This window comes from Ligilactobacillus saerimneri (genome assembly GCF_036689625.1).
GTDB lineage: Bacteria > Bacillota > Bacilli > Lactobacillales > Lactobacillaceae > Ligilactobacillus > Ligilactobacillus saerimneri.
This window is the reverse complement of sequence record NZ_CP144759.1, coordinates 100,001-157,671: the sequence shown is the minus strand read 5'-3', so window position 1 is coordinate 157,671 and position 57,671 is coordinate 100,001. Positions and strand designations below refer to the sequence as shown.

Here is a 57,671-nt window from a genome sequence, read left to right as displayed (position 1 = left end):
CATCATGATATCCAAAATCATTAGGGCAATGTCAGGATTAGTGTGTAACTTAGTCAAGGCCTCTTTACCGTTATAGGCTTTTTCTACCTCATAGCCTTCGTTTTTAACATAAATGCTGAGGAGTTCAACAATATCTTTATCGTCATCAACAACAAGTATTTTCATTTGTAAAAACCTCCTGGGCTGATTCGTTCATCATAATAGTAACTATTCCTATTGTACCAGACTTTATCAGCCCTGCTCCTAAAGAAACATTAAAGGATTCTGCTATACTAGCAAAAAAGAGACTGACAAAAATCAGCCTCTTTTAGGGAAATATTTTTTAAATTAGTTTGCAGAATAGTTTGGTGCTTCCTTGGTGATTTGCACATCGTGTGGGTGGGATTCCCGCAAACCAGCACCAGTGATTTCAACGAATTGGGCATTTTCACGTAAGTCGTTGAGGTTAGCAGCGCCGACGTAACCCATACCGGCACGCAAGCCACCATCCATTTGATAAATCACATCGCCAACTTCACCCTTATAAGCCACACGGCCTTCGATACCTTCAGGAACTAACTTGTTGGCTTCGTTAACTGCGCCTTGGAAGTAACGGTCAGAGGAACCGTGAGTAGAATCCATAGCAGCCAATGAACCCATCCCCCGGTAAGTCTTGTAGCGCCGACCTTGGTAGATTTCAGTTTCACCAGGAGCTTCTTCAGTTCCGGCTAACATTGAACCCAGCATTACAGCGTTCCCACCGGCTGCTAAGGCCTTAACGATATCACCAGAGTACTTGATACCCCCGTCAGCAATAATTGTCTTGCCATATTCACGGGCCACAGTAGCTGCATCATAGATCGCAGTCAATTGTGGTACCCCAACCCCAGCAACGATCCGGGTTGTACAGATAGAACCAGGTCCGATTCCGACTTTAACTACGTCAACCCCAACATCATAGAGAGCTTTAGTAGCTTCGGCAGTCGCAACGTTCCCTGCGATCAGAGTTGCATCTGGATAGTGTTCCCGAATTTCTTTGATCTTCCGGATAACACCAGCTGAATGTCCGTGAGCAGAGTCGATAACCAATGCATCAACCCCAGCTTGCAACAAAGCTTCAGCCCGTTCAAAAGTATCACTTGTTACCCCAACAGCAGCTGCAACCAACAAACGACCATGTTCATCCTTGGCAGCATTAGGGAATTCAACTACCTTTTCAATGTCCTTGATAGTGATTAAACCAGTCAATTCACCCGCAGCATTAACGATCGGCAACTTTTCAATCTTGTATTGTTGCAAGATTTCTTCGGCCTTTTCAAGTGAAGTTCCTTCTGGTGCTGTTACCAGGTTTTCTTTAGTCATCACGTTGCCGATCTTAGTGCTGTAATCAGTAACAAAGCGCAAATCACGGTTAGTAATGATACCACAGAACTTTTTGTTTTCCATTGTTTCTACAATTGGAACACCACTGATCCGATATTTCTTCATCAATGCTTCGGCGTTAGCCACACTGTCATCAGGTGTCAAAAAGAATGGATCAATGATGACGCCACTTTCAGACCGCTTAACCTTCCGTACTTCATCAGCTTGGCGGACAATCGTCATGTTCTTGTGGATTACCCCTAACCCACCTTGGCGGGCCATTGCAATTGCCATTTCTGATTCAGTAACGGTATCCATCCCGGCTGAAATAATTGGGATATTAAGCTTAATCTTATCAGTAAGTTGGACGCCTAAGTCGACCTCATTTGGCAAGACGTGACTTTCGGCGGGAATTAGTAAGACATCATCGAATGTGTAACCTTTTTTAGCAAATTTAGTATCCCAATTGGACATGGTAGATACAACTCTCCTTTTTTATTTATTTTTAAGTTGTTAATAGTCTATGAAAAAATAAGCCACTTTGCAAGTAGTTAACCTACTTTGTTTTGTTGGAAGTTTCGATTTGGTTTTGTACCGCCAATAAATCAACCGTAGTTAGGTGCTGGACTATGGGTAAAGACGGTCCTAAAACCTGCATTGTTAGCAACTGTTGGGGAGTAACAAAGCGTAGATCATAGGCCGCCACTTGTCGCAAGTGGTGGGTGGTAAGACAGGCATAGTATGGGAAGAGGTGCACTTGTGCTAGTGCGTGCTCTCCTAGTATCGGGGGCATTACTGGAGCTCCTAGCATTAGCTGATCACCTAATTCTTCAGCTACTTCCCGCCGAACTGCCATAATTGGTGTTTCCCCCGGCTCAATCTTGCCACCCGGGAATTCCCACCAACCACCATAGATCCGGTCCAAATTACGTCGCCCTACTAATACCCGCCCCTCAGCTAAAATGACCGCCAAGGCAATATCAATCTTCTTTTTCATGTGCAATCACCCGATGAAGACTTGCATTAACCGCGTTATAGTAGGTAGTGCCAAATTTATTGAGGTGAATCATCAGGAGGTACAAACGGTAGAATTCTAACCGGTCTTCAGCTCCTGGCTCTAAAGGAAAGACTTCATTGTAACCCGCATAAAATTCAGGTTCAAAGCCCCCAAAAACCTGGGTAATCCCAATGTCGAATTCACGATCACCATATAAAGGGCTAGGATCAATCAAAGCCGGCTGGCCAGCTTGATCAAACATAACGTTCCCGATCCATAAATCACCATGGCACAGGGCCGGCTGACTCAAATGTGCCTGTAAAGACTGTCGAATAACCGCCACAGCCCGCATAAAAAGCTGGTAATCAGCTGGCTTCCAAAAACCAGATCGTTGCAGTTTGGCTCCTAGTGACAGTAAACGCTGGTCTACAAAGAGTTCTTCCCAGCTAGTCGTCCAGGTATTAGTAAAGCTGATTGTTGTTCCGCGGTACGGGTAGTCAAAGCCAAACTTCCCCGTTGGATTGTTGTGCTGATGCAGGTGCGCGACTAAGCGTCCCAAATCACGTTGCGATCCTACCCCAGTATCAATGTACGACAAAAGCAGGTAGGCATCACCGTGGTATTCGCCATTGGCTAAGACCTGGGGAGCATTAATCGCATACTTTTGAAAGAGCCTTAAACCAGCGATCTCAGCCTGGTAAAAGTCAGCCCCATAGCCTGGCTGCACCAGCAAGAAGTAATGCTGGTGATTTCCATCCACCAATTCATACGCCTCATTAACATCGCCACCAGTAACAAAGGTCGCTGTTACTGCACCCGGCAGCCCCAAGTGCTCGATTAATCGTTCATGCATAAGTTTTTCCTTTCCCAATACCTATTCTAAATAGATGTCTTGCAACCGTGTCAGTTGTTCATGATCCAGATCCAAATAACGTGCAAAATACTGTTCCATCGATCCTGCCACTGTTTCACAAACCTGGCGGAAGGTTTTGAAGCCCCGCTCACTAACGGCTAGGTAACTATTAAGCTCGTTGGCTAAGGCATCTGCATCACTAGTTGTCAGCAGTCCATTGATTTCTTCGGGGGTCTTGTTTTGGAAAACTAGGTTAGTTAAGAGATAATCCTGCAAAATAGCCTCTTCCTTAACTCCCAAAGCCGATAAGATCAAAAAGGCTGCTGCGCCCGTCCGATCTTTGCCCGCTGCACAGTGGAAAAGCACGCTCTGGTCGGGCTGATCGTTTTCAAGTAAATAATCGAACATCTGCCGAAACTGCGCCCGCGGATGAGGATCCGTCATCATTTGAGCATAGGTTTGATCAACAATATCCAGCTCACCATAACGCAACTGGTGCCCAGCAACGACCCCTAAATTTTCAAATAAAGTTCGTTCGAATGGATAAAGCGATAAGTTAATATACTTGGTCTGCACGGGGTACCGGTCTTGATAAAACCAAGTTTCCGACTCGGAACGCAGGTCAATATCATATCGCAATCCATACTCCGCTAGAAAGTCCAGGTCCTTGGGAGTTAATTGACCCATATTTCCTGAACGGATTAACTTTTGCCACCGGGTTGTCCGGCCGTCAACCGTTGGATATCCTCCCATTTCACGGATATTAACCCCCCGAGCTAAGGGTAGCATTCTTTGATGTTGCATAAAAACTCACCTCATTACGTATTCTTCACTTTTTTCTTTTATGATAACACTTACATCCTTATGCAAGCTGCTTTTAGTTACTATGACTATCGTTATCAGCAACGTTCGGACCATTAGGCCGGCCAAAACCGTGATCGAGATCGAGGATATATTGCTGGATATACTGCACAATTTGCTTATTCTGTGGTAGGTCTGAGTGCTGGGATCCCTCTCCCGTTACTGTGATCTCCGTAAAGTGAGCCACCTGCTTTTGGAAGATGTATTTTCCCGCACGGACACTGCCTTCAGGCACCAGTCCATCTGATTCATAGCTTTCTGTTCCGGCTAGGGAATAAACAGTCATATCTGCTGGAAGTTTCTGGCGGTGGTCGATCAAATATGCCAGCATTTGGGTTTTGTGAGCGATACTTTTTTCGGAGAAATTAAACGGACTCGCAATCGTCATTAATTTTTTACAGACAATATCATCATCGGTAAAATATTTTTCCAAAAATGTAGTATAGATTAATCCCCCATTCGAATGTCCGATTCCCTTAAAGTTATTGAACTTATACCGTTCGCTCAGCTGATCAAAAGCTAAGTGAAAGTAATATGCCTGTTTTTGGATGTTTTCCCACCCATCTTTGTTATTTTCAAATCCAACCACGATGATTGGCTCATTATCGCCCGGGCGAATCTTGCCCTCATAGGTGATCCGGTGGTCATTATAGACTTTCACCTTTAGCAAACTATGCTTTTTATTTCCGTGGCTATTCAAAATTTTAACCAAATCATCAAACCGATTCTGGGTCGCACTACTTCCTGGGATCATGATTACCGGTGAGAGTTTCGAATTATAGCGTTGTCGCAGCCCCGTTGTTTGCTGGTGGACCCAATGGTTGGCCGGAAAAAGCAAGCCCCCAAGAAGCACAACAACTAGCAACAGCATCATGACAGCACTTCGCTTGCTACGGTAGAAGCTATTCGTTGGTTTTTGGTGCATCTCTTCTCCCTCCTTCAGCCGTGACTTTGGCAATAAGTAATTGTTCCTGGACATCATCAGCAATCCGTACAAACGGCAAATAAATCAACACATCGAGTACCAATAGCAAGATCCCCACTATTAAGCATAACCAGTGTCCGTTAGTTCCCAGATAAGCAATCAATGGTCCCGGTGTCCCCAGCGGAACAGGATACACCGCCGGAATGATCGCCCCCATTTGGATCAAGAGGGCAGCTAAAAGCACGTTGATCGCTGGTGCTACAACGAAAGGAATAACATATAAGGGGTTCAAAAAGAGGGGGATACCAATCATGAGGGGCAACCCTACCTCAAAGAGGGTGGGAACTGTTGCCCAGGCTGCTAGCATATTAGTTGATCGGTGGCGACTAACTAACACAATTGCAATAATTAATGCCAATGCAGCTCCTGGGCCGCCAAAGCGACCAAAGCTTTGGTACAAGGTGTAATCCGTAAAACGGTTCGGGACATGCTGCAAATTGCTGTGGTGTAGTGCATATGCCAAATTTTCGTAAAACGCACTACTATTCAGGGCGTTACTCATCGTTAGGGGCCCAGTTAAACCAACAATTTGACATAAAGACGTTAAAATCGTCAACACTATTACCCCTAACCAGGCCCAATGCCCGGTTACCAAGCTCTGTTCCCAGCCCAAAACTAGGCTAACAAGTTGCGCTTTTCCAGCCCCACCCCACAACCACATTCCGGTCATGATAAGGGCACACAAGACAAAACAAGTCCCAATTGCTGGTAAAGCACTGAAGGAACGCGCAATAATTGCTTCATCCGTAAGCACAGGTAAACGTCGCCCCCACCAACGAAAAATCTGTCCTACCACATAGCCAACGCCTAAGCCATAGAGCAGTGACTGCATATGAAAGGCACCGCTAGTTATACTCAATTGCCCAGTGGCTGAAACCTGGGTCAAAAACAAAAGGGCATACGTTAATAACCCCGTCGTTCCAGCTATCTGCTTGTCTTGCTTATATAATGCAGCCGTCTCGCTCGCCGCATGATAAGCTGCCAGAACTGCGATAATGCCCAAAGTCAAGCTCTCAAAACTTCCTACTAACGTGTGCAGCCCCTGGTAGTGAGGCAACCATTTTGTCACCTGCAAAATAGTCCCCCCAAAGCCTTGCGGATCTAAAAGAGCCATTCGTAATACGCGGGCAAAACTCCCCACCAAGGCAAACGGGAACAGTACAATCATTGTTTGACGCAAAACAACATAAAAACTTCGTTTCTGCAAATCTAACATCCGTTGTGTTAGCCAAGTCATCACCTGTGACATCCTCACCAACTCCCTTCGCGAGTAGCTTTCTTACAGCCATCATACCATTATTCACATACGAAAAAACACTGCTTCAACCTGAACATTTCTGATCATGTTGAGCAGTGTTAACTTACTTATTATTCATTGGTTGTCGGTGCTTCTGCTGGGGCTTGAGCTGTTGTCCAAGCTGCTTGCACAAGTACACACATCTGTTCAAACATTGCGTCCCCGATTTGATCTACTGGTCCCAAAGTGTCAATGTGAAAAGCAGACGCGTTTAAATTGGGAGCCTCAACAATCAAATTAACTACTACCGGCACTGCCTGGTTGAGGTCCGCATAAAAGTTATCTACCCGGTTATTGTTAGCAAACGGCAAGTTAATAATCCCCGTTTCTAACTCCACCTTAAAGTCATTTATTGTCAGCTCACTATGCACGAGTGCTCCAGTAGCGACCTGAGCCGAGAATGTATCAAACATCGTTCTCAGGTTAGCTGCCATCTCCTGGGCAGCAAAGTCAGCCGCATCCGCGGTGAAGTTTTGAACCTGGTATTGCCCAGTATCAACTGCATCGAGGTATGTTTGTACTTTAATTTCCACTACTTTCACGTCCTCCTCATAAGTCGACTACAGATTCTTATCCATATTAAAGGTCAATTTGGATAATTTCAAGCCTTCAGTAACGAAATGGCCGATCATCTTCATGGTCCGATTGCGCATTTCTGCTACCATCGCGTAGTTTTGCTTGGTCAAGAATTCAGTCAGATCATTACCACTCAACTTCGCTGCTTCAGCATCAGCTTGGGCAATCATGCGGTGTTTAGTTTCCCGCGCTGCCGTTAAGTAATCTAGGTCATCTTGAATGAAATGTGCATGGTGGGATTCAACTAACATTGAAAGTTCCCGGTACATCCAGTAAGCACTGCTTACGTCAAACTCTAGTGGTGTATTGCTCCACGAAGGATCCGTGTCATTAGCATTGGTGTAAAACGGGACATATGGCGTAAAGGCCGGTACCCCGAAGCAAACCCACATTAAAGCTGCTTGGTCATGTGGCACGTCGTTCCGTAGCTGTAAAATATGGGAATTTTGTGTCCGGTTAAGGCAGATTGGCCGGTAACGGACCTTATCCGCATCAGATCCATGACCTAACGGATCAAACTGTGTTTCGTTATAATGTGAACTCAGCACATATTCCAAGTCTTCGAGGGCCAGCAACCGGTTGGCCTTCCGGATAAATGGTAATTCGCTTGATTCTGGATCCTGGTCAATTTCTGGATTGAAGCACTTTTGTCCATACCATACCCGCGGTGTATTGTAATGCCGATCTTTTTCTGTATCCGTTCCAAAGATCTTCCGGAAATTAAATCCTTCCCGGTCAGGGTTCAAATGATGGGCATCTACGAATTCACGCAACCCTTCTGACCACATAAAATTATCGGGATCATCAAAATCAATCTGTTGTTGGGCTACTTGGTTGGCCGCGATTGCATAGGAATCATCCGGGATCCGAGTGGCAGCCCAGTGGTGGCCGGTAACAATTTCCATGTACCACACCTCATCATTGTCGGCAAACAAGACCCCGTTTCCTTCAGGCGAACCGTATTTCTTGATTAACTGTCCCAAGTATTCCACCCCTTCACGAGCAGAATGAATATAAGGCGCAACCATGTGTTGCATACTTTCTTCTAGCAATCCGTCTGGAACCAGGGGGTCATGAGCTAACGCACGTTGATTGCCATAGACACTTTCCGTACAGGACATCGCTACATTAGCTTCATTGATGGAGCTTTCCCCATAGTAACCTTCTTTGTCCAAATCAACGTTAGGGGTAAATGGTGTCCGCAAACCCCGCTGCGGTAATTCCGCGGTGAAATTATTCTTCTTAGACTTAAAGATCCGCCCCTTTTCGTTATATGCTGCCTGCATATGGAAACGCTGGGGCGTGATTGGTAAGAAGGTGTCGTCGTTGCGGGCGATCATTGTTGAACCATCAATCGTGGCCTTCTTGCCCACGAGAATTGTTGTACATGCCGTTTCTGTTGTCATCTATGACCCTCCAAACTAAATACTTACTATACAGTGTACGCCTTTTTAGTCCTGACGACTAGCCTTGCTTACACAGAGTCTAGTCTTTAGCTCCTCTTTTGCCCCTTATTGAGACAAGCGCATCCGTTCGACGTCAAATATTTTATCGACCCAGCCATTATAAAAAGAGGCTTCGTGGGTTACCAAGAGGACATTTCCTGGAAATTGTTGCAATGCTGTCCGCAACGCCACCTTAGTTTCATCATCTAAGTGGTTAGTTGGTTCGTCTAAGATCAAGAAATTACTTGGTTTAAGTTCTAATAGACAAAGCTTTACTTTAGTCTGCTCTCCCCCACTCAAAAGGTGCATCGGTTTTTGCGCATTTTCGGCATTAATTCCCGCCCGCGCCAAGCGCTGCCGAATTGTTTTAGGCTCTAACAAAGGATACGCATCTTGAATTACCTGCAGAGGTGTTTGGTTCGGATCATCCCACTCTAATTCCTGACTAAAGTAATTGACGATTACCGCATCACCAAACTTAGCTGTCCCCGCAAAAACAGGAATTTTTCCTAGCAAAGACTTGATCAACGTTGATTTTCCAATCCCATTAAAGCCCTTTAAGACAACCTTTTCTCCATAACTCAGGGTAAATGTTACTGGCGCCAGTAAAGGCTTATGGTAGCCCACTGACAAGTGGTTCACCCGTAGTGTTTCAGCGGACAGGATCTCCTGGTAAGGAAATTTAAAATGGGCCTGCAGATTAGTGCTTGGCGGATCGATCCGCACCAACTTGTCCAGACGCTTCTGCCGTGACTTTGCCATGGCCGACCGACTCCCGGCCTTATTTTTACGGATATAGGCCTCATCTTTAGCGATTTGTAATTGCTGTTTCTCAAATGCTCGTTGTTGGCTTTCCTGCCGCGCGGCTTTTTGTCGCATCGCCTGTTTGAAACTCCCAGTATACTTAGTGATCTTTTTGAAGGCAACATCAATAATGGTATTGGTAATTTGTTCCAAAAAATCGTAATCATGCGAAATAACCATAAAGCAAGCCGCGGTTTCATTGAGGTAGTCTTGCAACCATTCAATGTGTTCTGTATCAAGATAATTTGTCGGTTCGTCCAATAAGAGGACGTCTGGTTGCTCTAATAATAATTTAGCCAAAATGATTTTGGACCGCTGTCCGCCAGAACAGTCACTTACCTGCCGGTCCTTGCCTAAGGCGGTTAGTCCCAACCCCATCATCACTTGGTCGATCCTGGTATCGATATTATAAAAATCGGCCGCATCTAATTTCTCCTGATAGTAGCCCGCTTGATCTAGCAAATGTTCATCCAGCGACTGGGCGTACTTTTCATAACAGGTTGCTTGCTTGGCTGCGATCTCGTCGAGATCTGCAAATGCCGACCGCAAAAAAGTTTGAATAGTTAAATCATGGGCTGATTCTGCATACTGGTCCAAATACCCGATCTTAACTCCCTTTTGCCATTTGATCTGACCTTTATCTGGTAGTTCCTGGCCCGTCAAGAGTTTGATCAAGGTGCTTTTACCAGCACCATTTTGCCCAATTACCCCCATGTGATCCTCTTTATTAAGACGGAAGGATGCATCTTCGTAGAGGGTTTTATCAGCAAATGAATGGGATAAATGCGTTACTTCTAAAATGCTCATCGTTCTCTTCTCTCTGTTAATTGTCAGTTTCTGAATAATAAAAAATCCACACAAAACACAGCAGTCTTATGTGGAGCCTTTAAATATTCGAATATTTGCAAACGATCGTAATTACGATTGCTCTACTTCTTACTTGCTAGCCTTGTCAAGTGCTTCGCGTTCCTTTAAGAAAGCAAGAACTGCTTGGTGTTGAGCACGACGCTTCTTGATGTTTTTAGCGTTAACCGGACGACGGTCGTTACCTACGCCAACATGGACGTTTGTTGAATCATGACGCATAACAGGAAAACCTCCCTTCATTTATTCATGCATTTTATCATTTTATACTTAAAACCGCAGTTTTTCAAGGTCTAGACTAAAAAAGAGACCACCTGAGCTGTTACCTGCAATGGTGGTCTTACTTTTTTAACGGTTAAATATCTTTAAATTATCGCTGGTGGCTGGAGAAGTTTGGGTTAGTTCGCCCCGCACAACGATCCGGTTAGTCTCCCCAGGTTCTCCTGAAGCACAGGTGAATAATGTTACTAACTTTTGCTGCCCCACATTATCCACCCAGTAGACTTCTGTTTCATTGATTTTTTGGCGCACAGTAACCGTATAAGTGTAGACTTTTTGCCCATCAGTCAGATAGATCTTATCCCCTTTTTGTACCCGCGCCAAAGGTCCAAACAAGATCTTATCGTTCTTCATGTGGTGCCCAGCCAAAGCATAGTTATTTGCTGCCCCCAGCTGCTGGTCAGCCTTCATCGTCCCCGCTCCACGAATCAAATTACTATTTTCTAAACCATAAAAGATCGGCAATTTCAGCCCTACTGCAGGAATAGCCACCTTCCCAATCGCTTTTTGTTTGGCCATTGATGCCTTGACCACTTCGCGGTTATCCACGGCCTTAACTGTCGCAAAGTCAAAATTTCCCTTTTGTGTCTTGGGGCTATAAATCTTGGTTGTTAAAGCGGACTTTTCCATGTGCCCGATCGCCATGGTTTTGATCTGTTCATTGAAGACCAAGGCCAACCCAATAACCACCAAAATCAGCGCCAAGACCCGATAGAGCCAACTTTTGTGACTTTTCTTAGCTGCCACTTCGCTACCTCCTTAAAAATATTAATTTCATTCTAGCATGTTTTGCCCCCTCGCTACACCTCTACTGTTTCGCCTGTCTGCGTCAAATAGAGGTACTTGTGGGTTACTGGTGCAGCTACCATTTGTTGTAAAGCCAGTTGATAAAGGTTAAGTTGCCCCTGGTATTCTCGCTTCATTCGCTCGCTAAAGGCCTGGGCATCTTCGCCAGCAACCGCTCCTGCGTGGCTAGTGGCTGCCATATGTCCAAATGGATGGTTCGTCTTGTAGTCAAAAATCACCACTTCGTCCCCAGTGTCGACATACCCGTCAATGATCCCGTGAACCAGGATCGGCTTGCTAGCCGTTGCCGTGATGGCAAAGAGTTTTTCGGGTTGGATTACTAGCGAGAACGGAACCTCACGGAAAACTTGGTCTGGATGGGCTAGAACCAACTGGCCCACCGGGGTTTGATAGAAGTTAACGATCCCATCAAGATTAATCTGCGCAGCAACTTCTTGACTAAGCAGATTATCCTGGACTAACTGCTCACACATTGCTTGGACCCGGTCCTTGGTTACCTCCTGGTGCAGATCCATTTTTTGGAACAACAAGTGAGTTGCAGTCCCGATTTGGGCTGCCGATACCGGTTTGGTCATTGTTGGCATAAATGATGGCAATGAAAATTCATTGTCCAAATACCGATTAACTTGCCCATTTTTAGCTCCATCAAGGTTTTGCAGTCGTCCCATCCGTTCAGTATCTGGATCTTCAAATAGGCGCCGAATATCTGATACCGACTGAAAGGCAGTGGTCCGTGTCAAATCGAGTTGATCGTAGTGGTGGTTCAAAACTACCGCCATCTCTTTTAACATCTCGGGGCTGACATGCTCGTGTGCCGCCTCAATTTTGGTTGTCAACCACTGATCAACATCCGTCGGTTGCTCATGTTCAATCTGAGGCAATTGATCTGGCCCAACGAACCGGACACTGAAATCCGCCCCACTAGCTTGAACAAATGCTGGTTCAGGCAGGTTCGTATCAAGTGGGTAACCAAACTTGTGACTCCGAATTAGGCACATTCCTAGCCAATCCATCAAAGATGTTTGGGCTGCCCGTGCGCCGGCTGGCAAGACCAGTGCGTCGGTCATCGCTGCCCCCTGCCATTTTGTGAGCACTTTATCTTGTTTGTCATACGCTCCGATGATAAGCAACTTCTGCTCAGCCCGCGTCAACGCTACGTAAAGGAGCCGCATCGCCTCAGCCCGGTTTTTCCGTGCAATCCTATTCTGCGCTAATAGTTTAACCAGGGAGTCACTCTTGATGGTGGCCGTGTTGGCAACGCCTGGAATCTCAGGATCAGTTAATGGTTGTACATAAGTTAAACCAGCACCTTCGGTTGGGGTAAAGATCACACTTTGGCGCTCATCCGTGAGGTTGAATTGATGGGTAGCATCGAAAAGGACTACAATCGGAAACTCTAGCCCTTTACTCCCGTGAATAGTCATCACTGTTACCGTATTGCCAACGCTCTGTGTGGTTGCCGCGTTAAGATCATCATTATTTTCTTCCATCCGTTCAACAAAGCGAATAAATTGGAAAAGTCCTTTGAATGATGTCTTTTCATAGGCTGCTGCGCGATCATACAGCGCATGCAGGTTGGCTTGGCGTTGTGGTCCCCCAGGCATCCCAGCTACATAATCAATAAAGCCTGTCTGATCATAGATATCCCAGATTAGATCAGCAATCGCCTGCTGGCGGGCGAGGTCACGCCAGGTAGTCAGCTGCCGCATAAATTGGTCGACGCGCTCCCACAACTCGTGGTGCAGCTCATCGTGAGTTTGCCAATACTTGGTCAATGTCGTGTAATAATCACTATCCCTTTGGGTCAATCTGATCCGGGCAAGGTCATTTTCCTTAAGTCCCACAATTGGCGAACGCAAAACTGCTACTAATGGGATATCCTGCCGGGGGTTATCAATGATTTTTAGCAACGAAACCATGATTCTGATTTCAGTTGTTTGGAAATAATTAGCCGCATCATTGACATATAAAGGAATGCCCGCCCGACTGAAGTAATCCATAAGTGTATTGTTGTTGCCACGCGTCCGCGTCAAAATAGCGATATCACTATAAGTAACTGGTCGCATCTCACCTGTCTGGCGGTCAAAAATCCGGTGGCTACCATTACACAATTCTTGAATCTTGGCAATCAATAATTGCACTTGCCCCGTCACCTTATCCGGAACAGGTTCTTCTGTCGCCCCATCCTGTTCACAATAGAGCAGGATTTCGGCTTGGAGGTCCGCCACATCGGCAGGGAGCGCCTCAGGTTGGGTTTGAGGATAATATTTCGCCCCAAACTTTAACTGTGCATTAGTGTCATAGTCCATTTCCCCTACTTGTTGGTCCATCAGCTGACTAAAAATCAAATTGGTAAAGTCTGCTACATTTTGTACTGACCGGAAGTTCTCAGCCAGGATCACCCGTTCATCGTCATTGTCAGTCTGGGCATAGCGGTGGTATTTATCCAAAAAGAGCTGGGGTTCAGCCGAACGGAAGCCATAAATTGACTGCTTAACATCTCCCACCATAAAAAGGTTGCCAGACTTAGTTCGGGCAAAGCTCGTCAGGATTGCTTCCTGGAGGTGGTTAGTATCCTGATATTCATCGATCATGATTTCCGCAAACTGGTTACGCATACTGGTTTGCACATCTTCATTCTGTAAAATTTGTAAGCTTAAATGTTCCAAGTCATTAAACTCTAGCAGGTGGCGCCGCCGTTTCTCTTGGGCATATGCATCCATAAATCGCAGGGTCACTTCTGCCAGTTTATTAGCTAAGCGGTAGCAAGCATGTAAGGTTTGCCGAACGGCTTGTTCGTCTTCCCCAAACCACCGGGTACTGAGATTTTTGAGGGTCTTTTTAACATCGTCAATCAATGCCGTGATCCGTTTCTTCTCTTGAACTGCCACAGGATCAAGGTTCCGCCCATAATATTTCTTAGTGAATGTAAAGGCCAAGCGTGCTTGAATGGTGGCATACTCTGGGTCCGAAGCGGCCAAAGTAGCCAGAACTTGGCGCAAGTGAGCTTGATCATCGGCAATCTTAGCAGCTGCTTTGTCAAAACCATTGTTTTCAGCAATTGTCTGTGCCAAGGTCAAATTGCTAGCTTGTTGCTCTAATTCCTGTTGTACCAAAGGAATGATCCCCTGCCGAAATAGTTCCATCTGGCCTAAACCTGCTTCAGGGACCCGGTAGGCCTGGCCCAACTTTTGGAGCCATTCCTGAGGGTGTGGCAAGGACAACGATTGACGATAAGCCCGCAGTACAATCGTTGTCAGACCTTCGTCATCACGGTCATTGGTAAAATTATCGGCTAATTCTTTGAAGGACGCACAGTCGGGTTCAGCCGTGTCCTGCCCTTGATAATAAGCCTGGTAATACTGCTCGCGCACGTCTTCCCACACATTTTCCATTAACATAGTCTGTTCAGCCGTGTCCGTCAACATCCTGAAGCCCGGATCAAGGTTGATAACATAGTAGTAGCGACGGATGATTTGCAAACAAAAAGCATCGATGGTGCTGATATTAGCAACATTTAGTTTTACTAATTGTTGCCGGTAACGGCGCACTTCGGCTGGCGAAGCTGTTTGCAGTTCTTTTTCGAGTGCCTTTTTAATCCGGTCGCGCATTTCAGCGGCCGCTGCTTCGGTAAAAGTTACGATTAAAAGCTGGTCGATATCAGTTCCTTGCTTAATCTTTTCGATCACCCGTTGGACTAAAACCCGGGTCTTCCCAGACCCAGCTGAGGCAGCCACCAGGATGTTTTGCCCCTGGTCAAAGATTGCCTGTTTTTGTCCCGGTGTAAAATTAATTTCTGCCATTGTTGTCCCCCTCTTGCTGTGCATTATTTAATAGCTCTAAGACTTCTTGGAGTCGCAATTCTGGAATTGGGCGATAGTTATTCTCAGGTAACATCTCGTCAAATTGCATAATCGCCTTGTAATCAGAGTATGCAAGCACACTTGTATTGTCAGTAAAGCGCGCCGGAGCCAAACTAACATCTCCGGCAAAAATCCGTTGGGCAGCCGCTACAATCAGGTGTTCATCGTGGGCCACCAACTGGTTGAGCTGGTCAAGCGTTAACAAAGTATTGGTAGTCGGACTGCTAGAGGCGAACTGATAATCGCCTTCCTGCTGTGCTTTTTTCCGTTTAACCGGATAAATGCTAGAATTAGCAGCTTTAGTCGCATCCCCCGCTAGATCCTGATCCAAAGTCAACAAGAAATCTTGGTCGTTGACCAACAAGCCGTTTAATTTGTGTTGCTTAAAGATTTCCTGACTACTATTCTTCTTGAGAACTTGAGCTTGATTCAAATTAGGACTAAAGATCCGCATATACAAAGCACCGGCTGGTTCAAACCGTTGGGTTGGTGGTAATGCTTGGGCTTCGCGCTCTAAAAAGGCTAAGTATGTTAATAATTGCAACATAATACCAGCATATGCTTTACCATAGCTAAACCGTTTATCGCTAGATTTATAATCAATAATTGTCCGGTAGCGTTTATTATTAGCCACCAATTCATCGATGCGGTCAACTTTTCCCCGTACGTTGACGCGGTAATCAGCCTGGTTTCCCACAGCAAAATCATATTGTAGCCCTGGCCGACTATTGGTATCTCCTAATTGACCATACACGACCTCTGTTCCAATTGTTTTGACTGGCGACTTAGTCCGGGATTGACGCACCGTCCACCCCATATGTGCAATTGTCCCGTGGATTTTATCCCCTAAATACCGCATCCGGTGCGAACTCTGTAAAATGCGAAACTCATCCCGGTGTTGAATGTCATCCATAATCGCAGTCATCATCCGGTCAAATTCGGTTGCACTCAGTTCAGCCAAAGTTTGGCCAGCCTGTGCTAAGCGGTCAAAAAGTTCTTGCAATGCCAAATGGAAAATCGTCCCCCGAATCGTAGTTGACATTTCCAATACTTCCCGTGGTTGCAGTTGCAGTCCATATTTCAAGAAGTATGAATAAGGATTGGAGTAGAATTCTTCTAGCTGTGAAATAGAAGTGTTCAGTACCAACTTATTGTCTTGTTTGCTAGCATAGAGCTCTTGAGCTACTATTGGCTGCAAATGTTCTGGTGAATTGTGGTATGTCAACCCACCTAAGAGCTTGTGGGCTAGTTTGGCCCAATGTGGATCTTTGGTTAAAACATTATAAACAGCCTGCCAGCGGTCAGGTAACGGCTGATTTTCTTGGAGGGCGTGCCGAGTCACCCCAGCTAAATTGGTCAAAGTCAAGCGGGGGGCGCCAACATAGTCAGCAATTGCCCCCGTAGTTACGGGTGGGATCGTTGCTACTTGCCGAACTGGTAAAGTAAAGTGTGTGACGATCTGCCGTAAATATGGCGATGGGTTAACTGTTTTTTCACCATCAATATTGGCGGGGTAAGATAGATACAATTGCTGGTTGCCCGACATAAAGGCCAAATAAGCAATAAACGCTTGATCAAGCATCGCATACTCACTGCTTGGTTTAAGTACCTGGTTATCTGCTAGCAATGGGGTTAAGAGGGCACGATCTTGGTCAGTTAGTAAGTCGTCTTGTTTGATAATTTCTGGCATGACCCCTTCACACAGCCCAAGTATGAAAGTCACTTTTTGTTCATTTAGTTGGGCTAACAATGCGTCTGACACAAGTACCTGGTCTAACGTAGCTGGAATTTGCCCGTAGCTAGCTCCTTCAAACCCACTTTGCAGGATTTCAAGAAAGTTGTTGGCAACAAAGGGCTGCTTTCCTAAAACTTCGTTATATTCTTCGACCATTCTAATCAACATTTGCCATACTTCTTTGGGACGGGAACTTCCCACTACATCCCCTGCTTGGTGGGCTTGTTCTTGGAGTTTTTGTAGCTGAACCACTACTCCGTTTTCCACTAAGAACGTGATTAGTAATTTAGCCGCTTGGGTCCCCGTTTGGGCGTGGTCTAACTGTTTAAAGAAAGGCGGTAGTGTCTGCTGAATATAATGTCTGATAAAGTTGATCTGATGTTCAACTTTCTTTTCACTAGCAAACTGTTCCCGTCCCGCCGTTGTCTTGCGATAAAAGAACTTCCAGTCCTCTTTTTGTAACCAGTCACGAGCACCATTGAAATTATATTTAAGGATGGCATTCTCCGTAATATCCAGAAGCTCCCTAAATTTATGCCGACTCATATATTCATTTTCGGCATCTGGGTCGCGGGGGAGTAGCAACTCTGTCTTCAATAGCCGCATCATATCCTGGTATTGATAGTTGTGTTCCTTAATCTGAAATAAAGCTGTCAACAACTCCACTAGCGGGTGATTACTCATTGTTTGGCGACCATCAATAAAGGCCGGAATCTGTGCCTGCTGTAATAGTGGCTGGATGACTTCTTGGTAGGCTGTCAGGTCCGGCGTCAAAAGCACAAAATCGTTATAATGGTAACCTTCACGCGCTACCATCTGGTGAATCTTGTTAGCAACAAATCTCACCTCGGCGTCCTTGGTCGCCGCTTGAACTACATGCACAGCTGTCCCAATATCATGCACTGCGTTATTGGTTTGGCCCGTATTACTCTTTATCCAATAATCCTCCAGTCCGAGGAGGCCTGGTGCGGTGATTCGAGGCTGTTGAACTGCTAAATTCCGTACGGCTACTCCTTTTGCCCGTGCCAACTGGTTAAGCCGGAAGTATGTCCGCCCTGTCCGTAGATAGAAGGAACTAGGGTCAGGTAGCTTTGAGGACGGTTGATCTAACACAAGCGCCACAAACACTTGCGCTGCTCGTTGAAACAGCACTTGAAGCACTTGTTCTTCTAAAGCATTGTAACGGTAAGCTTTATCAAGGAAAAAATAAGTATGACTCAGGTCTGCCTGAGTAAAATATGCTGCCAAAGCTGTTAAAACGGCTGCATTATCAGTATATTTACCTTGCAAATAATGTTCATATTCTCGATATACTAATGCCAAATCGGTTAGTTTTGCTTGGAGGTCGGCTTGCTGGCCCACATCTGGGGCTACTTGCGGGATCAGCTCTTGAAGATCTGTACTACTGATGTTAGCAGCCCGCAAATCGTTCATCTGTGTTACCAGTTTAGCCACAAACCCCGGTTGATTTTTTTCACCCCGAAATAGGCGCAGGTCATCCCCTTTATCTTGCAAAATTTTGGTCACCAGCATGTTGGTCCCAGCCTGGCTCAAGCGGGGCACCTGATAAACTGGTTGGTCCTTGAGAAAATACCAAGCTAAACGGGTGAATGAGTAAACTTGCACCTGGTTTGTTGCAAATGTCGCCTGCCGCTCAACGCCTGCTTGTTGCCGTAGCATATCCAGTATTTTAACTTCTGTCCCAAACTTAACGTGATCAGGGACGATAAAATAAAACTTCCCTTGTGGGTTCGCTTCTTTAAGCGCCAGCATTTGCTCCAGCAACTCCTGCTGGTGGTCTTGTGACGCATTGCCAAGAATAAAAGTAAGCCCCATATTATTGCCTCCAAATCATAATTGTCCATGACTCATTTTAGCAGAAAACAAAAAGGAGCTGCGGCGCGATCACTAAAAGATCACTCCGTCAGCCCCTAAAGGGTTATTTTTGTGACACTAAGTAGTCTAATAACTGGAACATCACTTGTCGATTTTGCGCTGGAACGCCATGAGCAATAATTTCTGCTGCCGTTTGGTGCAGATCATTATTGTCATCTGGATAAGTAGCATCGTTAATGGCAATTTCGCGCACATTATCCAACGCTGGTTCAAAATGAAATTGTAAACCAATTACATTATCTTTCAACAAGAAACCCTGGTTGGCAACCAGATCACTACTGAATAGCAACTTTGCTCCCGTAGGAATTTCAAACATTTCTTGGTGCCAATGCAATACTTCCACCGTTGCTGGCAAGCCCGGAATCACGTCAGTTTGCAAATAGACCGATGCCCACCCAACTTCTTTATGTGGAGCCGCATGTACCCGGGCTCCCTGAGTATAAGCAATCTGTTGGGCCCCAAAACAAGCGCCAAAGAGCGGTTTATTTTGGGCCAATAGTTCCCGAATCAAATCTCGCTCCGCCTTGACCCAAGGTAAATCATCGTTGGGACTTTGGGGACTACCCAAAATCACTAGCATATCTGTTTCGTCTGCTTGAGGCAACCGGCCAAAGGTCGCCGGATGATAAATGTACACTGCGTGTCCATGTGCATGGGCCCAATCTTGAATAGTCCCGGGTCCTTCATTCGGCGTATGCTGCAAAATATTAACTCTCATGTAAGTTTTCCTTTCCAACGACGGCAAAGTTTATCCGGTTTCGCCTGCAAATACCTGAAATTATTTTTAATATAAAGCATACAAGAGATAGTTGACAAGCAAAAAATAACTATGGCTGGATCTTGGCAGCAGAATATGTTTCCTTTCGCAAACAAGCTAGGTTTCATGTCCAAATAATTTAAGCAGTCATTATCTTTTCTCCGCCTACTTTTTCTAGCTGACACGATATATTAAAAAATATGTGCTTTTCAAAAAGGCTTAAAACCAGGGTTCTTCTCTTGTGAAACGCGCATATTTTACTATATGCCGTGTCATAATTGCTACCAGAGCAAATCTTCATTTCAACTGTTGGTAAATAAAATTCCTTTTTGGCAAAATCTGGATATAAAAAGAACGAGGCTGAGAGAAAATAAAGTTTTCTCCCAGCCCCGTCGCTCTTTACCAATATTAGTTGCAAAGATCCATCATATTTTCCTGTCAGTGCTTAACCCAACAGCCTATTTCAATGAGTCCCAAGGTGCCAATGGAATAGGTTCTTGGTGCAACAATTCCTTTTGTGCCGGGGTCAGGTACTTCTTGTTAATGATCACTTCATACATATAATTATCAAACCATTTATCAGTCATAATGAAATATCCCGCTTGCCCAGGCTTGTCACCCCACGAGTTTTCAACTTTCCATTTCGTTGGTTGATCTTCAACCAGATCAACGCCTGTCATCGTCATTGCATGGGAAACTTCCCCCTGCCCGCTGGCGAGCCGATCCTGTTTGGAGAAACTCAAATCCACCCCAAAGAGTTCATCTTGCTTGAAGAAATCTGGGTCTAAAATCCCGGCCTTACGGTCAGAATCCGCGCCCACATCACATCCAAACCAAGCTGTCTCACCCGCTTGTAGCTGCGCAATTGTCGCCTGCTTTAACGCTGCTGTATCCACAATTACGAATTGGTTCGTCCGACCACCAGCAATATAATCTTGGCTTGGAAGGGAATATACCTTACCTAACTCGTGGTCCGGTGCGTCTGTCAAACAAACATAATCATTAAAGTCAACTTTAATGTACTTGGCATAGAATTCCTGTGGAGTTAGGTTCCGCACAATGTGGTAGTTGTTATCCTTGTCTCGGTATTCGAAATCAAATTTTTCAACTGGTTTACCAAAGGCAAAAACTAACATCCGGTAAACCTCACTCAAAAAGGCCTGTTTTTGTTCAGCAACTGCAGCCGGAGTTTGACCGGCAGCTATCATTCGCCGTAAAAACATGGCATCGCGCCGAAGCTTCCATTGCAGGGTTGTATTTAACCCGGCAGTGTTAGAGCTGGTAAAAGTTTCTTCCATCGCACTCTTGGGCACCAGTCCGTACTTTTCAATCAATGCTACCGCATTGGACCACTGCCCGCCGTCACTGTCATTCCAGCTCAGGTTCCACTGGACTAACCGATCGTTAAGGGGACGGTCGGCTGTAGCAATGATCCGTTCATAAAATGCATTAGCCTTTTCAAGCCGATCATAGAAAGCATTGTAGTTTTGAGAAAACTCGAAGTCTTTCAAGTTTAACTCTTGTACTAACTGATGACGCAACGTATTCAGGGTTGCAAACAACCAGCAACGTCCTGATTGCTTCTGGTTGGTAACCTTGCCAGTCTTAACTTCAACTGAAAAGACATGGTCCAGATGTTGCTTAGCCGCAAAATTCTTGCTAGCTTCGACCACTCCAGTGTTTTGAACTGCTCTGGCCAACGGCTCTGCTCCCGGATACGCGGCTAATTCCTGTTCGTACCGTGCTAGGTCTGCAGCTGTGATCTGAGCTGACACTGGCATTGATTCATTTTCCATTCTTTCACCACTCCCGCTAATTTTGTTCGATTATACCACAAATCAAGGAGGAAACTTTTTATTCTACTGGCCAGTCAATACTTTGACTCAAAGCAACGTTACGGTTAATTTCTTCTACCAACGTTCCGATTTTTTGCTGGAGGGCGCCTAAAGACCAGTTGCCCAGATACAGTCGCCGCGGCATTTCTTCCATTTGAGCCAGGGTAATGATTGCCTGGCCGACCAATTCAGGGTCCCCACTTTGGTTGTGATTGAGTTGGGCCAAGCCGGCCATTGTTTGCCGTACCACCTGGTATTCTGGCAGTTGCTTTTGGGGCCGTTTCATCGAACGGTCATCCAAAAAGTCAGTGCGCACTCCGCTAGGACCAACAGCAGTTACCTGGATCCCAAACGGTGCTACCTCATCAGCCAACGCCTCACTCATCATGATGACAGCCGCTTTAGTTGCCGAATAAATAGCTTGTCCTGGCCCGGTCACTGTGCCTGAGATTGAAGCAATATAAGCAGCCGGTAAATTAGCTTCGGTCCAGCCTACCAGTGGTTGAGGTACTTCTCCTTCTGTCCCCGCAATTGTAGCCCCGATCAGTGGGTAACTCCTACCTGCTTCATCGCGTTAATGATTGTTTGAGTTGCCTGAGCATCAGACATCGCATTTAAATAAACTAAGTCAACGCCTTGCAAGGCCTGCATTAGTGCCTTTTGGTTTTGGAAAGTCCCATCAACCAGGCTAACCCGATCTCCTTTTAACGCAGCCAGACGGGTACTGATATTCCGCCCATATAAGACAAGTTCCATGTCCGTTTCGGCCAATAGCCGTTGACTAAATTGACGCGCAATTTGTCCAGCAGCCCCTAAAACTAAAATTTTCTTCATAATAGTTTCCTCCTGATTATTAATTTGTATGCACATGCATATATCATAAGAACACTTACTTTTTGTCAACCCTCCCACATTTTAGTTGACACCGTGTCACTTTGTGGTATTCTTGATTTTAAAAGTGACATCGTGTCACATAGATGCTAAAGAATACAGGAGAGAAATTATGCCTAGTTCGACTTTTTTAAACCTACCCACACCGAAAAAGGACCGGATCATCCATGCTCTGGTCACAGAGTTCTCGCACCATCCCCTGGCCGATGCTCAAGTAGCCCCCATCGTTAAAGAGGCTGCGATCGCGCGCGGGGCTTTTTATAAATATTTCACTGATTTAAATGATGCTTATCACTTTGTTTACCAACTAGCAATCCAAACAATTCATCGCACCATTCCTGCTCCGCCAGTTGCACACTCAGCTGCCACCTATACTAACTTTACCCGCTCCTTCCTTGAACAAGCGGTAGCTAGTGAATACTTTTTATTTATCAAGAACCATCTTTTATTTAATGAACAAAATGTCTCCACATCAGTACCACTAGATTCTGATGCAAAAACATGGGCTGCTGCTACCCTGAGCCATGCAGCCCTGCGCGAGGCTATTGCCACATCGGATTCTGCCACTCAAGCGTTGATTTTGACCCGACTTAATACAGCCTTAAAGCACTTATTTTCAGAGGAGGATTGACTATGTTTTTAGCATTAAAAGAATTACGCCACGAAAAACTCCGGTATGGGCTCGTTATTGCAATGATTGCCCTAATTTCTTATATGATTTTCATTTTAACCGGTCTGGCTTCTGGTTTAGCCAACCAAAATACCGCTGCCATTGATTCATGGCAAATCAAAAAGATTGTCCTCAACAAAGATGCTGATACCAACCTACGTCAATCCCTTCTAACTAACCAAGAAGTCGCTAAAGGAACACAAAATCACCAGGTATCTGTTATCGGTCAGGCAACCATTGTTGCTAAACGTCCGCACCATGCCAATATCTCTGGAACTTTTATCGGGATCAATCCTAATCAAGCTCTTGCCTCCCAGATAAAGATCACTACTGGTCACCAGCTGCGTGGAAAATACCAGCTAGTGGTCGATGATAGCCTGGCAGATAAAGGTCTGAAAATTGGCGACCAGTTTACCTTTAACTCTGATCCACAAAAATATACTATTGTTGGCTTTACTCATAACGCTAAGATGAGTGTTACACCCGTCATTTACGGAAACATTGCTGCGTGGGCTAATATTCGCCAATTACCAGCAACTTTTGGTGGCAGTGCACTAGTTAGTTCCCACAAAAACCTCCCGGCTCCATCTGCCAACTCGAAAACATACCCTGTTGCTGACTTCATTGCAAAATTACCGGGATATGCGGCTCAAAATAGCACCTTCATTTTTATGATTGGTTTTTTACTAGTGATCTCACTCATTATCATCGCTGTTTTTCTATACATTATTACAATGCAAAAGTTACCCAACTATGCGGTTCTCCGAGCTCAAGGGATTCCTGCCCGCTTGCTGGTTACTGCCACTTTATTGCAGGCTGGTTTGCTCACTGTAATCGGACTTGTTATCGGAACCCTTTTAACATACGGAACAGATTTGGCTTTACCAGCTGGTGTCCCCGTGTCATTTGACCTCCCCCTACTAGGTTTAGGGGCACTGGGGCTGCTCTTAATGGCCTTCCTTGGGGCACTGATCCCTGGTCGTGTAATAGCTAAAGTCGATCCAATCACAGTAATTGGAGGTTAATTTTATGACAGCAATTCATTTACACAATATCAATAAGTTTTTTGGGTCTGGGTCCGCACGTGTTCATGTGCTAAAAGATCTTGATTTTCAAGCTGAATATGGTGAACTAGTGCTTATCTTAGGTCCCTCTGGTTCCGGCAAGAGTACCTTTTTAACGATTGCCGGTGGTCTGCAAACACCGTCCACAGGTACGGTAAGCATCGCAGACCAGCAAATCGATCAGTTAACTCCCCAACAGCGGGAACAAGTTCGCCTGAATAAAATTGGCTTTGTTCTCCAGTCATCCAGCTTAGTGCCTTACCTTGATGTCGCTGATCAGTTTGCTCTAGTTGACCGAGTCAAAAGAGGGAATCTTTCGCCACAAGAACTGGATCGCTTGTTGAAACAACTAGGCATTGCCGAGCTCAAGCATAAATTCCCGGAGCAGCTATCTGGTGGGCAGAAACAGCGGGTAGCAATCGCACGGGCATTATATGCCGATCCAGCAATCATTTTAGCTGATGAGCCAACTGCTGCTCTTGACAGTCCACGGGTACGTGAAACGGGTCAACTTTTACAGGCCGTTGCACATCAGCAACACAAGGCAGTAGTAGTGGTAACTCACGACCTGCGCCTCAAAGATTTTGCCGATAAAATTTATACATTGAATGATGGAAAATTAACAATTACCCGATAAACAAAAAAGCGGGGAGCACATTTTTCGTGTGCTTCCCGCTCTATTATATTTATCGCAAGAATTAAACTTCGTGTTGTTCAAATAGACTATCGACCGACTGATTATGGTAAATCAGCGAAATTGCTTGAGCAAATACTGGCGCTACGGATAACACCTTGAGTTGGTCGAATTGCTTTTCTTCCGGAATAGCAATCGTGTCTGTCACAATCACTTGCTTGATATCAGAATCACGCAAGCTTTCTACAGCTTTGCCAGAGAAAACAGCGTGTGTTGCGCAGGCATAGATATCCTTGGCATTAGCCATCTTCAATGCTTTGGCCGCATCTGTCATCCGAACACCGGTATCAATCATATCATCCAGGATGATGCAGTTCTTACCGGCAACGTTGCCAATAACCGTCTGATCATGAATTGTTTCCAGAGAATTCTCATCCCGCTTATCAATAATTGCAATTGGTGCTTTGAGTAGTTGGGCCATGTTCCGTGCTTTCTTGGCACTGCTATGATCTGGCGCAATCACCACAACATCCTTGTCGAGACCAATCTTCTTGAAATAATCCACTTGGGTAAAAATTGCCAGCAAGTGGTCGACTGGAATATTGAAGAAGCCTTGGAGCTGACCAGCATGCAAATCCATAGAAACTACCCGATCAGCACCTGCTGTTTGAATGAAATTAGCCACCATCTTAGCGGTGATCGGTTCCCGTGCACGCGCTTTCCGGTCTGCCCGTGCATATCCATAATAAGGAATCACAACATTAATTGTTTCAGCACTTGCGCGCCGCAAAGCATCGATCATAATCATCAATTCCATGAAGTTTTCATTAACTGGGTCAGAAATTGATTGCACAACGAAGACATCCGCTCCCCGGACACTTTCATCAATGTTGATTTGAATTTCACCATCGCTAAAATGCTTAACTGAAGCACTGCATAGATCTGCTCCCAATTCGGCAGCAATCTTTTGTGATAATCCTGGATTTGAGTTCAATGCAAACAGTTTTAAACTAGCAGTATTATTTTCCATAATGCCCTCCAATATATAATCCTACTGTCCCTATTATAGGGTAAAACGATTGATTAGTAACTATCTTTCCATGAAGTTATCCGATAAAAATCATCTGGTAAAAATAATTTAAAATTCATTGGGGGGCAAATTAGCACCTTTCTCATTGAAATATAGTAATTATTTAACTATTAATAACAGATTATGATTATATAATATGAACATACCTAAGTTGTCCCCTTCCCGTTCAAGCCACTTTAGACGGGTAAATTACAAACATTTCGCTTTACAACTTTCTTATTTAAATCGAAAAAGATTAATATTTCATATATAAACAGTAATTAGTTATATTTGATCCACAAAGCCCCCTAGTTCCGCAATAATTCGCATCCGCCTTTTTATACACATTCTCATTATTGTCTCAGTTGCAAACATTCCCTTTTTCACTTTTAAAGTAACCGTTACCTTTACTTATACGACGGCATTTGTTCCCATTAATTTTTAGTTCTATTTTTTTATTCTTTTAAAGAAAAATAAGGATGATTCCGCCTTGATTAAAATCAATAATGGTTTATACTAGATTATGTATTCAAGTTGAATTCGGTTACATCACATAGTGTGTTGTAATTACGGATTTACATATTTTTAGGAGGTTTTATGATGAGTTCTTCTCTTAAAATTGCTTCGACTCAAGAAGCGCGTCAATATTTCGATACTGACCGCGTTGTTGTCGATGCTGTAGGCTCTGATTTTACTGATGTCGGTGCTGTTATCGCAATGGATTACGAAACAGATGTCATCGACGCTGCTGATGCAACTAAGTTTGGTATTCCTGTTTTTGCCGTAACTAAGGATGCCCAAGCTATCAGTGCTGATGAGCTGAAGAAGATTTTCCACATCATTGATTTGGAAAACAAATTTGATGCTACTGTTAACGCTCGTGAAATCGAAACTGCTGTTAACAACTACGAAGACAGCATTTTACCACCATTCTTCAAGTCATTGAAAGAATACGTTAGCCGTGGTTTAATCCAATTCGACTGCCCAGGTCACCAAGGTGGTCAATACTACAGAAAGCACCCAGCTGGTCGTGAATTCTACGACTTCTTCGGCGAAACTGTCTTCCGTGCAGACTTATGTAACGCTGACGTTGCCTTGGGTGACTTGCTGATCCACGAAGGTCCTGCTGTTGCTGCTGAAAAGCATGCTGCACGTGTTTACAACGCTGACAAGACTTACTTCGTTTTAGGTGGTTCTTCCAACGCTAACAACACTGTAACATCTGCTTTAGTTTCTAACGGCGACTTGGTATTGTTCGACCGGAACAACCACAAGTCCGTTTACAACTCAGCTTTAGCTATGGCTGGTGGCCGTCCTGTTTACCTCCAAACAAACCGTAACCCATACGGCTTCATCGGTGGTATCTACGACAGCGACTTCGATGAAAAGAAGATCCGTGAACTGGCAGCTAAGGTTGACCCAGAACGTGCTAAGTGGAAGCGTCCATTCCGTCTGGCTGTTATCCAATTAGGTACTTACGATGGTACTATCTACAACGCACACGAAGTTGTAAAGCGTATCGGTCACCTTTGTGATTACATCGAATTCGACTCTGCTTGGGTAGGTTACGAACAATTCATTCCTATGATGCGTAACTCTTCACCATTATTGATTGATGACCTTGGTCCAGAAGATCCTGGTATCATTGTTGTTCAATCAGTTCACAAGCAACAAGCCGGCTTCTCACAAACTTCACAAATCCACAAGAAGGATAGCCACATCAAGGGTCAATTACGTTACTGTGACCACAAGCACTTTAACAACTCCTTCAACTTGTTCATGTCTACTTCACCATTCTACCCAATGTATGCAGCATTAGACGTTAACGCTGCTATGCAAGAAGGCGAAGCAGGTCGCAAGTTATGGCATGACCTTCTGATTACTACCATTGAAGCTCGTAAGAAGTTGATCAAGGCTGGTTCAATGTTCCGTCCATTCGTTCCACCTGTTGTTAACGGCAAGAAGTGGGAAGATGGCGACACTGAAGATATGGCTAACAACATTGACTACTGGCGCTTTGAAAAGGGTGCTAAGTGGCATGCTTACGAAGGCTACGGCGACAACCAATACTACGTTGATCCAAACAAGTTCATGTTAACTACACCTGGTATCAACCCAGAAACTGGTGACTACGAAGACTTCGGTGTTCCAGCTACTATCGTTGCTAACTACTTACGTGACCACGGTATCATCCCTGAAAAGTCTGACTTGAACTCTATCTTGTTCTTGATGACTCCAGCTGAAACTCCAGCTAAGATGAACAACCTGATCACTCAACTTCTTCAATTACAACGCTTGATCGAAGAAGATGCTCCATTGAAGCAAGTTCTTCCTTCAATCTACGCTGCTAACGAAGAACGTTACAATGGCTACACTATCCGTGAACTTTGCCAAGAATTGCACGACTTCTACAAGAACAACAACACGTTCACATACCAGAAGCGTCTCTTCTTACGTGAATTCTTCCCAGAACAAGGTATGCTTCCATACGAAGCTCGTCAAGAATTCATCCGCAACCACAACAAGCTTGTTCCATTGAACAAGATCGAAGGCGAAATCGCCCTCGAAGGTGCTCTTCCATACCCTCCAGGAGTATTCTGTGTAGCACCAGGTGAAAAGTGGTCAGAAACTGCTGTTAAGTACTTCACTATCTTACAAGATGGTATCAACAACTTCCCTGGATTCGCTCCAGAAATCCAAGGTGTATACTTCAAGCAAGAAGGCGACAAGGTTGTTGCTTACGGTGAAGTTTACGATGCAGAAGTTGCTAAGAACGACGATCGTTACAACAACTAATAACTGCATTGCCTGATTAACAGGCAGGAAAAAACCGGCGTTATGCCGGTTTTTTTGTTGCACAATTTTTCTTTTTTAATTTGATTGTCAATAAGTAAGTTTTATCCCATGATAGTTCCATGACTATTGAACTATTAAAACAAGACCAATATCTCGTCAAAATTTTTAAGCACTGGCAGAAGTTAAACGGATTGAAATCATCCGTTATCTCTACCACCATCAGGGAGCTCACTCATGTGGTGAAATTGAAGTCTCCCTAAACATGAGTAAGTCAAACCGTTCCTACCACCTTAAAATCTTACAGGAAGCAGGGATAATTAATGATCCGTAATATTCGTTCATAAGCGCTTCCCCACACAAAAACGCCCAGCAGGTTTCACATCCTACTGGGCGTTTTTAATATTATAGCTTTACTTTTAGAAAATATTTGGTCGGAAGTTGAATTTCTTCTTCATGAAGAAACGTACAAAGTACCCGACTGTTGCCAGGATAAAGTAAACGATTCCTGGCAATGGTGGGTTGATTGACTGTGGTATTAGGGAAATGATAATGAACATGAAGAGCCACATTACCACCAACGTAGCCAATGCCGTTGTGATCTTTACCCATCCTTTGGTATTGTACTTAGACAAACTAGTTGTAAAGACTGCCATGGTTACCCCAGTAATCACAGAAATCAGCACAACTGTCAACCAACCACTGCTTGCAGCTTGGGCTTCTTTCTTACTGAACAAGCCAATCAACGCAAACATCAAGCAGAACAAGGTAAACATCATTGTCCCGTTATCTAGGGCTGCTTCCAGGAATGTCTGGTTCACTCCATTACCACGCTTAACTTCCTTTTTCTTAGGACCATTCACGATTTCATCAGCCTTTTGGCTCACTGGGCCATACAGCTTAACAGCAGTGATCCCTTGCTTTTGTTTTTCTTGAAGTTCAGTCATCATTGCTCCGATGACTTCATCTTTTTTAGCTGGATCATAGTGCATTTCATCCAATGCCTTGTCCAACTTATACATATAATCTTCGTTCTTATTGGTTAAACCTGCATACCGATCCAAGCGTGCTTGGGTTTGTTGTAATTCCCGCTCTGCTTGCCGCTTCTTCCGCAATGCTTGTGTTTCGGCATTTTTTTCTCTTGCTGTCTTTTCTTCTGCCACGATCAGTTCCTCCTATCACTCTCTGCCACTAAACGTTGAACCGGAATTCAATAATGTCACCGTCTTGGACCACATAGTCTTTACCTTCTAAGCGTAACCGGCCTGCTTCACGAACTGCTTGCATACTACCGTACTTGTTCAAGTCTTCAAAGGACACTACTTCGGCCCGAATGAAGCCCCGTTCGAAGTCAGAGTGAATAATACCAGCTGCTTGGGGAGCTTTAGTCCCATGTTTAAAGGTCCAGGCCCGTGTTTCCTTACCCCCGGCAGTAAAGAATGTTTCCAGCCCCAACAACTTGTAAGAAGCCCGAATCAAGCGGTTCAAACCTGGTTCTTCGACTCCTTCCATTTCCAAGAATTCAGCCTTTTCATCGTCGTCCATTTCTGCAATTTCTTCTTCAGACGCTGCAGCCACTCCGATCACTTCGGCTCCTTCATCCTTGACATGTTCCTTGATCGCTGCCATATATTTGTTGCCGTCTGGGTTAGCCATATCTTCTTCAGCAATGTTGGCAACGTATAAAACTGGCTTTGTCGTCAGCAGGAATAACCGCTTAACGATCACTTTTTCAGCATCACTAAATTCAATGGTCCGGACACTCTTTCCGGCTTCCAAAACAGGCTTGATCTTTTGGAGAACAGCCAACTCTGCTTTAGCTTCCTTATCTGGCCCCTTAGCTGCCCGTTCAACTTTAGCCAAACGCCGGTTAACAGCATCCAAATCTGCTAAAACTAATTCCAGGTTGATCGTATCAATATCATCAATCGGATCTACCCGTCCAGTAACGTGAGTAATATTATCATCATCGAATGCCCGCACTACGTGAACAATGGCATCAGTTTGGCGAATGTTTTCCAAAAACTTATTCCCCAAGCCTTCACCCTTGCTAGCACCCTTTACGATCCCAGCAATATCAGTAAACTCAAATGTAGTGTGCACGATCTTCTTAGCTGGCACGATTTCATCAATCCGTGCCAAGCGCTTATCTGGCACCTCAACCATCCCCACGTTTGGATCAATAGTGGCGAACGGATAGTTGGCCATTTCAGCCCCCGCTTTAGTAATCGCGTTAAATAAAGTTGATTTACCAACGTTTGGTAACCCAACAATCCCTGCAGTTAATGCCATGTTTTATTTCACTCTTTCCTTACTTATTTAGCTTGCTTCTTAACTCCGGTTTAGTCCTGAGCCTTTTCTAATACCCGCTTCAGTCGTTTGTCAAACTGCCGCCGGGGCAACATTACCAACCGCCCACACTGGGTACATTGAATCTTAATGTCCATCCCCATCCGGATGATTTCCCAGCGGTTGGCACCACATGGATGGGGTTTTTTCATCTCAACAATATCATGGAGTTCATACATCAGCTTGTCCCCCTTAACTCTAATCCAGATGGATCCCCAAAACATCCATAATGCGGTTGAAGTCATCTGTTGACAAGTAGTCAATTTCAATTTTTCCCTTGTGTCCCGATTTACTATTCTTGATAGCAACCTTCGTCCCGAACTTCTCGCCTAAGAGTTGTTCGCTTTGCCGGTAATATTGCTCATATGGATTGGCTTTGGTTTTACTCCGTTTCTTTGCTGGTTGCTTACCGTTAGCCTTTTGAACCAATTGTTCTAATTGACGAACAGTTAACCCTTCTGCGACCGTTCTTTTAGCTAAGGCTACCAATTTTTTCTGGTCTTTAACCCCCAGCAACGTCCGCGCTTGTCCCATCGACAATTGCTCTTTTTGAAGCATCGTTTTAACGGATGCAGGTAGGCCCAAGAGCCGTAGGTAGTTAGCAATATATGGTCGCGACTTTCCTAGACGTTGTGAAACTTCATTTTGGGTTAGATTCAGTCTTTCCATCAACGTCGCATATGCTTGGGCTTCTTCCAACGGTGTCAAGTCTTCCCGTTGCAAGTTCTCCAAGACAGCCACTTCCATCATTTGTTCTTCGTTGAACTCACGAATGATCGCTGGAATAGTTTTCTTTTGTACTAGCTTAGAGGCGCGGAAGCGACGTTCCCCAGCAATAATTTCATAACCCTTAACTTGTGACTTACGTACAATAATCGGCTGGAAAACCCCATCTTTTTTAATCGATGCCGCCAATTCTGCCAGCGCTTCTTCGTTGAAAGTTTTCCGTGGTTGGTAAGGGTTCGGCCGGATATCAGCGATCGCTAACTCCAGAACCTTTTCATCATCCGCCGGATTTTCTGCGTCAACATCCTGGAAAAGAGCTGCAATCCCTCGTCCCAAGCCGTGGTTATTCTTTTTATTCGTCATGAGCTGCAAGCACCTCCTTGGTCAAGGACCGATACTGTTCTGCACCCTTGGACTTTGGATCATAATCAATGATCGCCATCCCGTGTGATGGAGCTTCAGATAAGCGTACGTTACGTGAGATTACCGTCTGATATACCTTATCTTTGAAATAGTTCCGCACTTCAGCCACCACTTCATTTCCCAGGTTAGTCCGTGCATCTAACATAGTCATCAAGACCCCTTCAATCTTCAATTCTGGATTGAAGTGCTTCTGAACCAGGTGAATCGTATTCATCAACTGGCTCAACCCTTCCAAAGCATAGTATTCTGCTTGAACGGGAATCAAAATTGAATCACTAGTTGTAAACGCGTTGATAGTCAGTAAACCCAGTGATGGGGGACAGTCGATCAGAATATAATCGTATTGATCTTTGATCGTTGCCACTGCATCTGCTAACCGCTTTTCCCGCGCCATCTGCGAAGTTAATTCGATTTCTGCCCCCGACAACTGGATCGTTGCTGGCACCACATCGTAGTTTTCCCGTTGCGTATGCTTGATCACATCCGCGATCGGAACTTCATTGACCAAAACGTCATAAATATCTTGGTCAATATCTGCTTTGCGTACTCCCAGGCCACTAGTAGCATTCCCCTGGGCATCCGTATCAATTAATAGTACTTTTTTTCCTGCTTCCGCCAGGCAAGCTCCCAAGTTTACACTGGTTGTAGTCTTGCCGACGCCACCTTTTTGATTTGCAAATGCAATAACAGTTCCCACAGTTGCCATCCTTTCTACTTTCCCGCTGGTTTATCAACAGGAATATCAATGATAATCCGCCGAAAACCTTCGTGTTCTTCCTCAACGGTATGGATATCCAAGCCGGTATCAGTAATCATTTTGACTGATTTCCGGATTGTATTGACCGCCAGCCGCGGATCACTTGTCTTCCCACGAATTGAACGCTTCTTCTTGGTCCGCTTAGGGCGTGGCTTCTTATAAGTACTGACTACTGCTTCAGTTTCCTTAACTGAAAGATGTTCAGCCAGAATCTTTTTCATCACCGCTACCTGGGTCGCTTCATCCAATCCAACCAAACACCGCCCGTGGCGCTCAGTCAACTCCCGCTTGAGCATCACCCGTTGAACTGCTGGTGCCAAACGCAACAAGCGCATCTTGTTGGCAACAAATGATTGGCTTTTGCCGATCACTTTTGCCAATTCTACCTGGGTCATCTGGTTGAGCTTCATCAGCCGTTGGTAGGCTTGAGCCTCTTCAATTGCAGTTAGTTCTTCCCGTTGGAGATTCTCAATAATCGACATCGAGGCAGATTCACTATCCGTCATCTCTTTGACTAAGGCCGGAATTTTTTCCCAACCTAAATACGAAACGGCTCGAAAACGTCGTTCCCCCGCAATGATTTCATAGTGTTCTGGTTCATACTCGCGGATCACAATTGGTTGCAATAACCCGTGTTTTTGGATTGTTTCCGCCAACTCCTGAATATTTTGTTCACTAAATTCTTTTCGGGGTTGATAACGATTCGGAACAATTTGCGCTACTGCTATTTCCTGCACGCTCTTTGTTTGATCAACCTCTTCTTTTTTACTCTTAAAAAAAGACCATGCCATACTGTCACCCCTAGTTTTTTTCTGGTGCTACCAACGGTTTACGGGCAGGTGTACCAGCTTTACGTGGATATTGCCGTGGTGTCGGTTGAACCTTGGATACTATCACAATGTGCCGCTCATCGCCTGTTTGGGGCAAAGTCATTTGCTTATCAGCTTCGATTTTACCGCCTAGTTTGGCAATTGCATACTGGGCATCATGGAGTTCATCAGGGGCTTTTTGGGCTTTCAATGCCACAAATTGCCCCCCTACTCGCACGAGGGGTAAACAAAACTCACTCAGGACACTCATCCGGGCCACTGCCCGTGCGGTTACCAGGTCAAAAGTTTCCCGACTAGCACTCTTTTTACCCCCAAATTCTTCTGCCCGTGCATGAACAAGCGTAACATCCGTTAACCCTAATTCATCAACCAGCGTTTGAAGAAAGTTAATGCGCTTGTTTAAAGAATCAATAATCGTCACCCGCAACTGCGGAAAGGCGATTTTTAACGGGATTGACGGGAAACCTGCTCCCGCCCCAACGTCTGCTAAACTGAGCGCTTGGGTTCGTATTTCAGGTACTGCAATCGCAGCCGTCAACGAATCATAAAAATGTTTCAAATAAACTTCACTTTCTGCTGTGATGGCAGTCAAGTTAACCTGCTCATTAGTCTTGACCAGCAACCGATAGTACAGCGCAAACTGTGCCATTTGTTGCTCAGTCAGTATGATCCCTTGTGCTGCCACTGCCTGTTGAAATTCTTCTGGATTCATAGTTTTTTCCTTCGTTATATTTTTGTGAAACACAGTGCTTCCCAATGTTTCACACACTGTTATAAGTATAAGAAACTTAGCTAGGAAATACAAGCCACCACCCTAGAGAAATCAAGTATCTCTACAAAAAAATAATGGGAAATTCACTCGCTTTTTTTGCCAGCAAATTTCCCATTATTTACGCTTTACTCACTCACGCCGTTCGTTGTTCTTTAATCATCAAAGCCAGAATCAATCCGACTAACTCTAATGCAAAGAAGAAGCCAAATGCGTATCCATATCCTGCTTTTTCCATAGTTGTATGCCCTGCATATGTAACTAGCAACATCGCTAAAGCAACCCCTAAACTACCTAATATTTGTCGCATCGTTGTCGTCACAGCCGTCCCGTGGGGAATCAGGTGCTCTGGTAAAGAGTTGGCGCCTAAAGTAGTTGCAGGCATCATTACGAAAGCATTGCCCCCTTCAATCAAGCATGCCAGCAAGATCATGCTGAGTAAGTGTAACTGCTGCATGAAGATTTCTAAGCCAGCCCAACCAGCTAAAATCATTACCATTCCGATCAACAACGTCCGCTTCATCCCTAATTTACCAGTCAAACGGCCAGTCAATGGATTGAGAATACTCAATAAGATAGCTGGAGGAACTAAAGCTAAACCAGAAACTAATGGTGAATACCCCAGTACATCTTGATAAAACATCGGGTAGAGTACTGTTGTGACGATTAGTGAGATATAGGCTAACCCCGTCAGGAGCATCCCAATATCAAAATTACCATATCTAAGCACTTTCAAGTCCAACATCGGTTTAGGGGCAGTGAGGTTACGCTGGACAAAGAGGGCCGTTAAGATTGCACTTATGACAAACTCTCCGCCCAGCCAAGGGGACAAAGTCCGACTGCTCCCCCAGCTATTGATGAAGTATAACAAGCCCACCAAACCAACTGAATATAACACAGCCACAAAATCTAACTGGTATTCGTGTCGTTCAACTACATCGCGCATGCTAAACAATGACATGATAATCAAGATCGCAATAATGATCATAAAAAGCCAAAAGAGATTTTGCCACCGCATATAATTAAGTACGATCCCTGAGATGATTGGACCACATGCTAATGCGGACCCCAATACCAGGCCAACAAACCCCATCGTTTTAGCACGATTTTTCCGGGGCGAGATTAAGAGTAAGACTGCTTGGAAAGTTGTAAACCGAATTCCCACAGCCATTCCTTCGAGGAGACGCCCACCTAGAGCCCACCAAAAGTTGTGTGCAAAAACAATTAACAGTGTCCCCAGTTCGAATAGAATCATTACCCCTAAATAGAGTGCTTTGAAATTAACATTATTCATCAACCACGGACTAACTGGCATCATAATACACATCATCAACATAAAACCTGTAGTCAGCCACTGAATCGTTGGGGCACTAACATCAAAATACCGCATCAACGTTGGATAAGCAGTTGACAATGATGATTGACTGATCGACATCGTAAACGACCCCATTAATAAGGTAAACATGAAAGTCATTCGCTGTCCTTTTGTCATTGCAATCTCTTCATTCATGAACAACATCTCCCTCTTAAGACAGTACTATTATAGTTTTAATTAGAAAAATTGTAAACTACTTGTAACTACTTGATTTAACCCCTGGGATTATCCATAATTGACCTAATCTATATCGAAGGAGTGGTCCTGATGAATCAAGTCCAACTAAACGCGATCCAAAAATATGCCCATGCCCAACTCCAAGCCGATAGAACCGGCCATGGTTTCGACCATATCCAACGAGTTGTGGCGATTGCACGGCAAATTGCTACTCAAGAACAAGCCAACCTATTTATTACTCTAGCAGCCGCTTACCTTCACGATGTGATCGATGATAAACTCGTTGCCAACCCTCAGGCAGCTCAAGCCCATGTTCGTACTTTTCTAAGTACAACTGGATTAACCCCAACTGAAGTAGAACAAATCATGGTAATCATTACCAATATGTCTTTCGCCAGCACTTTAAATAAAAACACCCCCTCCCTATCATTAGAGGGCCAAATTGTTCAAGATGCGGACTGGCTTGATGCTATCGGCGCAATCGGCATTATTCGGGCAGTCTATTTTGGTGGGGCTCATGGTGAAAAAATCCACGATCCTGCAATGCCACCGCGGCATAATATGTCCAAAGAAGAGTACCGTAACCTCGACCATGAAACGATCATCAATCATTTTGATGAGAAGCTTTTTAAAATCTCTGCTATGCTCAATACCCCTACCGGGCGAAAAATGGCTGCTCACCGCCACCGCTTCATGCAAGAATTCCTCGCCGAATTTTACGCTGAATGGGCTGGCAAAAAATAATTTAAATCGTAATTACCAGCATTCAATTGCTGGTTTTGTTGTCCTTAGTCCCCTTCTAAAGCGTAATTGTCCTTTTCCTTGATAAATATCCCTATTGACAGGTTAGATAGTAATGTTTACTATTTAACTCGAACTTATTTTATGAGGAGGTATCCCCTTGCGGTATATACGCTTTGTTTGGCTGAATTTGCTCCTGATAGTTAGTGCTATTATCATCAGCGGTTGTAGCTTGCGAACACCTACTAAATCTACGACTAAGATTCAAGCTGTAGCAACCACCAATTTTTATGGTGAATTAGAACAGGCTGTCCTAAAAGATCACGGACAAGTTTACTCAATTATTGACAGTGCCAACGTTGATCCCCATGAATATGATCTCACCATCAAACCAGCTCGAAAGATTGAAGACAGTGATTTGGTCTTATCTAACGGGGTCGGCTATGACACCTGGGTTACTAAAGTGACGAGCAAACGCCATATCACTGTCGGCGAAGATATCGCCCATATTTCTCCTGGTGCCAATGAACACCTCTGGTACCGGCCTGATCTGATGAAAAAAGTGACGCTGAAATTAGCAGCTGAATTCAGTCAGATTCAACCGCAACATCGCGCTGTCTTTTATGCCAATGCTAAAGCCTATAATCAACAACTATCGCAACTAACTGACCTTTTAGCTACGATTAAGCGCCACAACCAGGGGGAAAAAGTAGCCGTTAGTGAACCAGTTTTTGATTATGCACTAGCAACGATGGGCTACAAAGTTATTAATCAGCACTTTGCCCAAGCCATCGAAGAGGGAACCGATCCTTCGTATGACGATATCGCCCAGCTCCAGGCTGACATCCGTCATCACCGAATCGCCTTCTTCGTTGAAAATACCCAAAGTGACGCTCCAGTCATTAACCAACTGGTCAAACTGTGCCACCAGCATCATGTGCCGGTGGTCCAGGTTACAGAAACTATGCCCCCAGGCAAGAATTATCTCTCCTGGATGAAAGATGAATTCATGCAAGTTCGCAATATACAGAAAGGAATTGATTAAGCAGTTATGGATTATATTTTACAAGTTGATCATTTAGATCTTAGAATCCCTCAACGGCAACTCTTTAAAGACCTATCCTTTGAGATTCCCCAAGGAGCTTTAACTTGTATCACAGGTGAAAATGGTGTCGGCAAGACTACTTTAATCAAATACCTCCTGCGTCATATCAACCGGGAATCAGCCACTGTAACCATCAATCTTACTCCTGACCAGGTACAATACGTTCCGCAGTTACGGAATATTGATGATGACTATCCTTTAAGTGTTGCTGATTTCGTAGCGCTTGGTTTCAAACACCGACTCCTCCCTTGGAATACCCCACGGATGAAACAAACCGTGGCTGACCTCTTACACGAAACTAATCTAACCAAGATTGCGCGCCAACCCCTCGGTAAGGCATCAGGTGGTGAAAAGCAACGTGCCTACCTGGCACAGGCCCTTTGTGCTGAACCACAATTACTAATTATGGATGAGGCGACTGCCAACTTGGACCAAGAATCAAAGCATGAGCTCCTCCGTTTGCTTAAGCGCATCATACCTCAACGCAATCTAACGGTTATTTTTATTACTCACGATCCTGAATTAATTACTACTTATGCTGATTACGAACTTCACCTTGCAAACCAGACCGGTCATTTGACTAAAAAGGAGGCGCAAAATTAATGTTTTACTACGACTTTATGCGATACGCATTCATTGCCGGAATCTTCATCGCTGTTATCTGTAGTTTCATGGGGGTCTTTGTTGTCGCTAGACAAACCTCCTTCTTTACCCATACTCTATCTGAAATTGGCTTTTCTGGCGCTTCCTTTGCTATTTTTGCCGGTTTCGAGCCAATTTTAGGAATGCTCCTTTTCACTTGTACCAGTGCCTTATTTATTGGCTTTTCTGGTGAAAAGCTCGGACGCCGTGAAGCATCCATTAGTGTCTTTTCAGGCTTATTCTTAGGATTGGGGATTCTCTTCTTATCCCTTTCTGAAAAGCAAGCAAGTTACGCCACTAATATCCTCTTTGGAAGCATCATCGGGATCACCGCCCCTAATCTCCGGACCCTTATCTGGCTGAGCATCTTGCTGTTAGTGGTAGCCTTCTTCTTGTTCCGCCGTTTAGCTTATAATTCTTTTGACGCGCAAGGAGCTGAGTTCAACCAACGGGCCAATCGCTTAGTTTCAATAATTTTCTTATTAATGTTAGCTTTGACTGTTAGTATTACAGCCCAAATTATCGGGGCCCTATTAATCTTTGTCCTCCTGACCATCCCCGCTTCGGCAGCTAAATTTTTTGCCAGTTCTCTCCCCAAGATGATCGGGCTTACCTTCAGCTTCGTCTTGATCGGCATTTGGCTCGGACTTGCGTTGAGCTATTGGACTAATTGGCCAGCTAGTTTCTTCATCACAGTGCTTGAAGCACTGTTTTACGGCGTCGCTTTACTTAAAGATCGCCTCCTTAATAACAAGTAAAAAACGCCCGGTTTTGAACTGGGCGTTTCTTTGCTTAGTAATTTTCTGTATATTGACTGATAACTGCTTGCTGCAAAGCATATAGTTGCGGTGTGATATACACTGGGAACTCATCTGGATTCAACCGCCGCTGGGTTGCTTCTGGTAGCTCTGCTAACTGTTGTTTACTGAACTTTTGAATTGCGAACACATCCGGTGTGCTGGTCAAAAGTTTCGTACCGTTCATCACCTCTGTTTGTAATGGGCGCGCCTCAAAATTATTCAGTAACTTATTTTGTTTAATCGCCATCGGATCAGCTGTCACCGCATGAATAACGATTGGCAAGCGTTCATCTTTCAACGCAATTAGATCAGCAAAGGCTTCATTAGTTCCTTTATGATAGAGGCGATAGACCTGTTTCAAACCTGGTAATGTTAGTTTACCCCGGCTAGCAGACAACTTAATCTTAGGAATCAATTCACCATCGCGTTCAACCGCCGCTAATTTGTATACCCCACTCAACACGGGTGATGAAGAACTGGTAATCAACTCTTCCCCTACCCCCAAGGCGTCAATTTGGGCACCTTGGTGTAATAATGAAGAAATGATTTCTTCGTTGAGTGAGTTGGAAATGGTAATTTTAGCGTCGGGGAACCCTGCTTCATCCAGCATCTTCCGCGCTTGCCGTGAAAGAGAGGTAATATCCCCCGAATCAATCCGAATCCCAAAAGAGCTATGCCCTTCTCCTTTCAACCGCTGAAATGTCTTGATGGCATTAGGAACTCCTGAATTCAGGATATCGTAAGTATCAACCAACAAAGAACAATTATCTGGATAAATATCCGCCCATGCATTGAAAGCATCGATTTCAGAGTCGAATGCCTCAATCCAACTGTGGGCCATCGTTCCAGAAACTGGAATATCAAATTTTTTCCCCGCCAGTACGTTGGAAGTAGCCACTGCCCCACCAATGATTGCAGCCCGCGCTCCAAAGAGTGCTGAACTTGGTCCTTGAGCCCGACGAGCACCGAACTCCATCACTGGCAACCCAGCAGCAGCAGCAGTAATCCGCCGTGCCTTGGAAGCAATTAGCGTCTGGTGATTTAAAATATTGAGTAAGAAAGTCTCATATAATTGTGCTTCCATCAACGGGCCACGAATGGTCATCAATGGTTCCCGCGGAAAAATTGGGGTTCCTTCTGGCACTGCCCAGATATCACATGTGTTTTTGAAATTCTGCAAATAAGTCAAAAACTCTTCATCAAATATGTTCAATGAACGTAAATAAGCAATATCCTCTTTAGCAAAGTGCATGTTTTGGATTTCTTCCAAAGCCTGTTGGAGCCCAGCAGCAATCACAAAGCTCCCATTATCTGGGACTTGACGATAAAAAATGTCAAATACCCCACGTTGTTCACGGTCTAGAGCACGTTGGAAACCAGCTGACATAGTGAACTCATAGAGGTCTGTCAGTAATGCTAAATTATCTCCGACTTTCATAATTTCTATTGTTATTCTCCTTAGATTTGCTAGCACGGACGCTAAACTGGTCGGGCTAAATGTTTTAAAACCATAATAAATGATTTTTACCCTTGAAACAAGCTATCATCCCTGCCATGTACTTCTTAAAACTTCCGAAAACGCGCATGGCGTTGGCGCACCAGTTCATTCCCTGGTAAGGCGCGTAACTTTTGTAATTGTTCCCATAACACTTGATCAATATTAGTGCATACTTCCTTATGATCGTCTGGTTCAGGGATTATCCCCTCTATTACCTGTTGCTTCAGCAATGCTTGGGGGGTTAATTGCATCTGCTCTGCCGCTAACCCCGCCTTTTTACTGTCTTTCCACAGGATAGCAGCAAAACCTTCTGGGGAAAGAATTGCATAGGTACTATACTCCAACATCCAAACTTGATCACTAACGGCTAAAGCTAATGCACCGCCACTCCCTCCTTCACCATAAATCACAGTGATCACAGGGACTTCAAGTTCGCCCATCGCCAAAATACTCTGGGCCAATGCTGGACCCTGCCCTTGTTCTTCTGCTTCCGGACTAGGGTATGCTCCCGGGGTATTAACAAATACCAACACTGGGCGGTTAAAGTGGGCTGCTTGTTGCATCAGACGCAAAGCCTTGCGATAACCCGCTGGCATCGGACTTCCAAAATGCGTTTGTTGGCGTTCTGCCAGGTCCTGGCCCCGGTTGGTTATGATGACAGTTACCGGCTGGTCGTGGAAAGTTGCCCAACCACCGATGATTGCAGGATCATCTCCGCCCACCCGGTCACCATGAAGCTCAAAAAAATCAGGAAACAAATGTGTGATTAGCTCCTGCGCCGTAATCTTATCTGCCCGCCGGGCGCGTTTTACGACCTGAGCTGCATCAAGCTTGGACATCATTTCTACCTCCATTTTTCAATAACCATCCGAGAACCTTTTTTTCATCTTCACGTTGCACAATTTGATCAATGAAACCGTGTCGGAGGACATTTTCTGACGTCTGCAAGTCCGGCGTTACTGTGGTTTGGATGGTTTGTTCAATTACTCGTCGCCCCGCAAAACCAATTAAGGCATGTGGTTCAGCCAGAATAATGTCGCCATCCATCGCAAAACTAGCCGTCACACCCCCTGTTGTTGGGTCCGTCAAAATCGTTATATATAGCAAGCCTGCACGGTGGTGGGCTGCTATGGCCTGCGAAATTTTCGCCATCTGCATTAACGAATGGATCCCTTCTTGCATCCGTGCACCCCCCGAAGCCGTTACTAGTACAACTGGGAGTTGGTGGGCTGTCGCATATTCAAACAGGCGGGTGATTTTTTCACCGGCCACAGTTCCCAATGATCCCATGATGAACAGTGGATCCATGATCCCTAAAGCAAACGGGGTCCGCTCGATAGTTGCTTTTCCTGTTAAAACCGCATCGTTAAGCTGTGTTCGCGCTTGGGCAGCCGTTATCTTTTCCATATAACCTGGAAAATCTCTCCCCACAACAGTTGTCAGTTCAGCATCCATCTCTGTAAATTCATCTACCAACCACGCTAAACGCTGCCGTGCCGCCTGCCGTTTGCCTGCACCACAGTGGGGACAAGTGCCATAACGATTAGTCGCCACTTTGGCCCAAGTGCCATGACAATAATGACACTTCTCCCATAAGTCATCTGGAACTCGCTGCATAGCTTTTTTATCTGCCTGAATATGACGCTCGCTGAGGGTATTCTTTTTATCATACAAAGCCATCACATATCCGTTCCTTTCCAAGCGGGAAGAATCTCTTTTTCCAACGTTGTAATCGTCGCCTGCCCGCCAACAAAAAGCGGGTCTGCAAGAATTGCCTGCTGCAATGCTTGATTGGTCGTGACTCCCCGAACTACCAATTCGTTTACTAAACGTTGGGCCTTGGCCCGGGCTTCTTCGCGATCAGATCCTTGTGCAATCACTTTAGCAATCAGTGAATCATAAAAAGGTGTGACCACATCCCCCGGATATAACGCCGTATCAATCCGCACGCCCAAGTTTCCTGCTGGAAGATGTACCATTGTCACCTGACCAGTAGCTGGGCGGAAGTCGTGGGTCGGATCTTCCGCATTGATGCGACACTCGATTGCATGTCCGTGTGCTTGAATATCATCCTGCGTAAATGACAGGGGTAAGCCCGCTGCCACCCGCACCTGTTCTTTGACCAAGTCTATCCCCGTGATCATCTCTGTCACGGTATGCTCCACCTGAAGCCGGGTGTTCATTTCAATGAAATAAAAATGGTGGTCCTGATCCATCAAAAATTCAATCGTTCCCGTATTGGTATAGGCAATCACATCCATTACCCGGAGGGCAAGCCGCCCCAAGTATTTTCTCTCCGCTGAGGTCAAGCCGGGGGCTGGACTCTCTTCAACCAATTTCTGTTTATTGCGCTGAACTGAGCAATCACGCTCTGGAAAATAAACTTGGTTCCCCTGGTGATCAGCAAAAACTTGGACTTCGATATGTCTGACCCCCGTCAGTATCTTTTCCAGATACATTCCCTGGTCTCCAAAGGATAATAGGGCTTCTTTTTGGGCCCGGGTAAAGACACGTTCCAATTCTTGTTCACTTTCGACACGGCGGATGCCCTTGCCACCACCACCGGCAATTGCTTTTAACATTATAGGATAGCCTAATTCACTAGCGGCTTGCTGCGCTACTCCCAGGGTCGTAATCCGCCCCTTGCTTCCAGGGACTACTGGAATCCCGTTTTGCCGCATTTCTTGCCGCGCATGCTCCTTGTTTCCCATCAAATCAATCGTCGTTGCTCGGGGGCCAATAAAAGTTAGGCCGCATTGTGTACACAAGTTAGCAAATTCGGCATTCTCGGCCAAAAAACCATATCCGGGGTGGATTGCTTGTGCTCCAACACCCACTGCTGCTGCAATAATATTTTGCATATTCAAGTAAGAGTTTTGGGGTTGCGCAGGTCCTACACAGACCGCTTCATCTGCCAATTGAACATGTAAACTATCCCGATCAGCAGTTGAATAAATCGCCACTGTTTGAATTCCTAATTCTTGTAATGAGCGAATGATCCGTACTGCAATTTCACCTCGGTTAGCGACTAGAACCTTTGTAAACATTGTTTCACCTGCTCTCTGCCACTTCCATCAAGGGTTGCCCAAATTCAACTAACTCACCATCTTGAACAGCAATCGCCGCCACTTGACCAGCATGTTGATTTTTTATCTCCGTTACCATCTTCATAGCTTCAATAATACAAACAGTTGTCCCTTCCTCAACTTGATCACCCACTTGTACATATGGTGGTTGATCGGGTTGGGGACGCAAATAGACTACACCGACCAGTGGTGCAGTGACCGTTTGCGTTTCAGCTTTAGCAACTAATGCCGGGTCCGTTGGGGGGGTCTCACTTTCGATAGGTGCCGATATTTGTGAGCTCTTGTTCTTACTCAAGCGTAAATGGAAATCACCATTATCAATCTCTAGTTCACGCACTGTCATTTGTTCAAAATCCCGCATTAGCTGACGAATTTCATCCAAATCCATATTTTTGTCCTCTCTTAAATTTATTCCGTTATAGTCAATACCTTTCATTATACCAAATGTTCTTGGTTTGCAGATTGTTCCCCACAAACCTTAATAAATCTGCTATACTAGCATGTGTTTCTTGAAACACAGGTGGTTCGCAACCATCCCACCTTTATAAAAAACTAAGGAGAGATTTAATATGGAAAATACATCTAGTCACACACGGTTAGTGAGCCTAGTTAAAGCCGCCCTGATCGCTGCTTTATACATTGCTTTAACTTTGATTAATCCGCTAAGTTACGGAGCAGTTCAGTTTCGTGTCTCAGAAATGCTCAACAATTTGGTTGTTTTCAACAAACGCTATATTTGGGCATTAACCCTGGGATGTGCAGTAGCCAATATCAATTCCAGTTTGGGAGTTGTCGATATGGTTTTTGGAACCACCGAAACCCTCCTGATGACAGCTCTGAGTTACTGGGTAAGCCAACACATCTCAAGCAAAGTCGGCAAACTGGTCGCAACTGTCATCATCTGTGCTGCTATGTCATGGATCATTGCCCTAGAACTATTTTATGTTATGCACCTACCATTCTGGGCTTCGTACATTTCAGTTGCAGCCGGCGAACTCGGGGCCATGGCCGTTGGCGCTATTTTAGTTTACTTGATTAGTGAACGGATCGACTTAACTAAATAACCATCAGCATTTTTATAGTAATCAATTGAACGAAGGGTACTTCTTTGAAGTATCCTTCGTTCTTTTTATTAAACTTATCTTCCTGCTCCAACCTATATCCATTTCTACCCGCAAAAAAATATTATTTTTAACTTGCTTATTTTTAGTAAGCAAGTTATACTAAAAACAACAAGTTAATTACATATTGTTTTGGAGGTAATCATTATGGAATCTAAATTAGTTGAATTAAACAAAAAAAGACATTCTATTTACGCGCTAGGCGAAAACTTACCACTCACTCAAGATGAAGTTTATGAATTGGTAACTGATACTATTCAATCTTCACCAACTGCTTTCAATAGCCAAACGGTTCGTGCCGTTGTGCTCTTCGGCGAAAAGTCAAACCGTGTTTGGGACATCGTTGAAGAAACTTTACGGAAGATTGTACCAGCAGAAAACTTCCAGTCTACTGCTGACAAGATCGCAAGTTTCCGTGCCGGAGCCGGAACAATTCTGTACTTCACTGATATGCCAACTGTTGAAAAGCTTGAAAATGACTTTAAGCTCTATGCTGACAACTTCAAGCCATGGGCAGAACAAGCAATTGGTGGGGCACAACAAGCAGTTTGGGTTGCCTTGGCAGAACAAGGAATTGGTGCTAGTCTCCAACACTACAACCCACTAATTGATGATGCCATTCGCGCTGAATTTGACTTACCAGCTGGTTGGCAATTGCGTGCACAAATGCCATTTGGCTCTATCGAAGCTCCAGCTGAAGACAAGCCAAAGCTGGCCAAGGATGAACAATTCCGGCTTTTCAATTAATCGCTGGACTTGTGACTACTATTAACTTGTTGTATAGTTTTAGCGTAATTAAATATTTTTGGTTTATCTTCAGGGCAGGGTGTAATTCCCGACCGGCGGTAAAGCCCGCGACTCCCATTATTGGGACTGACTTGGTGTGATTCCAAGGCCGATAGTTATAGTCTAGATGGTAGAAGATGGATTTTAGCATACCTAAATCCTCCTTGAAGTGGGAGGATTTTTTTGTTTGATCCGGTCCATGGAAGGTATTCCTCATCTTTAGGAGGTTTTACTATGGTGCAAACCAGAACTAGAAAGTATGTAGTCGCCGCTGCTTTGGCTGGACTAGCATATCTTTTGTATTATATTTCTTTCCCCGTCATTCCGGGGTTTACTTGGATGAAAGTCGACTTTTCGGATTTACCGATCTTGTTAGCTTTCTTTATCCTTGGTCCAGCTGATGGGCTTTTGGTCGCAGTTTTGCGGTCCTTGTTATATTTTGTTTTAACCGGCTTTGATGCAGCCAACTTTATTGGGATTGCAGCTGGTTTTCTGGCAACTGTAACATTTGTGTTTAGCTTATATCGCTTCCTAGCGGCGCGGGATAAAAGCATAACAAACATCATTATGGCGGGTGCTATTGCTACCATTGCACTCACTGTTGTGATGAGCTTAGCCAACTGGGCAGTTGTCACTCCCCTCTATATGCGGGTTATTGGTTTGCAACTGCCATTCAGCGTTGGACGCTATGTACTAACAGTTGTCGCTCCATTTAATGTTATTAAGGGGATCTTGTTAACTGTTGCCTTTGGTTTAATATATCGCCACTTGGAAAATTGGATCGAACACAAACATCGTGAATATTAGCTTACTCATCAAATCCGTGCTAACGCACGGATTCTTTTTTTGCAAAAAAAGAAATCTTTTTAGCTTTTTGCAAACTTACTTATTGCTGCTTATCCTGAACAAAACAAATACCGACGCCACTTAACAAATATATTACAAAAAGAAAACTAATTGTAACATTTAAGCCGTAGGGATTGTAACCGATTTGCTATACAATAGGAAGTGTCAATATTACTATCTGGAGATAGACGGGAGTGAGAGCATGAACAATAAGACAAAAACACTGTTAGCTGGAACTGTGGGAGCAGCTGGTTTATTAGCTGTTTCTGCTCAGCCTGCTAGCGCTAATACCACTGTAAAGATCCAACCTGGTGACTCTGTATGGCATTTCGCTCAAAAGTACGGTGTCTCCATCCAATCAATCGAAACATTAAACAAGATTAATTCTGATACCCACCTAATTTATGCTGGTGCATCATTGGAGATTCCAACTGCTAACAAGGCAGCTACTCCTAAGCAAACCAGCACTAAGCCTGTCACTAATACATACGTAGTTAAGACTGGGGACACCCTCTGGTCCATCGCTCGCGCGCATAACATGAGTGTCGATAGCCTACGTTCAATGAACAACATTGCTAGTGATAATGACCTTATCATTGCTGGACAAACATTATCTGTTGTGGCTAAAGCTCATACTACTCCTGGTGCAACTGCTGCTACTACTCAGACAGCAACCAGCGTGACTGAACGTACACCACAAGTTGTTCCTGCTAAGAGTGCGGCTGTTGCTACAACACAACAAGCTGCAACCCCTGCACCTGCAACAACTACTACAACTGAAAGTCAAACTAGCAGTGTTCAAACATCTAGTGCAAGTTCCGTAGCTACTTCTTCAAGCACAACGACTTCAGCTACTCAGCAACCAACTACAGCTGCTCCAACAGTTGCTACCAGTTCTTCCACGGAAGCTACTACTACAACTACCAGCAGCAGTACTGTTGCCAAAGCCGAAACTAGTGTTGCTGCTACACCAGCTCCTAGCCAAACAAGTACTACTACCCAAACAGCACCAACTACTACCGCTGTTACTAGTCAGCAAGCAAATACCACTACTGCAACTCCTACTGTGCATGAATCAACTCAAGCAACGGCACCAACAGCTACGGATTACAAGCAAGCTGCAACTAACCCTGTTAGTTCAGCAAGCAATGCCGCTGCTGTAACCATTGCTCAAAAGTACCTTGGTACACCATATGTTTGGGGCGGAACTACTCCAAGCGGTTTTGACTGCTCTGGCTTTACCCAATACGTTTACGCTCAGTTAGGCAAGAGCATTGGGCGGAATACCATTGCTCAAGAATCCGCCGGGACACAGATTGCTGTGAGCCAAGCTCAACCTGGGGACTTACTTTTCTGGGGAAGCAAAGGGAATACTTACCACGTCGCAATCTATGCTGGTAATAATACTTATATTGCTGCTCCTCAAGAAGGCCAAAACGTCAGCTATGGTAATATGGCTTACTACATGCCATCATTTGCTGTCCATGTAAACTAAGAGCAAACAATTACATCATAAAAAGGCTACATCCTATGCGGTGTAGCCTTTTTATATTCATCAATTTAGGTATTTAGAATAACTTTCTTCGAAACCCCAACACTGTTCCTACTAATATGATTAATCCATATACCATTAAGGAAACTCCCGCTCCTGTTTGCGGCAACTTCGTATTAACCGAAGTAGCTGCAGTAGCTTTAGCGGTTGCCTGTTGCTGTCTTTCCTTTTTCTCTGCTGCATTTACTTCTGCAGGTTTAGGTACTATTTGCAAACCTATTTCCTTACCTGTTGTCTTTGTACCCAGCGCTGGTTCCTGGTCACCTATTAATGGCAATTCCGGTACCATTGGTAATGCTGGTTTTTCTGGATCCTTTGGTAGGTCTATCTCATTCGGATTTGCTGGAATCCTAGGTTCTTCCGGTGGTTCCTTTTCATCGGAATTCATTGGAACTTCAGGATCTTCTGCTGGTTCTTTTTCGTTTGGAACCTCTACTTCTTCTGTATCCTCCGCTGGGTCCTTTTCACCCGGAACTTTGGATGTTTCGTTGTCTTCTGCTGGCGGTTCTTTCTCGCCTGGATTTGCTGGTTCTTCTGGAGCAGGCTTTTTATGGTTGATAATCTCCAACGCTTGCCCTTCACCCCTGCTTAATACCTCAACCTGCCAAGTACGGTCCCGTACTTCATCTAGGTCAATCCAGTCTGGCGCGGCAATTTCACGAACAAAATAAGTCCCCGCGATCATATTCTTTAAGCTGATAACGCCATGGGAATCTGTTGTTGCCTGCCATTTTTTCCCAGTTTGCGCCGTGATTTCAAAAGTTACCCCTGGTAAGAACTTGCGCGATCCGTTCTCGTCATAATATTTAATGATTTTTAGTTCTCCTGGCTTAGTACCAGTCACACTAGCATCAAAATTGACATTGCGCACCGTCGCAGCGAAGTCATAGTCTTGGGGTGTTTGGCCAGCTAGCTGGTAGGAACCAGTGGCCGTATTGGTGAAACTGACCGCAGTTGGGTCCGTTATTTCCGTTAAATAGCCTAGAGAAAAACTATGACCGGAAAATTCTGTTCCAGCAAAGGTGGCAGTAATCACTGATCCCTCAACCTTGATTGCCGATTGTGGAAACCGGGCCTTAAAGTCAGCCAGCGGAATGTATTCCGTACCATCAAGCCAAATGTTGATTCGGTTTGGATCCAAGCTTAAACCGGCAGGAATTTGATCCGTAAAAGTGATCTGGCCCGTCAAGTCCGCAGCGTTAGAGTTAAAGTATACGCCCCAGTTGACCCAGTTTTTGCCAGCATAACTCTGGACCGCACCGGTCTTAGACCCTGCCCACGACTGATGGTGGGTTATTTCATGACCATCACTAGCTCCTGCCTGCATCGTGACATCGACATTCACTGTTCCAGAACCAATGTTTAACACCCGATTATTCGAGGTATCATTAAACGCTTGAACAGTAAATGTAAAACTACCATTGATATTCTGTAAATTATTGACATTGTCATTAAAAAGTAACTTGGCTCCCGTGGCATCTACCGTATAGGTTGCAACCATTGTACCATCAATGTACAGGTCTTTTTTTCCATTAAACCCTTGCAAAAATGCGTGCGCATTTTCACTTTGAGTCGACCAATTAACTAAAATATAATCGCCACCGTGAATTTCACCGCATTGATCACTAAATGTTCCCTTTACGTTCAGGTAAGCTCCATGTTGATAAGTATCCTGCTTTCCTTGATCACGGTCGGAAATTTTCAAATTAGTGATGTGATCACTAATATTACGTCCCATATCAGCATGGACAGAGTAATTACCCAGGGTAAATGCAAATAGCAGCAAACTGATCAACCCGATGAACAGTTGTTGCTTCTTCACTACTATCTCCTCCTTAATTTATAACTCTTATAAATTACCTGAACATGTAGCTAGAGTCAATTGTGAATGAGCACCTTGCTCATCTGAAACGTTTTCACATTAAAACGCTATGAAAATAGTAGTAGTGACGGCAACTTGAAAATATGTACACAAAAACCCCACGAGATTTTCCTCGTGGGGTTCCTGTTAAGCTAATTCAGCTCGGCAATAATCAAATGATTATTTGCTTTCCTTGCCAAGTGGCATGAAGTTGTGAGCGATGAAGCCCCAAACTGTCCAGCCGAAGAAGGCAATGATAGCACCGATTAACATTGATTCGGCACCACAAGCGTACATGGAGTACAAACTGTAAAGACCAGCTACGAATGCAATTGCATTGGCAGTCTTAGCCTTGCTATCAGTTTGACCTGCACGGATTTGGATAATCTTAACCGCAGCCATGCAAAGTACGTATGGAACTAAGTTAGTGATAACGGCAATGTTAACTAATTGGTTGAACTGTTCGTTCAAGTTTGGACTCATAGTCATCAATGACAGAATCAATTGAACGATCATTAAGATAGTCATACCAGCAACTGGTGCGTCGTGCTTGTTGAGCTTCTTGAAGACAGCTGGGAAGTAACCAGCGTTTGCAGAAGAACGGAACACTTCGGCAACAGTAAATTGCCAACCAAGTAATGAACCGATACATGCTAAGGTCATTAATGCCATAACGATCTTACCAGCCATTGCACTGTGGAACATAGTTGCAAATGCTAAACCGAATGGAGCAGTTGAAGTAACAAGATCCTTGTTATCAACGATACCAGCCATAACGTTAGTAGAAGCAATGTAGATGATACCAGCAATGATTGTACCGCTCAAGATAGCGATTGGCACGTTCTTTTGTGGGTTTTCTACGGCGTCACCGTTAGCAGCAGCAGATTCCAAACCAAGGAATGACCACAAAGTAATAGGAATAGAAGAACCGATTGCTTTGCCGAAACTCAAGTGGTGTGGATTCCATGCAGCAGCATACTTGTGACCGCTGAAGAAGAACCAACCAACAACAGAGATCAAGACAACTGGGATGATAACGCCCCAAACAGTGACGGAACCAATCTTACCAGTGATTCTTGGACCCCAGAAGTTAGCTATAGTAGTGATAACAACCAATGCCATAGTTGCCAGGGAAGTTTGTACGGCATTCAATTCAATACCCAAGCAAACGGCACCGTAACCAACGGCAGAAACACCGATGGCAACGTTAGCGATAACTAATGACAAAGCGTAAGTAAAGTTTGCCATGAAGTTACCATTCTTACCGAAAGCATATTCAGCATAACCACCCATACCGTTGGATGTATTTTCACTGAACATACCACAGCGAGCGAAACCATAGGACAGGCACAAAGCACCACCCAGAGTAACTAACCAAGAAAGAACTGATTCAGTACCTACTTGGGCAAGTTTGGATGGTAACATGATGATACCTGAACCCATCATGTTAACAGCAGTGATGATAGTTAACTCAGTAACTGTCATCTTTTGGCTTGAAGATTCAGCCATTTTCTCCACCTCAATCCAGTAATTTATGAACTATTTCTTGTCTAAAACTGATTCGTCCTTTAAGACATAACCAAAGGCACGTACCTTACCATTTGGTTGTGGTTCGTTGTAGACCCCTTGAATTTCAGGAGCGAAGCCAGGGAACTTGTTAATACCATCTTGAAGAATCAAGAAGTACTTAGTAACTGATTCGTTCCAACGTTCACCTGGTGCAATCATGAAGATTCCTGGAGGGTATGGTAAACCACCTTCGAGGGCTACACGGCCTTCGATTTCATCCAATGGTACCAATTCAGCGTTGTTCCGGATTAATTCCTTATCAGCATCGAATGGAGTCATTGCTCTTTCTGGGAAGTAATCTTCTAAGAAGGCACGCTTTTGGTATGTCTTAGCATCGTTTTCCTTATAGAAGTTGTGCATTTCTAAGCAGAGATCTTGAACCTTATAACCCTTGTAACGGTCTGCGTTTTCTGCATAGATTTCTGGAAGGACATCCTTCAAATCAGCATTTTCGTTTACTAAGTCTTCGAAACGAAGGATGGAATTAATTAAGTTATCGATCTTAGTCTTAGTTTCAGCAGGAGTGATTAAGAATTCGATTGAGTTCAAGTCACTCTTTTCTGGAACAATACCGTGTTCACGCAGGTAGTTTGCTAAGATGTTTGCTGGAATACCAGTCTTGTCGTATTCACCAGTTTCCATGATGATACCAGGAGTTCTGAAGATGATCTTCAATGGATCAACGTAGTATTGATCGTCGCCGTAGCCTTCGAAACCGTGCCACTTGCCACCCTTGTCGAACTTCCAGTAGTCAATGTTTGTAGCTAAGATGTCAGTATCAACATCTTCCCACTTTTGACCATTTACTACAGGTGGTACAAGAGGGATGAACATCTTGGATTCCTTCAAGATTCTCTTCCGAGCGTAGATAGCTAACTTAACTGTGTCTTCCCACATCTTAGCACCATGCTTGCCTTCTTGGAGGTATGCGTTAACGTCCAAGGATGCATACAATGGGTAGAATGGAGAAGTTGAAGTAAACTTCATGTAAGAGTTATTCATGCGCTTGTGAGTGATGTAGCGCTTTTGACCCTTAATGTGGCTATCCTTCTTGTGAATTTGTGAAGCTTGTGATAAACCAGATTGTTGCTTGTGAACAGATTGGGTCACGAAGATACCAGGATCGTTAGGTCCTAATTCGAGAAGTAATGGAGAACCATTCTTCATCATTGGAATAAATTGCTCGTAACCAACCCATGCAGAGTCGAATAAAATATAATCGCATAAGTGACCAATTCTGTCGACAACTTGGCGTGCATTGTAGATAGTACCATCGTAAGTACCTAATTCAATAACAGCCAACCGGATAGGACGTTCTTCATTTTCACGACCTGGTGCTACCTTGGCGATTTCTGCACGAATGTGATCTTCGTTAAGAACATGGTCAGAAATACCACCGATGTAACCGAAAGCATCTCTTTCAGTTTGCAGGTAAACAGGAATACCACCAGTTTCTTCCAGTGCTGAAATGTACATTGACTTGTGGTTGTTCCGGTCAAACAATACTAAGTCGCCAGGTGTAACTGCAGCGTTTGTAACGATGGAGTTAGAAGTGGATGTACCGTTAACAGCAAAGTAAGTCTTGTCAGCGTTAAATACCTTAGCAGCATGTTGTTCAGCGTCTAATGCGGCGCCACCGTGAGTCAAAAGATCCCCAACTTCTGGGTCAGAAATACTTAAGTCAGAACGGAACAAGTTTTCACCGAAGTAATCAACAAAAAGACGACCAGCTGGGTGCTTCAAGAATGACTTACCGTTGTGGTGACCTGGTGTTGTAAAACTCAACTTACCTTTTTGAGAATATTCAACCAAGTTCTTGAAGAACGGTGGTAACATCTTTTCTTCGTATTCTTCAGCTGCGCTTTCGATTTCGCCATCGTAGATGTTACGGTATGCCTTATCGTTGTCGATAAAGTGGAATACCTTACGACGAGTTTCAGCAGGCACTTCAACCTTACCAGTCATAACCATGAATACAGGAATGCCAAAGTATGTATTGTAAACTTTGTCAACTAATTCTTGGTCTTCATCAGTAATAACTACGGCTGCAACATCTGTGAAATCAGCGTCTGTGTAAGCATCAACAATGCTACGCTTAGTAGAGAAATACTGTTTAGCATCTTCTGAAGCTGCGATACTCAATAATTTCATTTTGTTCCTCCTTAGTAAAGAAGCACGCCTAAAGAACCGGCCTTGTTCTTTAACCATGCATGTAAACTACGAAAAAGCGTATTCACAAGACGGATGCTTGGAATGATGACCCTCACCATTTGCCATCAGGTACCAACCTCTCAATACCATTTCCAATGACTTGTTCCCATACAAGTCACATCCTTCATATGAATGTAACGCTTCCAGGCACACTTTAATTATATACCTGAATAAGTAAAGTTCAATATACTCAAATACATTTCTAAGCTAGAACTAATCATCACTTTGACCGTTTTCACTGTGTAGTATTCAAAATATGTAATATAAGCACATTTAATCACGTTTAAAGCCGGAAAAAGGCATAGATCATCCACCCTTTTTGGGGTTTTTTTCTCATTATATTCTCACTATATTGCGTATTAAGCTGAAAAAGAACTGGGAACCAGCGTTTAGCTGGTCCCCACTTTGTGAGTTATTCCGCGTTTTTTGTCTTAATTTACTACCCTTAGGTCGTCAATTCAATAATCAAGAAACCATTAGAACCAATCTTTTCCTCATGGTCTAGCAAATTCTGCGACAGAATTATGCGTGAGTTTTGCGGGCGCACAAACTTAATTGCTGTATAGCCAAAATTGAAGAGGGCAAAAACCTGATGTTTGCCTAACTGCCGGGTCAAGCTCAAGTAATTGTATTTATTGGATCGTGGTCCCCACTGGAAATCACCATAGCTTAACAACTTAGCAAAATTACACCGGAAGTGTGTCAGAACCTTCACAAACCGTAACATTTTTTTATCCTGCTTATCTTCATCCCAAATCATACTCTGGTAAATCCGAGAGGCTTGATGGTTGGTCATCCCCACTTCTGTCCCATAGAAAAGACTTGGCGTTCCGATTTGTAAGAAAGTTAATGCCAAAATCATCCGCACCAATGAGCTGTCTCCATGACAAGTAGCTAATAACCGTTGGGTCACATGGCTCTCCACTGCGTTAAACATCACTTCGTTAGTTTGATCACGGTACAAGGCCATCTGATCATTGATTACCGAAATCAGTTCCGCAACGGACAGCTCTTTATTAGCAGCAAACCTAGTAATAGCTTCGGTAACTGGATAGTTAACCACTCCATCTAGTTTACCCGGTTGAACAATGCGTTGGTTACTATGCTTAACTTCTCCTACCAAATAGATTTCTGGGTTAATTTCTCGGACAGTTGTTGCAAATTCGCGCCAGAACTTTTGGTCAACCTCAGCGGCGTATTCTAGGTGCCAGCCATCAATATTGAATTCTCTCGTCCAATAAGCTGCTACCCCTAGTAAATACTTCCGCACTGCCGGGTTAGCAGTGTTTAGCTGGGGCATATGCGGGTTATTTCCGTGAACGTTATACGTTAGGTCGTACGCAATATCTGGATTGTCTGTTGGTTTATAACCTACCGGGAACCGACGAATTTGGAACCAATCTGCAAACCGGGAAGCCCGACCTTTCTCTTGCACATCTTGCCATTGCAAAGAGGTATCACTCATGTAACTGAAAACCCCGTCCAGCATGATCCGCATGTTACGCTTATGTAGCTCATCCACTAACTGCTTAAATTCCGCCTTAGTACCGAGGCTAGGGTCAATACTAAAATAATCTACCGTATCGAACTTGGTACTACTATATGCGGTAAAGATTGGCATCAAGTAAATTCCATTAACCCCTAAATCTTTGAGGTAGTCCAAGCGTTTGATCAAACCAGCCAAGTCACCCCCGAAACATGCGTTCGGATGAACCGCTTGATCCCCCCAAGGCAGGGTTGCCGGCGGGTCATTTTTGACATTACCATTGGCAAAACGATCAGCAAATAGTTGGTACCAAACCGTTTGCCGAACCCAGTTAGGCGCCCATTTTTCGTCACTCAAATGTACAAAAGGAACAATAAAACAATCCATCCGCGCTAAGTTCTGCTCATTGTATGGCATGATTCGGCGGTCATCATAAATAACTTGTTCGCCGTCTTTACCTTCTACCCAAAAGGCGTACTGCAACCGCCGTTGCGGGATGTTAATTGCCAGTTTCCAATAATCATGGTTCAGTGTTTCGGCATCTTTAATCATTGCTACTTCTTGATAATTCCATTTACGTTGACCTTTTTCATCAAATTCAAAGTCATATGGATCCCCAAAAAGCAGTTTGACCTGCGCAACATCTCCATGCTTGGTTCTTAGATAAATGTGATATTCATTGCGTGTGTAGATAAAAGCCATTTCACTATCCGGCCGGTGATACAATGCTGCCTGATCCATGTTGCCAACCTCAATTCCATCATAAATTTCTTTTTCTATTGTACTTCATTTCTTTGCAGTTGCCAAAATGCTTTAAATTAGCAAATGAAATCGTTTCCCACTATAATTAAACTTGTATTCATTTAGATTGAGGAGGATTTTATTATGGCATATCAAACAATCTACCCTTATACGGGTGAAGTTTTACATGAATTTCCCAATGCAAGTGATGAAAAATTAGAAGAAACCCTAACGGTTGCCCACCGTCTTTATCAACAGTGGCGCCAGGAAAAACCGGCCACTAGAAAACCAGTCCTGCACCGCTTGGCAACCCTTTTACGTGAAAAACGGACTGAAATGGCACGGATTATGACCCAAGATATGGGGAAACTTCTAACTGAAGCTGCAGGCGAAGTTGATCTATGTGCTGACATTGCAGATTATTACGCTGATCATGGCGAAGAACTCCTCCAACCAGTTGATCTTCCTTCTGATAGTGGCAAAGCCTACTACCTCAAACAATCAACGGGGGTAATTGTCGCCGTTGAACCATGGAATTTCCCATTCTACCAAATCATGCGGGTCTTTGCACCCAATTTTATGGTGGGGAACCCGATGATCCTTAAAGATGCTTCTTCATGTCCTTCATCGGCCCAAGCTTTTGCCGACCTAGTTCTGGAAGCTGGTGCACCAGTTGGCAGTTTAACCAATTTATTTATTAGTTATGACCAAGTTAGCGCCGCCATCAACGATCCTCGGGTTGCCGGTGTTTGCCTCACTGGTTCTGAACGCGGGGGAGCAGCTGTTGCCCAAGAAGCCGGCAAAGCACTCAAAAAGACTACCCTTGAACTGGGCGGAAATGATGCTTTCATCGTTTTGGGTGACGCAGATTGGGACCTCTTGAAGAAAGTTGCTCCGCAAGCTCGGCTTTATAATGCTGGTCAGGTCTGCACATCGTCCAAGCGTTTCATCGTGATGGACAACCTCTATGACGACTTTGTTGCTATGATGAAAGAAGCATTTTCTCATGCTAAACTTGGTGATCCGATGGACCCAGAAACTGTTGTCGCCCCATTAAGTTCTAAGGGTGCGCTCGAAAAGTTAACTGCTCAAGTTCAAACTGCTGTTGATCATGGTGCAACTGTTGTATACGGCAACGAACCAGTTGAAGGACCAGGATTCTTCTTTAAGCCAACCATTCTAACTGATATTACGGAAGACAATCCGATCTTTGATCAAGAATTATTCGGTCCAGTTGCAGTTATTTACAAAGTTCACAGTGAAGCTGAAGCTATTGCCCTAGCAAACAAATCGAGCTACGGTTTAGGAAACACCGTCTTTAGTAGTGATGTCGCTCACGCCAAAGAAGTGGCCGCCCAGATTGAAACTGGTATGTCCTGGATCAATGCCGGTTGGGCCTCCTTACCAGAGCTACCATTCGGTGGGATCAAGAATTCTGGTTATGGCCGTGAATTGAGTCACTTAGGTATGAATGCCTTTGTCAATGAACATTTGATCTACGAACCATACCAAAATTAAGCTAATTTTAACTATGTAAAAAGTGCCAGGTGTTGAAAAAATTCAACGCCTGGCACTTTTCTTATTATTGTTCACTAGTCAAATGACGATAATAGTTAACAAATGTCATCTGCTTGTACGGAGAAATCCATAAATACCCAATTCCTAAGGTAAGCATTCCCAATAAATCCCAACCAATGAAACTTAGCTGTAAGACAAAAAATTCCATCTTATGACCATCCATTAGTTTCCGGCTCAAGGTGATGTAGTCTAAATAACTATACTTATCACTTTCACCCCGATCTTTAATATCTTTGTAAATAAAGAATGCTTGGGAATATGAATATCCTTTGATAATACCTGGGATCACTAATAACAGACTCCACAGGAAAATAAAGATATTGCGT

The 57,671-nt window shown here is 44.3% G+C and carries 51 protein-coding genes and 2 riboswitches (2 of these 53 running past the window's edge); of the genes, 14 read left to right on the top strand and 37 right to left on the bottom strand.

The window, feature by feature from the left end:
* The 18 genes from V3C97_RS00690 to V3C97_RS00605 all read right to left on the bottom strand — a co-directional run.
* Positions 1-165: the 5' end (the start) of a response regulator transcription factor gene (locus tag V3C97_RS00690; RefSeq protein WP_009553921.1), read on the bottom strand. 525 nt of this gene lie to the left of the window's left edge; 165 of the gene's 690 nt are visible here — the first part of the coding sequence; its start codon is at positions 163-165; its stop codon lies off the left edge, out of view.
* A 162-nt stretch (positions 166-327) separates the two neighbouring features.
* A complete protein-coding gene (gene guaB / locus V3C97_RS00685; protein ID WP_338434271.1) occupies positions 328-1,815 on the bottom strand; it encodes an IMP dehydrogenase in 1,488 nt (495 codons plus the stop codon).
* Between the two features lie 82 nt (positions 1,816-1,897).
* Positions 1,898-2,338: a (deoxy)nucleoside triphosphate pyrophosphohydrolase gene (locus tag V3C97_RS00680; protein ID WP_338434270.1), complete on the bottom strand. Its 441-nt coding sequence runs from the start codon at positions 2,336-2,338 to the stop codon at positions 1,898-1,900.
* A complete protein-coding gene (locus V3C97_RS00675) occupies positions 2,322-3,191 on the bottom strand; it encodes a fructosamine kinase family protein (RefSeq protein WP_338434269.1) in 870 nt (289 codons plus the stop codon). Before V3C97_RS00675 ends, V3C97_RS00680 begins: the two co-directional genes overlap by 17 nt.
* A 21-nt stretch (positions 3,192-3,212) precedes the next feature.
* The gene (locus V3C97_RS00670) at positions 3,213-3,995 is read right to left on the bottom strand and encodes a tyrosine-protein phosphatase (RefSeq protein WP_009553925.1); all 783 of its coding nucleotides are present in this window, start codon (positions 3,993-3,995) and stop codon (positions 3,213-3,215) included.
* A gap of 73 nt (positions 3,996-4,068) precedes the next feature.
* Positions 4,069-4,977, bottom strand: coding sequence for an alpha/beta hydrolase (locus tag V3C97_RS00665; RefSeq protein ID WP_338434268.1), 909 nt, complete (start codon positions 4,975-4,977; stop codon positions 4,069-4,071).
* Positions 4,955-6,274, bottom strand: coding sequence for a PTS transporter subunit EIIC (locus V3C97_RS00660; RefSeq protein WP_338434267.1), 1,320 nt, complete (start codon positions 6,272-6,274; stop codon positions 4,955-4,957). The genes V3C97_RS00665 and V3C97_RS00660 overlap by 23 nt, the downstream gene beginning before the upstream one ends.
* Positions 6,275-6,405: 131 nt before the next feature.
* Positions 6,406-6,867: a hypothetical protein gene (locus V3C97_RS00655; protein WP_009553928.1), complete on the bottom strand. Its 462-nt coding sequence runs from the start codon at positions 6,865-6,867 to the stop codon at positions 6,406-6,408.
* Positions 6,868-6,894: 27 nt separating this feature from the next.
* Positions 6,895-8,316 carry a C69 family dipeptidase gene (locus tag V3C97_RS00650; RefSeq protein ID WP_009553929.1) on the bottom strand — a complete coding sequence of 474 codons (1,422 nt, stop codon included), beginning with the start codon at positions 8,314-8,316 and terminating at the stop codon, positions 6,895-6,897.
* A gap of 105 nt (positions 8,317-8,421) precedes the next feature.
* Positions 8,422-9,966 (bottom strand): ABC-F family ATP-binding cassette domain-containing protein, encoded by a 1,545-nt coding sequence (locus V3C97_RS00645; protein WP_338434266.1) that lies wholly within the window; start codon positions 9,964-9,966, stop codon positions 8,422-8,424.
* A gap of 129 nt (positions 9,967-10,095) precedes the next feature.
* Positions 10,096-10,245: a hypothetical protein gene (locus V3C97_RS00640; RefSeq protein WP_009553931.1), complete on the bottom strand. Its 150-nt coding sequence runs from the start codon at positions 10,243-10,245 to the stop codon at positions 10,096-10,098.
* Between the two features lie 126 nt (positions 10,246-10,371).
* A complete protein-coding gene (locus tag V3C97_RS00635; protein ID WP_338434265.1) occupies positions 10,372-11,049 on the bottom strand; it encodes a class A sortase in 678 nt (225 codons plus the stop codon).
* A 53-nt stretch (positions 11,050-11,102) separates the two neighbouring features.
* Entirely contained in the window at positions 11,103-14,912 is a 3,810-nt protein-coding gene (gene addA / locus V3C97_RS00630; RefSeq protein ID WP_338434264.1) for a helicase-exonuclease AddAB subunit AddA, read from the bottom strand.
* A complete protein-coding gene (locus V3C97_RS00625; protein ID WP_338434263.1) occupies positions 14,899-18,543 on the bottom strand; it encodes a PD-(D/E)XK nuclease family protein in 3,645 nt (1,214 codons plus the stop codon). Before V3C97_RS00625 ends, addA begins: the two co-directional genes overlap by 14 nt.
* 103 nt (positions 18,544-18,646) lie before the next feature.
* Positions 18,647-19,321 carry a type 1 glutamine amidotransferase gene (locus V3C97_RS00620; RefSeq protein WP_283590254.1) on the bottom strand — a complete coding sequence of 225 codons (675 nt, stop codon included), beginning with the start codon at positions 19,319-19,321 and terminating at the stop codon, positions 18,647-18,649.
* A gap of 497 nt (positions 19,322-19,818) precedes the next feature.
* Positions 19,819-21,156, bottom strand: a complete 1,338-nt coding sequence (locus tag V3C97_RS00615; protein ID WP_268889198.1) for a C1 family peptidase — start codon at positions 21,154-21,156, stop codon at positions 19,819-19,821.
* A gap of 58 nt (positions 21,157-21,214) precedes the next feature.
* Positions 21,215-21,634: an SDR family NAD(P)-dependent oxidoreductase gene (locus tag V3C97_RS00610; protein WP_317294435.1), complete on the bottom strand. Its 420-nt coding sequence runs from the start codon at positions 21,632-21,634 to the stop codon at positions 21,215-21,217.
* A gap of 104 nt (positions 21,635-21,738) precedes the next feature.
* Positions 21,739-22,029: an NAD(P)H-binding protein gene (locus V3C97_RS00605; RefSeq protein WP_338434262.1), complete on the bottom strand. Its 291-nt coding sequence runs from the start codon at positions 22,027-22,029 to the stop codon at positions 21,739-21,741.
* Positions 22,030-22,198: 169 nt separating this feature from the next.
* Between V3C97_RS00605 and V3C97_RS00600 the strand changes: the two genes are divergently transcribed.
* Genes V3C97_RS00600 through V3C97_RS00590 form a run of 3 tightly spaced genes read left to right on the top strand, consistent with a single transcriptional unit; the run spans position 22,199 to position 24,457 of the window.
* On the top strand, positions 22,199-22,717 hold the full coding sequence (locus V3C97_RS00600) for a TetR/AcrR family transcriptional regulator (protein WP_009553938.1): 519 nt from the start codon (positions 22,199-22,201) through the stop codon (positions 22,715-22,717).
* Between the two features lie 2 nt (positions 22,718-22,719).
* Positions 22,720-23,781 carry an ABC transporter permease gene (locus V3C97_RS00595; protein ID WP_027826631.1) on the top strand — a complete coding sequence of 354 codons (1,062 nt, stop codon included), beginning with the start codon at positions 22,720-22,722 and terminating at the stop codon, positions 23,779-23,781.
* Positions 23,782-23,785: 4 nt separating this feature from the next.
* Complete coding sequence (locus V3C97_RS00590) at positions 23,786-24,457, top strand: ABC transporter ATP-binding protein (RefSeq protein ID WP_338434261.1); 672 nt, start codon at positions 23,786-23,788, stop codon at positions 24,455-24,457.
* Positions 24,458-24,518: 61 nt separating this feature from the next.
* Here the strand turns inward: V3C97_RS00590 and V3C97_RS00585 are convergent, their stop codons facing one another.
* On the bottom strand, positions 24,519-25,484 hold the full coding sequence (locus V3C97_RS00585) for a ribose-phosphate pyrophosphokinase (protein WP_338434260.1): 966 nt from the start codon (positions 25,482-25,484) through the stop codon (positions 24,519-24,521).
* 639 nt (positions 25,485-26,123) lie between these two features.
* On the opposite strand from V3C97_RS00585, the gene speC (V3C97_RS00580) reads away from it, so the two are divergent.
* Both speC (V3C97_RS00580) and V3C97_RS07810 read left to right on the top strand, forming a co-directional pair.
* Entirely contained in the window at positions 26,124-28,319 is a 2,196-nt protein-coding gene (gene speC / locus V3C97_RS00580) for an ornithine decarboxylase (RefSeq protein WP_009553942.1), read from the top strand.
* A gap of 172 nt (positions 28,320-28,491) precedes the next feature.
* Positions 28,492-28,650, top strand: coding sequence for an ArsR/SmtB family transcription factor (locus V3C97_RS07810; RefSeq protein ID WP_422392856.1), 159 nt, complete (start codon positions 28,492-28,494; stop codon positions 28,648-28,650).
* A gap of 85 nt (positions 28,651-28,735) precedes the next feature.
* Here V3C97_RS07810 and V3C97_RS00575 read toward each other — a convergent pair whose 3' ends face one another.
* The 8 genes from V3C97_RS00575 to V3C97_RS00540 all read right to left on the bottom strand — a co-directional run bounded on the left by V3C97_RS00575 (position 28,736) and on the right by V3C97_RS00540 (position 35,680).
* On the bottom strand, positions 28,736-29,479 hold the full coding sequence (locus V3C97_RS00575) for a DUF1129 family protein (protein WP_338434259.1): 744 nt from the start codon (positions 29,477-29,479) through the stop codon (positions 28,736-28,738).
* Positions 29,480-29,507: 28 nt separating this feature from the next.
* A complete protein-coding gene (gene ychF / locus V3C97_RS00570; RefSeq protein ID WP_338434258.1) occupies positions 29,508-30,608 on the bottom strand; it encodes a redox-regulated ATPase YchF in 1,101 nt (366 codons plus the stop codon).
* 50 nt (positions 30,609-30,658) lie between these two features.
* Positions 30,659-30,844: a DUF951 domain-containing protein gene (locus V3C97_RS00565; RefSeq protein ID WP_216543732.1), complete on the bottom strand. Its 186-nt coding sequence runs from the start codon at positions 30,842-30,844 to the stop codon at positions 30,659-30,661.
* A gap of 19 nt (positions 30,845-30,863) precedes the next feature.
* Positions 30,864-31,754, bottom strand: a complete 891-nt coding sequence (locus V3C97_RS00560) for a ParB/RepB/Spo0J family partition protein (RefSeq protein WP_338434257.1) — start codon at positions 31,752-31,754, stop codon at positions 30,864-30,866.
* Entirely contained in the window at positions 31,744-32,511 is a 768-nt protein-coding gene (locus V3C97_RS00555) for a ParA family protein (RefSeq protein WP_009553947.1), read from the bottom strand. The genes V3C97_RS00560 and V3C97_RS00555 overlap by 11 nt, the downstream gene beginning before the upstream one ends.
* A 14-nt stretch (positions 32,512-32,525) precedes the next feature.
* Entirely contained in the window at positions 32,526-33,362 is an 837-nt protein-coding gene (gene noc, locus V3C97_RS00550) for a nucleoid occlusion protein (protein WP_338434256.1), read from the bottom strand.
* A 10-nt stretch (positions 33,363-33,372) separates the two neighbouring features.
* On the bottom strand, positions 33,373-34,113 hold the full coding sequence (gene rsmG, locus V3C97_RS00545; protein WP_338434255.1) for a 16S rRNA (guanine(527)-N(7))-methyltransferase RsmG: 741 nt from the start codon (positions 34,111-34,113) through the stop codon (positions 33,373-33,375).
* 193 nt (positions 34,114-34,306) lie between these two features.
* Positions 34,307-35,680 (bottom strand): MFS transporter, encoded by a 1,374-nt coding sequence (locus tag V3C97_RS00540; protein ID WP_338434254.1) that lies wholly within the window; start codon positions 35,678-35,680, stop codon positions 34,307-34,309.
* A gap of 132 nt (positions 35,681-35,812) precedes the next feature.
* Here V3C97_RS00540 and V3C97_RS00535 point away from each other — a divergent pair, with 132 nt between their 5' ends.
* The 4 genes from V3C97_RS00535 to V3C97_RS00520 all read left to right on the top strand — a co-directional run bounded on the left by V3C97_RS00535 (position 35,813) and on the right by V3C97_RS00520 (position 38,968).
* Positions 35,813-36,466 (top strand): HD domain-containing protein, encoded by a 654-nt coding sequence (locus V3C97_RS00535; protein ID WP_338434253.1) that lies wholly within the window; start codon positions 35,813-35,815, stop codon positions 36,464-36,466.
* Between the two features lie 157 nt (positions 36,467-36,623).
* Positions 36,624-37,508 carry a metal ABC transporter solute-binding protein, Zn/Mn family gene (locus V3C97_RS00530; RefSeq protein WP_338434252.1) on the top strand — a complete coding sequence of 295 codons (885 nt, stop codon included), beginning with the start codon at positions 36,624-36,626 and terminating at the stop codon, positions 37,506-37,508.
* A gap of 6 nt (positions 37,509-37,514) precedes the next feature.
* Positions 37,515-38,171, top strand: coding sequence for a metal ABC transporter ATP-binding protein (locus V3C97_RS00525; protein ID WP_338434251.1), 657 nt, complete (start codon positions 37,515-37,517; stop codon positions 38,169-38,171).
* Positions 38,171-38,968 carry a metal ABC transporter permease gene (locus V3C97_RS00520; protein WP_338434250.1) on the top strand — a complete coding sequence of 266 codons (798 nt, stop codon included), beginning with the start codon at positions 38,171-38,173 and terminating at the stop codon, positions 38,966-38,968. The genes V3C97_RS00525 and V3C97_RS00520 overlap by 1 nt, the downstream gene beginning before the upstream one ends.
* A 34-nt stretch (positions 38,969-39,002) precedes the next feature.
* Here V3C97_RS00520 and V3C97_RS00515 read toward each other — a convergent pair whose 3' ends face one another.
* From V3C97_RS00515 to V3C97_RS00495, 5 genes are all read right to left on the bottom strand, one after another.
* Positions 39,003-40,448 carry a nicotinate phosphoribosyltransferase gene (locus V3C97_RS00515; RefSeq protein WP_009553955.1) on the bottom strand — a complete coding sequence of 482 codons (1,446 nt, stop codon included), beginning with the start codon at positions 40,446-40,448 and terminating at the stop codon, positions 39,003-39,005.
* 125 nt (positions 40,449-40,573) lie between these two features.
* Positions 40,574-41,350, bottom strand: a complete 777-nt coding sequence (gene accA / locus V3C97_RS00510) for a carboxyltransferase subunit alpha (protein WP_338434249.1) — start codon at positions 41,348-41,350, stop codon at positions 40,574-40,576.
* Positions 41,334-42,188 carry an acetyl-CoA carboxylase carboxyltransferase subunit beta gene (locus V3C97_RS00505; RefSeq protein ID WP_338434248.1) on the bottom strand — a complete coding sequence of 285 codons (855 nt, stop codon included), beginning with the start codon at positions 42,186-42,188 and terminating at the stop codon, positions 41,334-41,336. The genes accA and V3C97_RS00505 overlap by 17 nt, the downstream gene beginning before the upstream one ends.
* On the bottom strand, positions 42,188-43,555 hold the full coding sequence (locus V3C97_RS00500) for an acetyl-CoA carboxylase biotin carboxylase subunit (protein ID WP_216543718.1): 1,368 nt from the start codon (positions 43,553-43,555) through the stop codon (positions 42,188-42,190). Before V3C97_RS00500 ends, V3C97_RS00505 begins: the two co-directional genes overlap by 1 nt.
* 4 nt (positions 43,556-43,559) lie before the next feature.
* Positions 43,560-43,982: an acetyl-CoA carboxylase biotin carboxyl carrier protein gene (locus tag V3C97_RS00495; protein ID WP_338434247.1), complete on the bottom strand. Its 423-nt coding sequence runs from the start codon at positions 43,980-43,982 to the stop codon at positions 43,560-43,562.
* Between the two features lie 126 nt (positions 43,983-44,108).
* Positions 44,109-44,156: riboswitch (PreQ1 riboswitch) on the top strand.
* Positions 44,157-44,163: 7 nt separating this feature from the next.
* Between V3C97_RS00495 and V3C97_RS00490 the strand changes: the two genes are divergently transcribed.
* From V3C97_RS00490 to V3C97_RS00475, 4 genes are all read left to right on the top strand, one after another.
* Positions 44,164-44,658, top strand: a complete 495-nt coding sequence (locus V3C97_RS00490; RefSeq protein ID WP_009553960.1) for a QueT transporter family protein — start codon at positions 44,164-44,166, stop codon at positions 44,656-44,658.
* Positions 44,659-44,862: 204 nt separating this feature from the next.
* Positions 44,863-45,462 (top strand): nitroreductase family protein, encoded by a 600-nt coding sequence (locus V3C97_RS00485; RefSeq protein WP_009553961.1) that lies wholly within the window; start codon positions 44,863-44,865, stop codon positions 45,460-45,462.
* 61 nt (positions 45,463-45,523) lie between these two features.
* A riboswitch (FMN riboswitch) is annotated at positions 45,524-45,644 on the top strand.
* Positions 45,645-45,735: 91 nt separating this feature from the next.
* Positions 45,736-46,308: an ECF transporter S component gene (locus tag V3C97_RS00480; RefSeq protein WP_338434246.1), complete on the top strand. Its 573-nt coding sequence runs from the start codon at positions 45,736-45,738 to the stop codon at positions 46,306-46,308.
* 241 nt (positions 46,309-46,549) lie between these two features.
* Positions 46,550-47,842, top strand: a complete 1,293-nt coding sequence (locus V3C97_RS00475; RefSeq protein ID WP_338434245.1) for an NlpC/P60 family protein — start codon at positions 46,550-46,552, stop codon at positions 47,840-47,842.
* A 73-nt stretch (positions 47,843-47,915) separates the two neighbouring features.
* On the opposite strand, the gene V3C97_RS00470 is transcribed toward V3C97_RS00475, so the two are convergent.
* From V3C97_RS00470 to V3C97_RS00455, 4 genes are all read right to left on the bottom strand, one after another.
* On the bottom strand, positions 47,916-49,721 hold the full coding sequence (locus V3C97_RS00470) for a SpaA isopeptide-forming pilin-related protein (protein WP_338434244.1): 1,806 nt from the start codon (positions 49,719-49,721) through the stop codon (positions 47,916-47,918).
* 219 nt (positions 49,722-49,940) lie between these two features.
* Positions 49,941-51,269, bottom strand: coding sequence for a putrescine-ornithine antiporter (potE, locus tag V3C97_RS00465; RefSeq protein ID WP_009553966.1), 1,329 nt, complete (start codon positions 51,267-51,269; stop codon positions 49,941-49,943).
* 30 nt (positions 51,270-51,299) lie between these two features.
* A complete protein-coding gene (gene speC, locus V3C97_RS00460) occupies positions 51,300-53,480 on the bottom strand; it encodes an ornithine decarboxylase (RefSeq protein ID WP_027826615.1) in 2,181 nt (726 codons plus the stop codon).
* A 505-nt stretch (positions 53,481-53,985) separates the two neighbouring features.
* Positions 53,986-55,767 carry a glycoside hydrolase family 13 protein gene (locus tag V3C97_RS00455; RefSeq protein WP_338434243.1) on the bottom strand — a complete coding sequence of 594 codons (1,782 nt, stop codon included), beginning with the start codon at positions 55,765-55,767 and terminating at the stop codon, positions 53,986-53,988.
* A 144-nt stretch (positions 55,768-55,911) separates the two neighbouring features.
* Here V3C97_RS00455 and V3C97_RS00450 point away from each other — a divergent pair, with 144 nt between their 5' ends.
* Positions 55,912-57,285 carry an NAD-dependent succinate-semialdehyde dehydrogenase gene (locus V3C97_RS00450; RefSeq protein ID WP_338434242.1) on the top strand — a complete coding sequence of 458 codons (1,374 nt, stop codon included), beginning with the start codon at positions 55,912-55,914 and terminating at the stop codon, positions 57,283-57,285.
* Positions 57,286-57,349: 64 nt separating this feature from the next.
* Here V3C97_RS00450 and V3C97_RS00445 read toward each other — a convergent pair whose 3' ends face one another.
* Positions 57,350-57,671, bottom strand: partial view of a DUF975 family protein gene (locus tag V3C97_RS00445; protein WP_180849065.1) — the final stretch only. It continues 371 nt past the right edge of the window; 322 of the gene's 693 nt are visible here — the last part of the coding sequence; its start codon lies beyond the right edge, outside the window; the stop codon is at positions 57,350-57,352.

What these genes read in the sequence shown, in the direction of transcription:
- V3C97_RS00515 (WP_009553955.1), bottom strand. Translation starts at nt 40,448, where the DNA reads ATGAAAGTCGGAGATAATTTAGCATTACTGACAGACCTCTATGAGTTC.
- V3C97_RS00475 (WP_338434245.1), top strand. Translation starts at nt 46,550, where the DNA reads ATGAACAATAAGACAAAAACACTGTTAGCTGGAACTGTGGGAGCAGCT.
- V3C97_RS00590 (WP_338434261.1), top strand. Translation starts at nt 23,786, where the DNA reads ATGACAGCAATTCATTTACACAATATCAATAAGTTTTTTGGGTCTGGG.
- V3C97_RS00595 (WP_027826631.1), top strand. Translation starts at nt 22,720, where the DNA reads ATGTTTTTAGCATTAAAAGAATTACGCCACGAAAAACTCCGGTATGGG.
- V3C97_RS00680 (WP_338434270.1), bottom strand. Translation starts at nt 2,338, where the DNA reads ATGAAAAAGAAGATTGATATTGCCTTGGCGGTCATTTTAGCTGAGGGG.
- accA (WP_338434249.1), bottom strand. Translation starts at nt 41,350, where the DNA reads ATGATGTCCAAGCTTGATGCAGCTCAGGTCGTAAAACGCGCCCGGCGG.
- V3C97_RS00650 (WP_009553929.1), bottom strand. Translation starts at nt 8,316, where the DNA reads ATGACAACAGAAACGGCATGTACAACAATTCTCGTGGGCAAGAAGGCC.
- V3C97_RS00455 (WP_338434243.1), bottom strand. Translation starts at nt 55,767, where the DNA reads ATGGATCAGGCAGCATTGTATCACCGGCCGGATAGTGAAATGGCTTTT.
- V3C97_RS00485 (WP_009553961.1), top strand. Translation starts at nt 44,863, where the DNA reads ATGGAATCTAAATTAGTTGAATTAAACAAAAAAAGACATTCTATTTAC.
- V3C97_RS00535 (WP_338434253.1), top strand. Translation starts at nt 35,813, where the DNA reads ATGAATCAAGTCCAACTAAACGCGATCCAAAAATATGCCCATGCCCAA.
- V3C97_RS00675 (WP_338434269.1), bottom strand. Translation starts at nt 3,191, where the DNA reads ATGCATGAACGATTAATCGAGCACTTGGGGCTGCCGGGTGCAGTAACA.
- ychF (WP_338434258.1), bottom strand. Translation starts at nt 30,608, where the DNA reads ATGGCATTAACTGCAGGGATTGTTGGGTTACCAAACGTTGGTAAATCA.
- V3C97_RS00450 (WP_338434242.1), top strand. Translation starts at nt 55,912, where the DNA reads ATGGCATATCAAACAATCTACCCTTATACGGGTGAAGTTTTACATGAA.
- V3C97_RS00540 (WP_338434254.1), bottom strand. Translation starts at nt 35,680, where the DNA reads ATGAATGAAGAGATTGCAATGACAAAAGGACAGCGAATGACTTTCATG.
- V3C97_RS00605 (WP_338434262.1), bottom strand. Translation starts at nt 22,029, where the DNA reads ATGAAGAAAATTTTAGTTTTAGGGGCTGCTGGACAAATTGCGCGTCAA.
- V3C97_RS00490 (WP_009553960.1), top strand. Translation starts at nt 44,164, where the DNA reads ATGGAAAATACATCTAGTCACACACGGTTAGTGAGCCTAGTTAAAGCC.
- V3C97_RS00520 (WP_338434250.1), top strand. Translation starts at nt 38,171, where the DNA reads ATGTTTTACTACGACTTTATGCGATACGCATTCATTGCCGGAATCTTC.
- V3C97_RS00480 (WP_338434246.1), top strand. Translation starts at nt 45,736, where the DNA reads ATGGTGCAAACCAGAACTAGAAAGTATGTAGTCGCCGCTGCTTTGGCT.
- guaB (WP_338434271.1), bottom strand. Translation starts at nt 1,815, where the DNA reads ATGTCCAATTGGGATACTAAATTTGCTAAAAAAGGTTACACATTCGAT.
- V3C97_RS00670 (WP_009553925.1), bottom strand. Translation starts at nt 3,995, where the DNA reads ATGCAACATCAAAGAATGCTACCCTTAGCTCGGGGGGTTAATATCCGT.
- addA (WP_338434264.1), bottom strand. Translation starts at nt 14,912, where the DNA reads ATGGCAGAAATTAATTTTACACCGGGACAAAAACAGGCAATCTTTGAC.
- V3C97_RS00640 (WP_009553931.1), bottom strand. Translation starts at nt 10,245, where the DNA reads ATGCGTCATGATTCAACAAACGTCCATGTTGGCGTAGGTAACGACCGT.
- speC (WP_027826615.1), bottom strand. Translation starts at nt 53,480, where the DNA reads ATGAAATTATTGAGTATCGCAGCTTCAGAAGATGCTAAACAGTATTTC.
- V3C97_RS00625 (WP_338434263.1), bottom strand. Translation starts at nt 18,543, where the DNA reads ATGGGGCTTACTTTTATTCTTGGCAATGCGTCACAAGACCACCAGCAG.
- V3C97_RS00620 (WP_283590254.1), bottom strand. Translation starts at nt 19,321, where the DNA reads ATGAGAGTTAATATTTTGCAGCATACGCCGAATGAAGGACCCGGGACT.
- V3C97_RS00600 (WP_009553938.1), top strand. Translation starts at nt 22,199, where the DNA reads ATGCCTAGTTCGACTTTTTTAAACCTACCCACACCGAAAAAGGACCGG.
- V3C97_RS00525 (WP_338434251.1), top strand. Translation starts at nt 37,515, where the DNA reads ATGGATTATATTTTACAAGTTGATCATTTAGATCTTAGAATCCCTCAA.
- V3C97_RS00565 (WP_216543732.1), bottom strand. Translation starts at nt 30,844, where the DNA reads ATGTATGAACTCCATGATATTGTTGAGATGAAAAAACCCCATCCATGT.
- V3C97_RS00495 (WP_338434247.1), bottom strand. Translation starts at nt 43,982, where the DNA reads ATGGATTTGGATGAAATTCGTCAGCTAATGCGGGATTTTGAACAAATG.
- V3C97_RS00560 (WP_338434257.1), bottom strand. Translation starts at nt 31,754, where the DNA reads ATGACGAATAAAAAGAATAACCACGGCTTGGGACGAGGGATTGCAGCT.
- rsmG (WP_338434255.1), bottom strand. Translation starts at nt 34,113, where the DNA reads ATGAATCCAGAAGAATTTCAACAGGCAGTGGCAGCACAAGGGATCATA.
- V3C97_RS00645 (WP_338434266.1), bottom strand. Translation starts at nt 9,966, where the DNA reads ATGAGCATTTTAGAAGTAACGCATTTATCCCATTCATTTGCTGATAAA.
- V3C97_RS00660 (WP_338434267.1), bottom strand. Translation starts at nt 6,274, where the DNA reads ATGACTTGGCTAACACAACGGATGTTAGATTTGCAGAAACGAAGTTTT.
- speC (WP_009553942.1), top strand. Translation starts at nt 26,124, where the DNA reads ATGAGTTCTTCTCTTAAAATTGCTTCGACTCAAGAAGCGCGTCAATAT.
- V3C97_RS00505 (WP_338434248.1), bottom strand. Translation starts at nt 42,188, where the DNA reads ATGGCTTTGTATGATAAAAAGAATACCCTCAGCGAGCGTCATATTCAG.
- V3C97_RS00500 (WP_216543718.1), bottom strand. Translation starts at nt 43,555, where the DNA reads ATGTTTACAAAGGTTCTAGTCGCTAACCGAGGTGAAATTGCAGTACGG.
- V3C97_RS00585 (WP_338434260.1), bottom strand. Translation starts at nt 25,484, where the DNA reads ATGGAAAATAATACTGCTAGTTTAAAACTGTTTGCATTGAACTCAAAT.
- potE (WP_009553966.1), bottom strand. Translation starts at nt 51,269, where the DNA reads ATGGCTGAATCTTCAAGCCAAAAGATGACAGTTACTGAGTTAACTATC.
- V3C97_RS00665 (WP_338434268.1), bottom strand. Translation starts at nt 4,977, where the DNA reads ATGCACCAAAAACCAACGAATAGCTTCTACCGTAGCAAGCGAAGTGCT.
- V3C97_RS00615 (WP_268889198.1), bottom strand. Translation starts at nt 21,156, where the DNA reads ATGGAAAATGAATCAATGCCAGTGTCAGCTCAGATCACAGCTGCAGAC.
- noc (WP_338434256.1), bottom strand. Translation starts at nt 33,362, where the DNA reads ATGGCATGGTCTTTTTTTAAGAGTAAAAAAGAAGAGGTTGATCAAACA.